Source organism: Martinezella rhizogenes, from assembly GCF_027460065.1.
Taxonomy (GTDB): domain Bacteria; phylum Pseudomonadota; class Alphaproteobacteria; order Rhizobiales; family Rhizobiaceae; genus Agrobacterium; species Agrobacterium rhizogenes_C.
Window position 1 is genome coordinate 1 of sequence record NZ_JAPYZZ010000010.1, and the last position, 57,671, is coordinate 57,671.

Annotated in this window: 47 protein-coding genes (1 of these 47 running past the window's edge); 33 read left to right on the forward strand and 14 right to left on the reverse strand. The window is 59.2% G+C overall.

From position 1 onward, the window contains the following. Window positions 1-561 precede the first annotated feature (561 nt). Window positions 562-1,287: a histidine utilization repressor gene (hutC, locus tag O8B93_RS16280; protein WP_269710965.1), complete on the reverse strand. Its 726-nt coding sequence runs from the start codon at window positions 1,285-1,287 to the stop codon at window positions 562-564. Between the two features lie 51 nt (window positions 1,288-1,338). After that, window positions 1,339-2,685 carry a formimidoylglutamate deiminase gene (locus O8B93_RS16285; protein ID WP_269710966.1) on the reverse strand — a complete coding sequence of 449 codons (1,347 nt, stop codon included), beginning with the start codon at window positions 2,683-2,685 and terminating at the stop codon, window positions 1,339-1,341. Window positions 2,686-2,799: 114 nt separating this feature from the next. Here O8B93_RS16285 and hutI point away from each other — a divergent pair, with 114 nt between their 5' ends. The 5 genes from hutI (at window position 2,800) to O8B93_RS16310 (ending at window position 8,926) form a co-directional block, all read left to right on the forward strand. Further along, window positions 2,800-4,059 carry an imidazolonepropionase gene (gene hutI, locus O8B93_RS16290; RefSeq protein ID WP_269710967.1) on the forward strand — a complete coding sequence of 420 codons (1,260 nt, stop codon included), beginning with the start codon at window positions 2,800-2,802 and terminating at the stop codon, window positions 4,057-4,059. Further along, a complete protein-coding gene (gene hutH, locus O8B93_RS16295; RefSeq protein WP_269710968.1) occupies window positions 4,056-5,600 on the forward strand; it encodes a histidine ammonia-lyase in 1,545 nt (514 codons plus the stop codon). The genes hutI and hutH overlap by 4 nt, the downstream gene beginning before the upstream one ends. A gap of 207 nt (window positions 5,601-5,807) precedes the next feature. Further along, a complete protein-coding gene (hutG, locus tag O8B93_RS16300) occupies window positions 5,808-6,608 on the forward strand; it encodes an N-formylglutamate deformylase (protein ID WP_269710969.1) in 801 nt (266 codons plus the stop codon). A gap of 14 nt (window positions 6,609-6,622) precedes the next feature. Further along, complete coding sequence (hutU, locus tag O8B93_RS16305; protein WP_269710970.1) at window positions 6,623-8,296, forward strand: urocanate hydratase; 1,674 nt, start codon at window positions 6,623-6,625, stop codon at window positions 8,294-8,296. 60 nt (window positions 8,297-8,356) lie between these two features. Further along, a complete protein-coding gene (locus tag O8B93_RS16310) occupies window positions 8,357-8,926 on the forward strand; it encodes a HutD/Ves family protein (protein ID WP_269710971.1) in 570 nt (189 codons plus the stop codon). Window positions 8,927-8,984: 58 nt separating this feature from the next. Here the strand turns inward: O8B93_RS16310 and O8B93_RS16315 are convergent, their stop codons facing one another. From O8B93_RS16315 to O8B93_RS16330, 4 genes are all read right to left on the reverse strand, one after another. Then, window positions 8,985-10,463, reverse strand: a complete 1,479-nt coding sequence (locus tag O8B93_RS16315; protein WP_269711104.1) for a M81 family metallopeptidase — start codon at window positions 10,461-10,463, stop codon at window positions 8,985-8,987. A 72-nt stretch (window positions 10,464-10,535) separates the two neighbouring features. Further along, window positions 10,536-11,624 carry a D-TA family PLP-dependent enzyme gene (locus O8B93_RS16320; protein WP_269710972.1) on the reverse strand — a complete coding sequence of 363 codons (1,089 nt, stop codon included), beginning with the start codon at window positions 11,622-11,624 and terminating at the stop codon, window positions 10,536-10,538. Window positions 11,625-11,655: 31 nt separating this feature from the next. Then, window positions 11,656-12,051 carry a RidA family protein gene (locus tag O8B93_RS16325; protein ID WP_269710973.1) on the reverse strand — a complete coding sequence of 132 codons (396 nt, stop codon included), beginning with the start codon at window positions 12,049-12,051 and terminating at the stop codon, window positions 11,656-11,658. A 372-nt stretch (window positions 12,052-12,423) separates the two neighbouring features. Next, entirely contained in the window at window positions 12,424-13,812 is a 1,389-nt protein-coding gene (locus tag O8B93_RS16330; RefSeq protein ID WP_269710974.1) for an FAD/NAD(P)-binding protein, read from the reverse strand. A 434-nt stretch (window positions 13,813-14,246) separates the two neighbouring features. On the opposite strand from O8B93_RS16330, the gene repA reads away from it, so the two are divergent. The 6 genes from repA (at window position 14,247) to O8B93_RS16360 (ending at window position 20,171) form a co-directional block, all read left to right on the forward strand. Further along, the gene (gene repA / locus O8B93_RS16335; RefSeq protein WP_269710975.1) at window positions 14,247-15,461 is read left to right on the forward strand and encodes a plasmid partitioning protein RepA; all 1,215 of its coding nucleotides are present in this window, start codon (window positions 14,247-14,249) and stop codon (window positions 15,459-15,461) included. Next, window positions 15,458-16,471 (forward strand): plasmid partitioning protein RepB, encoded by a 1,014-nt coding sequence (gene repB / locus O8B93_RS16340; protein WP_269710976.1) that lies wholly within the window; start codon window positions 15,458-15,460, stop codon window positions 16,469-16,471. The genes repA and repB overlap by 4 nt, the downstream gene beginning before the upstream one ends. A gap of 185 nt (window positions 16,472-16,656) precedes the next feature. Continuing rightward, window positions 16,657-17,934, forward strand: coding sequence for a plasmid replication protein RepC (gene repC / locus O8B93_RS16345; protein WP_269710977.1), 1,278 nt, complete (start codon window positions 16,657-16,659; stop codon window positions 17,932-17,934). Between the two features lie 417 nt (window positions 17,935-18,351). Further along, the gene (locus O8B93_RS16350; protein WP_269710978.1) at window positions 18,352-18,564 is read left to right on the forward strand and encodes a hypothetical protein; all 213 of its coding nucleotides are present in this window, start codon (window positions 18,352-18,354) and stop codon (window positions 18,562-18,564) included. Window positions 18,565-18,631: 67 nt separating this feature from the next. Further along, window positions 18,632-18,916 (forward strand): hypothetical protein, encoded by a 285-nt coding sequence (locus O8B93_RS16355; RefSeq protein ID WP_269710979.1) that lies wholly within the window; start codon window positions 18,632-18,634, stop codon window positions 18,914-18,916. A gap of 55 nt (window positions 18,917-18,971) precedes the next feature. After that, window positions 18,972-20,171, forward strand: coding sequence for a low temperature requirement protein A (locus O8B93_RS16360; RefSeq protein ID WP_269710980.1), 1,200 nt, complete (start codon window positions 18,972-18,974; stop codon window positions 20,169-20,171). Between the two features lie 6 nt (window positions 20,172-20,177). On the opposite strand, the gene O8B93_RS16365 is transcribed toward O8B93_RS16360, so the two are convergent. Continuing rightward, a complete protein-coding gene (locus O8B93_RS16365; RefSeq protein WP_269710981.1) occupies window positions 20,178-21,647 on the reverse strand; it encodes a glycosyl transferase family protein in 1,470 nt (489 codons plus the stop codon). 147 nt (window positions 21,648-21,794) lie between these two features. Between O8B93_RS16365 and O8B93_RS16370 the strand changes: the two genes are divergently transcribed. Continuing rightward, entirely contained in the window at window positions 21,795-23,903 is a 2,109-nt protein-coding gene (locus O8B93_RS16370) for a TonB-dependent receptor plug domain-containing protein (protein ID WP_269710982.1), read from the forward strand. Between the two features lie 159 nt (window positions 23,904-24,062). Continuing rightward, window positions 24,063-24,518, forward strand: a complete 456-nt coding sequence (soxR, locus tag O8B93_RS16375; RefSeq protein ID WP_080828920.1) for a redox-sensitive transcriptional activator SoxR — start codon at window positions 24,063-24,065, stop codon at window positions 24,516-24,518. 29 nt (window positions 24,519-24,547) lie between these two features. Here soxR and amyA read toward each other — a convergent pair whose 3' ends face one another. The 6 genes from amyA to O8B93_RS16405 form a co-directional block, all read right to left on the reverse strand. Then, window positions 24,548-26,035 carry an alpha-amylase gene (gene amyA / locus O8B93_RS16380; RefSeq protein WP_269710983.1) on the reverse strand — a complete coding sequence of 496 codons (1,488 nt, stop codon included), beginning with the start codon at window positions 26,033-26,035 and terminating at the stop codon, window positions 24,548-24,550. A gap of 111 nt (window positions 26,036-26,146) precedes the next feature. Beyond that, the gene (locus O8B93_RS16385) at window positions 26,147-27,877 is read right to left on the reverse strand and encodes an acetyl/propionyl/methylcrotonyl-CoA carboxylase subunit alpha (RefSeq protein WP_269710984.1); all 1,731 of its coding nucleotides are present in this window, start codon (window positions 27,875-27,877) and stop codon (window positions 26,147-26,149) included. Then, complete coding sequence (locus tag O8B93_RS16390) at window positions 27,874-29,484, reverse strand: 5-oxoprolinase subunit B/C family protein (RefSeq protein ID WP_269710985.1); 1,611 nt, start codon at window positions 29,482-29,484, stop codon at window positions 27,874-27,876. Before O8B93_RS16390 ends, O8B93_RS16385 begins: the two co-directional genes overlap by 4 nt. 7 nt (window positions 29,485-29,491) lie before the next feature. Then, entirely contained in the window at window positions 29,492-30,301 is an 810-nt protein-coding gene (locus tag O8B93_RS16395; RefSeq protein ID WP_269710986.1) for a putative hydro-lyase, read from the reverse strand. Between the two features lie 11 nt (window positions 30,302-30,312). Then, a complete protein-coding gene (locus tag O8B93_RS16400) occupies window positions 30,313-31,080 on the reverse strand; it encodes a LamB/YcsF family protein (protein ID WP_269710987.1) in 768 nt (255 codons plus the stop codon). A gap of 20 nt (window positions 31,081-31,100) precedes the next feature. Beyond that, window positions 31,101-32,357, reverse strand: coding sequence for an NRAMP family divalent metal transporter (locus O8B93_RS16405; RefSeq protein WP_269710988.1), 1,257 nt, complete (start codon window positions 32,355-32,357; stop codon window positions 31,101-31,103). Between the two features lie 267 nt (window positions 32,358-32,624). On the opposite strand from O8B93_RS16405, the gene O8B93_RS16410 reads away from it, so the two are divergent. The 19 genes from O8B93_RS16410 to glpK all read left to right on the forward strand — a co-directional run bounded on the left by O8B93_RS16410 (window position 32,625) and on the right by glpK (window position 56,107). Beyond that, window positions 32,625-33,290 (forward strand): GntR family transcriptional regulator, encoded by a 666-nt coding sequence (locus O8B93_RS16410; RefSeq protein ID WP_269710989.1) that lies wholly within the window; start codon window positions 32,625-32,627, stop codon window positions 33,288-33,290. Between the two features lie 100 nt (window positions 33,291-33,390). Next, on the forward strand, window positions 33,391-33,978 hold the full coding sequence (locus O8B93_RS16415; protein WP_269710990.1) for an ANTAR domain-containing response regulator: 588 nt from the start codon (window positions 33,391-33,393) through the stop codon (window positions 33,976-33,978). 35 nt (window positions 33,979-34,013) lie between these two features. Then, entirely contained in the window at window positions 34,014-35,309 is a 1,296-nt protein-coding gene (locus tag O8B93_RS16420) for a CmpA/NrtA family ABC transporter substrate-binding protein (RefSeq protein ID WP_269710991.1), read from the forward strand. A 379-nt stretch (window positions 35,310-35,688) separates the two neighbouring features. After that, on the forward strand, window positions 35,689-36,981 hold the full coding sequence (locus O8B93_RS16425; RefSeq protein WP_269710992.1) for a CmpA/NrtA family ABC transporter substrate-binding protein: 1,293 nt from the start codon (window positions 35,689-35,691) through the stop codon (window positions 36,979-36,981). 113 nt (window positions 36,982-37,094) lie between these two features. Then, window positions 37,095-37,988 carry a nitrate ABC transporter permease gene (ntrB, locus tag O8B93_RS16430; protein ID WP_269710993.1) on the forward strand — a complete coding sequence of 298 codons (894 nt, stop codon included), beginning with the start codon at window positions 37,095-37,097 and terminating at the stop codon, window positions 37,986-37,988. Window positions 37,989-38,001: 13 nt separating this feature from the next. Continuing rightward, window positions 38,002-38,799 carry an ABC transporter ATP-binding protein gene (locus tag O8B93_RS16435; protein WP_269710994.1) on the forward strand — a complete coding sequence of 266 codons (798 nt, stop codon included), beginning with the start codon at window positions 38,002-38,004 and terminating at the stop codon, window positions 38,797-38,799. A 5-nt stretch (window positions 38,800-38,804) separates the two neighbouring features. Beyond that, a complete protein-coding gene (gene nirB / locus O8B93_RS16440) occupies window positions 38,805-41,252 on the forward strand; it encodes a nitrite reductase large subunit NirB (protein ID WP_269710995.1) in 2,448 nt (815 codons plus the stop codon). 5 nt (window positions 41,253-41,257) lie between these two features. Beyond that, the gene (gene nirD / locus O8B93_RS16445) at window positions 41,258-41,593 is read left to right on the forward strand and encodes a nitrite reductase small subunit NirD (protein WP_269710996.1); all 336 of its coding nucleotides are present in this window, start codon (window positions 41,258-41,260) and stop codon (window positions 41,591-41,593) included. 232 nt (window positions 41,594-41,825) lie between these two features. Then, window positions 41,826-44,474, forward strand: a complete 2,649-nt coding sequence (locus O8B93_RS16450) for a nitrate reductase (protein ID WP_269710997.1) — start codon at window positions 41,826-41,828, stop codon at window positions 44,472-44,474. Beyond that, window positions 44,446-45,924 (forward strand): siroheme synthase CysG, encoded by a 1,479-nt coding sequence (gene cysG / locus O8B93_RS16455; protein ID WP_269710998.1) that lies wholly within the window; start codon window positions 44,446-44,448, stop codon window positions 45,922-45,924. The genes O8B93_RS16450 and cysG overlap by 29 nt, the downstream gene beginning before the upstream one ends. 137 nt (window positions 45,925-46,061) lie before the next feature. Continuing rightward, complete coding sequence (locus O8B93_RS16460) at window positions 46,062-46,841, forward strand: DeoR/GlpR family DNA-binding transcription regulator (RefSeq protein WP_269710999.1); 780 nt, start codon at window positions 46,062-46,064, stop codon at window positions 46,839-46,841. 102 nt (window positions 46,842-46,943) lie between these two features. After that, a complete protein-coding gene (locus O8B93_RS16465) occupies window positions 46,944-48,467 on the forward strand; it encodes a glycerol-3-phosphate dehydrogenase (RefSeq protein ID WP_269711000.1) in 1,524 nt (507 codons plus the stop codon). Between the two features lie 37 nt (window positions 48,468-48,504). Further along, window positions 48,505-49,575, forward strand: coding sequence for an ABC transporter ATP-binding protein (locus O8B93_RS16470; RefSeq protein ID WP_269711001.1), 1,071 nt, complete (start codon window positions 48,505-48,507; stop codon window positions 49,573-49,575). A gap of 13 nt (window positions 49,576-49,588) precedes the next feature. Further along, window positions 49,589-50,659 carry an ABC transporter ATP-binding protein gene (locus O8B93_RS16475; protein ID WP_269711002.1) on the forward strand — a complete coding sequence of 357 codons (1,071 nt, stop codon included), beginning with the start codon at window positions 49,589-49,591 and terminating at the stop codon, window positions 50,657-50,659. Window positions 50,660-50,661: 2 nt separating this feature from the next. Next, window positions 50,662-51,528 carry a carbohydrate ABC transporter permease gene (locus O8B93_RS16480; RefSeq protein ID WP_010973407.1) on the forward strand — a complete coding sequence of 289 codons (867 nt, stop codon included), beginning with the start codon at window positions 50,662-50,664 and terminating at the stop codon, window positions 51,526-51,528. Window positions 51,529-51,567: 39 nt separating this feature from the next. Next, window positions 51,568-52,443: a carbohydrate ABC transporter permease gene (locus O8B93_RS16485; RefSeq protein WP_405049067.1), complete on the forward strand. Its 876-nt coding sequence runs from the start codon at window positions 51,568-51,570 to the stop codon at window positions 52,441-52,443. Window positions 52,444-52,445: 2 nt separating this feature from the next. Further along, complete coding sequence (locus tag O8B93_RS16490; protein ID WP_269711004.1) at window positions 52,446-52,739, forward strand: DUF2160 domain-containing protein; 294 nt, start codon at window positions 52,446-52,448, stop codon at window positions 52,737-52,739. A gap of 74 nt (window positions 52,740-52,813) precedes the next feature. Next, a complete protein-coding gene (locus O8B93_RS16495; protein ID WP_080828966.1) occupies window positions 52,814-54,535 on the forward strand; it encodes an ABC transporter substrate-binding protein in 1,722 nt (573 codons plus the stop codon). 72 nt (window positions 54,536-54,607) lie between these two features. Continuing rightward, window positions 54,608-56,107, forward strand: coding sequence for a glycerol kinase GlpK (gene glpK / locus O8B93_RS16500; RefSeq protein ID WP_269711005.1), 1,500 nt, complete (start codon window positions 54,608-54,610; stop codon window positions 56,105-56,107). Between the two features lie 6 nt (window positions 56,108-56,113). Here glpK and O8B93_RS16505 read toward each other — a convergent pair whose 3' ends face one another. Next, window positions 56,114-56,974, reverse strand: coding sequence for a LysR family transcriptional regulator (locus O8B93_RS16505; RefSeq protein ID WP_269711006.1), 861 nt, complete (start codon window positions 56,972-56,974; stop codon window positions 56,114-56,116). Between the two features lie 98 nt (window positions 56,975-57,072). Here O8B93_RS16505 and O8B93_RS16510 point away from each other — a divergent pair, with 98 nt between their 5' ends. Continuing rightward, window positions 57,073-57,671 carry the 5' portion of a bile acid:sodium symporter family protein gene (locus O8B93_RS16510; protein ID WP_269711007.1) on the forward strand. It continues 421 nt past the right edge of the window, so only the first 599 of its 1,020 coding nucleotides appear in the window; the start codon lies at window positions 57,073-57,075; the stop codon falls past the right edge of the window.

The following is a 57,671-nucleotide window of genomic DNA, read 5'->3' on the forward strand; positions in this document are numbered from 1 at the left end:
GAGAATTCAATCTTAACTAAATCACGTCGTTCTGAATCGACGAGAACTCACACCCATCATCATCCGCATCGCTGCGATAATAATGAGGTGTATTCTCTTATCCAAACGTGACCGTCAAAGTCTATTCCAGAGATCCAAATTCCTTCAGACCCCGCAAGCTTCGCCGCCCACGTTTCTCTTTCTTCTCATATTCAATTGTCAAAAAACAGACCACTCAAAGCAGTCAATCAATCAATCCCCGAARCCAYMAGRCCCCGAAACCAACAAGCAWTCMGCTCATCAACTTGATTTWYTTAGAACGAAAGACTTCGTCGCCAGCAGCGCCGCCGCCCTCGTTCAGTGAGCGGACTTATAAGAGATCACCCTCAAACAAGTCAACAGCCCAAATTCGAAAAACTAAAGAAATTATACAAGTGACTGAATTTAAAAGGAAATTTGAGATTTATCGTATAAATTAACGGGTTTTAACGATTTTCGGGCTCGCAAACCGCAGGCATGATGGGCCTTCTCCTATATAGGGTTTCCATTTCGCGATAACAGGCCCACGGGCCTATGCGGATATCAATCTGAAGACGGGCTGAAACGGGCGACCAGCGCATGCGCATTGCCCGGATAGGTGAACCGCACATGGGTGACGGCGCCTGAATTGCTCCAGGTGCGACGCTCCACGACAAGACAGGCCTGCCTGTCGGAAATGCCGAGCAGGCGCGCGATCTCCTTCGATGGCGTCTCAGCGCTGATCCGGTGTTCGGCAGTACTCCATGGAACATGGCCGAGCAGCCAGGGGCCTGGCGCAATTTCGGTAAAATCGGTTTCGGCCGCTTCCGGTACGGCGGCCAGATTGATGAGACGCTGCTCGATACAAAATTCCCGCGCACCCGCGAAATGGATGCAGATGATTTCGAGCAAGTCTGTGCCGACGGAAACATCGAGCCTTTCACGGTCCCCGTTTTTGGCGCTGCGTTTCGTGCATTCCAGGACTTTGAAGCCATAGTCGAGACCGAGCGATTCAACTTCGGCCCCGATGTCATGAATCTGAAGAACGGCGGACTGGATCTGCGGCTGACGAACGAAACTGCCGGATTTCTTGCGGCGTTCGATCAAACCGGCCTTGGCGAGCTGGCCCATGACCTTGTTCACGGTCATGCGCGAACAATGATACTGATCGGCAAGGTCGACCTCGAAAGGCAGCCGATGACCGGGCGGCCATTCTCCCGAAACGATCCGGCCCTCGATGTCGCTGAGGATACGCTGGTGCAGCGTCTGCCCGGCCGATGCTTTCGTCACGTCCGAAATGCCTTTCCCCACTGGCTTTTTTCCGTTGCTGCCGAGGCCATATCAGCTATCGAGGAGTTCGGCCATGACCTTGTTAAAGCGACTGGATATTTCATGGCGATGGATATGCCGGCCGTCCTGCACCAGTTTTTTGCCGCGCACCCAGACCGAATCGACCGCGATGCCGCCAGCAAACATCCACTGATCGAGAATCTGGGATATCGGAAGATAGGAAACGGCGGACACATCAAGAGCGACAAAATCGGCGCTTTTTCCCTGTTCAACACCATTTCGCATGGCCAGTGCCCTGCCGCCGCCTTCGAGCGCCTGCAGGAAGAGTTTTTCACCCGTTGAGCAACCGGCATCGGCGATGACATTGCGCGCCCGAAGTGAGAGGCGCTGCGAATATTCGAGGGTTCGCAACTCTTCCGGCACGGAAATCAGGATATTGGAGTCCGATCCGACACCGTAATGGCCGCCTTCGGCAAGAAAGACCGGGGCCGGGAAGAGGCCGTCACCAAGATTGGCTTCGGTGATCGGGCAGAGACCGGCAACGGCCCCGCTTTTTGCCATGCGCCTCGTTTCGGTTTCCGTCATATGCGTCGCATGGATAAGGCACCAGCGACCATCGACTGGCGCATTGTCCAGCAGCCATTCCACCGGCCGAGCACCGGAAAAGGCAAGCGAATCGTCCACTTCTTTCGTCTGTTCCGCCACATGAATATGGATCGGCCCACCTTTTGCCAGCGGCTCGATGGCTGCCAGTTCGGCGCCGGTCACGGCGCGCAGGCTGTGGGGTGCAATACCGAGGACGGCGCCCGGCAGGCTTTCCACCACGGCTTGCGCGCCCTGCATCAGCTTTCCGTAACTGTCGAGCGAATGGATGAAACGTTTCTGCCCGTCGATCGGCGCCTGACCGCCAAAACCGGAATGGGCGTAAAAGACCGGCAGCAATGTGAGACCGATGCCCGTTTGCGAAGCGGCCGCGCCGATACGCTCGGCCATTTCGGCAATATTGCCGTAATGTGTGCCGTCCCTGTCATTATGCAGATAGTGGAATTCGCCGACCCGGCCGAAACCTGCCTCAAGCATTTCCATATATAGCTGAGCGGCAACCGCCTCGACATGGTCAGGCGTCATGGAGAGCGCGAATTTATACATGACCGTGCGCCAGCTCCAGAAACTGTCGTCACCGGGACCGCGAATTTCGGCAAGCCCGGCCATGGAGCGCTGAAAGGCATGGCTGTGGAGATTGGGCATGGCCGGAACGATGACGGCGTGGCGCTCATCCTGCGGCTGCGGGGAAACGCCGGTTTCGACGGATGAAATGACGCCGTCTTCGCAGATGACGCGAACATCCTTCGCCCATCCACCCGCCAGAAGTGCCGCGCCCGCGTGAATTGCCGTCATGCCACCCTCTCCTTTGGTTCTTTCCGGCAAGGCCATTTCAAACCCGAAATTGCAGCTTGCCAAGCCGATTATTATGTATATACATTTAACTCACAAAGGAAAGGCGAAAAGCAAATGCCAGGGAACAATTCTACGAAGGGAACGGCGACGGGGAACGCCACGGCTTTGTGGCGCAATGCCCGGCTGGCGACCCTTAATCCCGCCATGGATGGCATCGGCGCTGTCGAAAATGCCGTCATTGCCGTGCGGAACGGCCGCATTGCCTTTGCCGGCTCGGTAAGCGATCTGCCCGCCGATTTCTCGACAGCCGATGAGACGACCGATTGCGGCGGCCGCTGGATCACGCCGGCCTTGATCGACTGCCACACCCATCTCGTCTTTGGCGGCAATCGCGCCATGGAATTCGAGATGCGGCTGAATGGCGCCACCTATGAAGAGATCGCCAAAGCCGGCGGCGGCATCGTTTCTTCAGTACGCGACACGCGTGCGCTTCCGGAAGAGGTTTTGGTGGCGCAGGCGCTGCCGCGTCTCGACACGCTTCTTTCCGAAGGTGTTTCCACCATCGAAATCAAATCCGGTTACGGTCTCGACATCGAAACCGAGCTGAAAATGCTGCGTGTTGCCCGCAAGCTCGAGACGCTGCGGCCGGTGCGCATCGTCACCAGCTACCTCGCCGCACACGCGACACCCGCCGACTATAAGGGCCGCAACGCCGACTATATTAACGAAGTCGTTCTGCCCGGGCTGGAAAAGGCCCATGCGGAAGGACTGGCGGATGCTGTGGATGGTTTTTGCGAAGGCATCGCCTTTTCCGTCGCGGAGATCGACCGGGTTTTCGCGGCAGCGAAGCAACGGGGGCTTCCCGTCAAACTGCATGCCGAGCAGCTTTCCAATCTTGGCGGTGCTGCGCTTGCTGCCTCCTACAACGCACTTTCGGCCGATCATCTGGAATATCTCGATGAAGCCGGTGCGAAGGCGCTGGCAAAAGCGGGAACGGTGGCCGTGCTTCTGCCCGGTGCCTTCTATGCGCTCAGGGAAAGGCAGTTGCCACCAATGCAGGCCCTGCGTGATGCCGGGGCCGAAATTGCGCTCGCAACGGATTGCAATCCCGGCACGTCACCGCTCACGTCATTGCTCCTGACCATGAATATGGGCGCCACGCTTTTCCGCATGACCGTGGAAGAGTGCCTGACGGCGACAACGCGCAATGCGGCAAAGGCGCTCGGCCTGCTTGCGGAAACCGGCACGCTGGAGGCCGGAAAATCCGCCGATTTTGCCATCTGGGATATCGAGCGCCCGGCCGAGCTTGTCTATCGCATCGGTTTTAACCCGCTCCATGCCCGTATTTTCAAGGGACAGAAGGTTTCCCCATGACCATGAAAACCATCACACTTCATCCAGGCGCTGTGACGCTTGCCGATCTTGCCGCAATCTACTGGGAAAACGGCACGGCAAAGCTCGATCGTTCTTTCGACGCCGGCATTGAAAAAGCGGCTGCCCGCATTGCCGAAATCGCCGCTGGCAATGCGCCGGTCTATGGCATCAATACCGGGTTCGGAAAGCTTGCTTCCATCAAGATCGACGCCGCCGATGTGGCGACGTTGCAGCGCAATCTCATCCTGTCGCATTGCTGCGGGGTTGGCGCACCGCTTCCTGAAAATATCGTGCGGCTGATCATGGCGCTGAAGCTGGTTTCGCTCGGCCGCGGCGCATCCGGTGTGCGGCTGGAGCTGGTTCGGCTGATCGAGGCCATGCTGGAAAAGGGCGTCATCCCCGTCATTCCCGAAAAGGGTTCGGTTGGCGCTTCCGGCGATCTTGCGCCGCTTGCCCATATGGCGGCCGTGATGATGGGTGAAGGCGAGGCCTTTTATGGGCGCGCACTTCTTCCTGCCGGCACGGCGCTGGCGAAGGCCGGGCTGACGCCGGTGGTTCTTGCGGCAAAAGAAGGGCTGGCGCTGATCAATGGCACGCAGACCTCGACAGCTCTGGCTCTGGCCGGCCTGTTCCGCGCCCATCGTGCAGCACAGGCGGCGCTGATTACCGGGGCGCTTTCCACCGACGCCGCCATGGGGTCGTCCGCGCCTTTCCATCCCGATATTCACAGCCTGCGCGGCCATAAAGGCCAGATTGATGCCGGTGCGGCACTGCGCCGGCTGCTGGAAGGTTCGGAAATCCGCGTCAGCCATATTGAAGGCGACGAGCGGGTTCAGGACCCCTATTGCATTCGTTGCCAGCCGCAGGTCGACGGCGCCTGCCTCGATCTTCTGCGGCAAGTGGCCCGCACGCTGGAAATCGAAGCCAATGCGGTGACCGACAATCCGCTGGTACTATCGGACAACTCGGTGGTTTCCGGCGGCAACTTCCACGCCGAACCGGTCGCCTTTGCCGCCGACCAGACGGCGCTTGCCATTTGTGAAATCGGTGCAATCGCCCAGCGCCGTGTGGCGCTGCTGGTTGATCCCGCACTTTCTTATGGCCTGCCTGCCTTTCTTTCCAAGAAGCCGGGACTGAATTCCGGGCTGATGATCGCCGAAGTCACCTCCGCTGCGCTGATGAGCGAAAACAAGCAGATGGCGCATCCGGCCTCGGTCGATTCGACGCCGACCTCGGCAAATCAGGAAGACCATGTCTCCATGGCCTGCCATGGCGCGCGACGACTGCTGCCGATGACCGAAAATCTCTTTGCCATCCTTGGAATCGAAGCGCTTTCGGCCGTTCAGGGTGTGGAACTGCGCGGGCCGCTGAAAACCAGCCCAGAATTGCAAAAGGTAATTACCGCGTTGCGTGCGGTAGTCCCGTCACTGGAGGAAGACCGTTATATGGCGCCGGATTTGAAGGCTGCGGCGGATCTGATTGCTTCAGGGGCGCTGGTTTCGACGATTTCGGACGGCATTCTGCCGAAGCTGGAGGCTTGAGTTGATGAACGTTTTATCCTCATCCAACTGCACACAGGGGTTACCCCCCTCTGCCCTGCCGGGCATCTCCCCCTCAAGGGGGGAGATCAGATGCCGTGCACGCTCTTTCCATGGGCAAAGTGTTATCCTCTTGCCGATCTCCCCCCTTGTGGGGGAGATGTCCGGCAGGGCAGAGGGGGGTAAGCCCACGGAGAAAAGGGCTGATTGATGAACACACCTTTCTCTCTTCATCAGGGCAGCTCGCCCATCATCCTCGGTCTGCCGCATACCGGAACGGAGGTTCCGCCCGCGATATGGGACTGCCTGAACGACAACGGCAGAATTCTCGCCGATACGGACTGGCATATCCATGAGCTTTATGCCGGGCTTCTCGAAAACGCGACAACCGTGCGGGCAACGTTCCACCGCTACGTGATTGATGCAAACCGCGATCCCTCCGGCGTGAGCCTTTATCCCGGCCAGAACACGACCGGCCTTATCCCGGAAACGGACTTCGACGGAAAGGCCATCTGGAAAACGGGAGCGGAGCCGAACGAAGCCGACATCGCCTATCGCCTTGAAAACTTCCACGCGCCCTATCACGCAGCCCTTGCGGCGGAAATTGAACGGGTGAAATCCATCCATGGCATCGCCATTCTCTATGATTGCCATTCGATCCGCTCGCATATCCCCTTCCTGTTCGAGGGAAAGCTGCCGGATTTCAACATCGGCACGGATATGGGCAAGACCTGCGATCTGACGATCGAGACAATCGCCGTCGAGGTGACCGCAGCAGCAGAGGGCTATGACAGCATTCTCAACGGCCGCTTCAAGGGCGGCTGGACGACGCGCCATTACGGAAAACCGGAGACCGGCGTGCATGCCATTCAGATGGAGCTGGCGCAGTCCACCCATCTTCAAAACGAGCACCCGCCTTTTGCCTATGACACGGGCAAAGCCGAACGGCTTCGCAGCCATCTCAAGACCATTCTCACGCGCATGGAAAAATTTGCGCTCGACACGAAATGATAAGGGGAAAGCACATGAACAATCCACGCCACAATATTCGCGACGTCCGCGCACCACAGGGCACTGAACTCAATGCCAAAAGCTGGATGACGGAAGCGCCGCTGCGCATGCTGATGAACAATCTCGACCCTGACGTCGCCGAACGCCCGCATGAGCTGGTGGTTTATGGCGGCATCGGCCGCGCCGCCCGGACCTGGGACGATTTCGACCGCATCGTCGCGACGCTGAAGGACCTGAACGAGGACGAAACCCTCATCGTGCAGTCCGGCAAACCGGTCGGCGTGTTCCGCACCCACAAGGATGCGCCACGCGTCCTGATCGCCAATTCCAATCTGGTGCCGCATTGGGCGAACTGGGATCATTTCAACGAGCTGGATAAGAAGGGCCTTGCGATGTACGGCCAGATGACGGCCGGTTCGTGGATTTATATCGGTACGCAGGGCATCGTGCAGGGCACCTATGAAACCTTTGTCGAGGCCGGTCGCCAGCATTATGACGGCAACCTGAAGGGCAAGTGGATCCTGACTGGCGGTCTCGGCGGCATGGGCGGCGCACAGCCGCTGGCAGCCGTCATGGCCGGCGCCTGCTGCCTCGCCGTCGAATGCGACGAGACCCGCGTCGATTTCCGCCTGCGCACCCGTTATGTCGATGCGAAGGCACATACGCTGGACGAGGCGCTGGCGCTGATCGACCAGTGGACAAAGGCGGGCGAGGCAAAATCCGTCGGCTTGATCGGCAATGCCGCGGAGATCTTCCCGGAACTTTTCCGCCGCGGCATCCGTCCCGATATCGTCACCGACCAGACCTCGGCGCACGATCCAATCCACGGCTATCTGCCCGCCGGCTGGACCGTTGCCGAATGGCGCGCCAAGCAGGAAAGCGATCCGAAGGCCGTTGCCGCTGCCGCCCGCGCCTCGATGAAGGTGCATGTTCAGGCCATGGTCGATTTCTGGAATGCCGGCGTTCCAACGCTCGATTACGGCAACAATATCCGCCAGGTCGCCAAGGATGAAGGGCTGGAAAACGCCTTCGCCTTCCCGGGCTTCGTGCCGGCCTATATCCGGCCGCTCTTTTGCCGCGGCATCGGGCCGTTCCGCTGGGCCGCCCTTTCCGGTGATCCGGAAGACATCTACAAGACTGACGCCAAGGTGAAGGAACTGCTACCCGACAACAAGCACCTGCATAACTGGCTGGATATGGCGCGCGAGCGCATTGCGTTTCAGGGTCTGCCGGCGCGCATCTGCTGGGTTGGGCTTGGTGACCGCCATCGCCTCGGGCTTGCCTTCAACGAAATGGTCAGGAACGGTGAACTGAAGGCGCCTGTTGTCATCGGCCGCGACCATCTCGACTCGGGCTCCGTCGCTTCGCCCAACCGCGAGACCGAAGCCATGAAAGACGGTTCGGATGCCGTTTCCGACTGGCCGCTTCTTAATGCGCTGCTCAACACCGCATCCGGCGCGACTTGGGTTTCGCTGCATCACGGCGGCGGCGTCGGCATGGGCTTCTCGCAGCATTCCGGCATGGTCATCTGCGCCGATGGCACTGACGATGCCGCACGCCGGCTGGAACGGGTGTTGTGGAATGACCCGGCAACCGGCGTTATGCGCCATGCCGATGCGGGTTACGACATCGCCGTGGAATGCGCCAGGGAGCAGGGCTTGCGCCTGCCCGGTATTCTCGGCAATTGATCCTCCCATGGCCGGAGATGGAAACACCATTTCCGGCCGATCCTTCGAGAGATGGAAAACATGACCCTGCTGCGCGCAAGCGACTACAAGCGTATGCCCTGGAAAAACGGTGGTGGCGAGACGGTGGAAATCGCCATTTTTCCAACCGGTTCTTCCGTGGAGGATTTCGACTGGCGCATCAGCATGGCGACGGTTGCGAATGACGGGCCGTTTTCGATCTTTTCAGGCATTGACCGTACCCTCTCTATTCTTCACGGAAACGGTATGGCGCTTGCAATTTCGGCTGGCGATCCCCTGTTACTGACAAAAGAAAGCCCGCCCCTGCCCTTTCCGGCGGATGTTCCGGTTTACGCGACCTTACCGGATGGCCCGATTACCGATCTGAACGTCATGACCCGGCGCTCAACCTTTCATCACGTCGTGGAAAGGCATTCCGGGTCGTTTTCAGGTGAAGCAGCCGGAAACACCACACTTGTTCTCGCACTGGGACCTCTGACGGTCTCCACCGGCAACAGTAAGAACCGTCTGGAAAAGCTCGATGGCCTGCTGATCGAAGCCGGTTTGCCGTTCGTCATCGAGGCGGATCAGAGCGAAAACGCGTTTTTCCTGATCACGCTCGAGCGTATCTGACGTCTTTCCAGACCATGCGCGGCGCTTGCGCCTAGACAAGGCGCAACCGGCGTTCACCTCAATCCAGACCCAGCGGATCAGCCACGCGCGGCCAGAGTTCAAGGCTCGCCTTGCGATAGGGCGTTTTCGCCGGATCGGTCGGATAGGACGTCGGAGCCGCTATATAAACGATCTCGGAGGCCACGGGCGCAAAACCGGCGTGGAAATGGTTGGTCGATTTGACCAGCAGCACATCCTTTTTCGCGAAATCGATGCCGAGATTAGAAAAGATATCCGGCTCATAAGTCTGCGTCCGACTGGTGATGAGGATGATGTCGATGTCAGTGCCGAGCGGCCGGACAACTGCGGTGCGACCCAGTGTTACCCGGCTGTTGCGGAAACTCTGCCAGCCGGCCTCGGCCGTGCGCATCACCTTTATGCGGAAATCAAGCGGCTCGCCGCCTTCGGGACTGGATTTGCCGCCGATGCGCAGATCGATCTCCGCCCCCTCGCCCGCGGCGTGACAGAAAGACACCGCAATCGGATCCCAGATCGTCGCGACGGCAAAATTGTCCATGCCGCGCGCTACCATGCGCCGTAGAATATGAGTGGCGTCGCCTGCAACACCACCGCCAGGATTATCCCATATGTCCGATACGACGACCGGCTTTCCGGGATTGTTGCTGCGAAGGTTGAGAACGAGGTCAAGGCCCGATTCCGTATCCAGCATCGGCATCGCCGTCAGCTTGCGCATGGCATAAAGCTCCTGGCCGAGTTTTTCGGCCAGCGCATCACCCTTTGCCTTGTCATTGTCGGTTACGACAACGATCCGCGTTCCCATATCCGGCACGTCGCCGGCCATGAAACCGTGAATGACGGAAATCGACAGGATGCCCTCCTTGCCCTCGATCGCCTTCAACCGATCGACGTAGGAACGCATCGGCTCACGACTGGTCGGATAAATAGTGATCATGCGGCAATCAAAAGTAGAGATGACCGGGCTGATCTCTCCCCGGAGCGTGCGCAGCGCCATTTCCACAACATGCTCACCGCGCTCTTCGAAATCCGTATGCGGAAATTCCAGAAACGTCGCCATGATATCGAGATTTTTGACCCGAAGCGCCGTCAGATGACTGTGGGGATCAAACTCCGCCGCGACCAACACATCCGGCCCGACCATGGCGCGAATGCACGACAGGAAATCGCCTTCCGGGTCGTCATAACCCTGGGCCACCATGGCGCCGTGCAGGCCAAGCACGACGGCATCCACCGGCAGAGCGGCAGCAAGCTCGGCAAGAATGGTGTCTCGCAACGTTTCATAGGTCTGACGTTGGATGAGGCCCGCGGGTTCCGCCCAGCAGGACGTCCCTTCGATCACCGTAAACCCTTCCGCCTTGCCACGGCGACGCAGAATAGGCACAGGCGACGAGCAAAGCGTCGGCGTTTCCGGATGCTCCCCCGGCCCGGCATAAAAAGCCGCGCGAAATGCGTCCATATCCGTCGGGACGGGTGAGAACGTATTGGTTTCAGTGGCTAGCGACGCCGTGAAGATGCGCATGTCTTTCATTTCTCGTTGCCGGTATCTGCATTCCCGCAGCTTCCGATTCGTAATTTACTTAGTCGGGTAATTTTACCAGACTGTTCCCCGGGCCGCGATCTCTTCAACCCGCGTTACAACGCCGTTTCGATGAAACACCATCCGGTCGAAAAGATTGCTGACGACGCAGGTGTGGTTCGGTACGACCTGGACCACATCACCGATTTCAGGCCGTCCGCCGCTGCAGCCGGATAGATCGACAACCGCATGTTCTTCCGAAAGCGAGATGATTTTTGCACCCTCATAACCCTCGATCAGCCCATAATCGCTGAAACCCAGAAGATCGGAGGTCAGGGCCTTGGAGCCGCTATCCAGCACGGCCCGGTCGGCCGTGGGTCTTGATACGACAGTGGCGAGAACATGCATGGCGAGATCGCCAGCGCTGCAATGCCCTGCACGCAGCATCGAACGGTCATTATAGACATAGGTGCCGGCCCGATGTTCGGTGGCGGAGGGAACGAGATGGGCGGAATAGAAATCCGGCGAGCCGCCGCTGGATCGAACCGGGCATTCAATGCCCTTAGCGGCGAGCAACGCCATTGTTTCGCGAATGAAGTTTTCCACCGTTTCGGCGCCGCCCGGTGCCGGATAGGTCAAAATGCCCTGGAATATGAGACCCGGTGCCGCGACGATCTGTTCCGCAAGCGCCAATGCCGCCTCCGGCGTCTGCACACCGCAGCGCTTGCCGCCCGTATCGCATTCGACCAGAACGGCAAGCGGGCTTGCCGTATCAAATGTACCGGCAAGGCCGGTAATCGTCACGGCGCTATCGGCCACGACACTCAGCCTCCCGATGCGGGCATTCAGCGCTTTCAACCGCGAAAGCTTCGCCGCACCGACAATATTGTAGGTGATCAGGATATCCTCGAAACCGGCATCCGCGAAGACCTCCGCCTCGCTGACCTTCTGGCAATTGATGCCGATCGCACCCGCCTGAAGCTGCTGTTTGGCAATGGCGGGTATCTTGTGCGTCTTGATATGCGGCCGGAAGGCCTTGCTGTGCACATCCAGATAGGATTGCGCCCTGAGGATATTGGCGGCGAGCCTGTCCTCATCAATGACGGGCATGGGCGTCGAAATCGCATTGAGGGCTGTGCCCGCATCAGGCCAGGGATAGCTCATTGTCTACTCGCAGAGTTGCAAAATCAGGGGCTTAAGCCAGCGGTTTATAAGCGATAACGTCCATTTCCACCTTGGCATCCACCATCAGCGGCGACTGCACGGTTGAACGCGCCGGCGGATGATCGATGAAATATTTCTGGAAAACAGCGTTGAAGCTCGAGAAATCCCGGGCATCGTCCAGCCAGACATTAACCTTGACCACATCGGCCAGCGTACAATCTGCGAGCGCCAGAACATCCCTGATATTCGCGACCACCTGCTCGGTCTGCGCGACGATCCCGCCGGTCACGACCTCGCCATCGACGGTTGGCACCTGGCCCGAGACGTAAACGAAATCGCCAGCCCGCACGGCTTTGGCAAATGGTCGACGCTGCCCGCCAGCCTGATTGTCCGCCGTCTCGTATCTTACCAGCCTTTGATTTTCCACGCATCCTCGCAAATTATTTTCATAAATCCTGAATATACCGTGCTTCATAGCCGATTTTACCATGCATTTCCATAAGTGATGTAAATTATTTAGCAAATGGGCGTTCGTATACGCATCCTACCACAGATGCCGGGCTTTTAGTTGCAGTCATAAAATACCGCGGTTCGCCTGCTGCAAGCAGGCTCTATATCAAGAGGCGTTGCCTTCCAAGACGACGCGCGGCCTGCCCGATGTCTTCGCTTGCCACTCTCTATTCCGTGACCCGTATCTTGCAAGTGTCCAGCGCGTAAGCACGAAAAGTTTGCCGCGGCTAACGTGGTGCGAGATGCCGTACGGCCATGGCCTATATGTTTAGACAGAGCCTCAAGCCACTCAACCTCGCGCGGAAATCCGGTGCATTGTCGAGGCGACTCTTTCGGTGACGATCTGCGCAATCTTCTGCGCCTGCACGCGAATATCCGGAACAGCGGTTATTTCCCAGAAGCGGCCCGCGGTCAGCGCACCAGCAGCAAAAAGACCGGACCAGCTTTCCCCATCCTTCCGTAACAAACGAGACTGCTCGTCCACCTCGACCCCCAGCCCGAAGGGATCGAGCAAAAGGACCCCATCATCCCGCATGGTCTCGAGAAGTCGCGAATGGCCGATGCCAGCCCGCTCCATGCCGGTGCAGTTAACGACCCAATCGACCTGCAACTCTTTCAATATCTGCGTATGCCTGCGGCGATAACGCACCGCAATCCCGTCTACCTGTTCATCAATGGAGCGAAGGTAACCCGCATGGATCTCCAGAACACCGTCCGAAAGCAGTTTTGCGAAAGCACCGGAAACTTCGGGCGCGATGCGGTGCCGGTGAATATTCCACCATGGCAGGGCGTGTCGAAGAAAGCGGCTGCGCTGCTCGGCGGAAAGGCTCTGCCAAAGCATCTGCGTTCTTGGCCTTAAACTATCCATCACGGCGCGCCAGGGCTTTCCGTCTTTCACTTGCCTACGCAGAGTCTGCAATAGCCCGCTGAGTTCCATTGTGCCTTCGAGGAAGTGTATTTCCGCAGGAGGCGATGGAGGGCTGACATGCGGGTGCGGCACCAATCCGCGACGGGACAGGACATGGATCGGCCCCTGATGCCCCTTCCCGCGCAGGGTTAGAACCTGATCAATCATCGTCAGGCCTGAACCCAAAATACAGATGCGATCACCCGCTTTCACCTTGGACAGCCATCCGGGCTGCCAGCAATGGCTGATGATGCGGCGCGGCTCACCTTCATCCTTCGCAACAGTTTGCCCCGGCAAACTGGCCGAGCCGACGCCGAGGCATAAAATTACGTTCTTCGCATGCAGCTGCTCGTCATTTTCCAGGACAAAGGAAAAAACACCAGAATGGTCCGGCCGACAGGCCGAGGCCTTTGCCCGGATGAAATCCACCCTCGCCCGTTGCTCCCTGCTTCTCAACAAGTTTGCCAACCTGTCTCGGAGATAGAGGCCGTAGTCACCGCGCGAGGCAAAAGCCAGAGGGTCTGTGGTGATACCGTTCTCCGTCAGCCAGTCGACAAAATCATTGGGCCGATCGGGAAAGACGCTCATTCTTCTCGCCGGCACATTTAGCCGGTGATAGGGCAGCTCCGTGCGATAGGCAGTGCCACGCCCAAAATCCGATTCATCACCGACGATGGCAATCGAGGCCTCCGCCGGCAACGAAGACAAAAGATGCGCGGCGGTACAGATGGCCGAGAAACCCGACCCGACAAGAGCGACATCATAGGACATGCGTTTCCTCCAACCTGCGACAGTCTAAGACAGACGGGCGGCGGGCGCCCAACCGAACAATACCCTAGTCAACAAGTAGAGATTAAACACCTGCCAATGTCTACCCACACTTTCTGCCATTATGATTCATGGAATGGGCAGCCAGTCGAACCTGAAGTTAGCCGCGGCTAACTTTGAAAAAGGACGCGGGGGCCGCCGCGGAACGATCTCATTGCGCCCCTCCCTATCCTCACAAAAGAGAAGTTAGCCGAGGCTAACCGGCAAACCGTCACAAAAAGCAAATGTGATTCTTCCACAATGCTTTAGCGGCAGTTTTGCACCTGAGAAAAAAGCCTATTGCGCCAAAAAGAGAATCGGCGCTTATATCTCAGTTGCGGAAAAAACCGCCTTTTTCGAAAAAAACCGCTACTGCAATTTCGAGCGAAAGAAGACCGATGACACAGAGTGCCGATTTAAGACGTGCCGCAGGAGCACCCGACCTGACGAGTCTTATACAACAGCATTCGGCTGCGTTGTCAGCCCAATTGCAGGCTCATAATGCAAATACATTTTCCCCTCACACCGAAAAGAGCATGCGCCATTTTTCGCCGGCGGAAACCGCGCGGTTGATCGGCATTGGCGAGGCCTATCTTCGCCAGATCGCCTCCGAGCGTCCGGAGCTCGATGCCGCGCAGGCCTCCGGCCGTCGTTCCTATTCGGTCGAGGATATGGATGAGATCAGGAAATTCCTGGATCAGGGCGCCCGTGGCACCCGCCGCTATCTACCGCACCGCCGGGAAGGCGAAGAGTTGCAGGTCATCGCGGTCATGAACTTCAAGGGCGGTTCGGGCAAAACCACGACCTCGGCACATCTGGCGCAATATCTGGCGCTGCGCGGTTATCGTGTGCTCGCCATTGATCTCGATCCGCAAGCCAGTCTCTCCGCCCTCTTCGGCCACCAGCCGGAAATCGATGTCGGACCGAATGAAACACTTTACGGTGCGATCCGTTACGACGATGAACGTCGGCCGATCGCCGAGATCGTTCGCGGCACCTATATTCCCAATCTCCATATCGTTCCCGGCAATCTGGAACTGATGGAGTTCGAACATGACACGCCGCGTGCACTGATGCGCCGCGCCCCGGGTGATACGCTGTTTTTTGCCCGCATCGGCCAAGCCATCGCCCAGGCGCAGAACTTCTACGATGTCGTCGTCATCGATTGCCCGCCGCAGCTCGGTTATCTGACGCTTTCGGCGCTGACGGCTGCCACATCGGTTCTCGTCACCGTTCACCCACAAATGCTTGATGTGATGTCGATGAATCAGTTTCTGGCCATGACCGGCGATCTTCTCGCCGAAATCGGCAGGGCCGGGGCACGCTCCGACTACAACTGGATGCGTTACCTGATTACCCGCTTCGAACCGAGTGACGGCCCGCAGAACCAGATGGTCGCCTTCCTGCGCTCCATCTTCGGCGAAAACGTCCTCATCCATCCCATGCTGAAAAGCACGGCGGTTTCGGATGCCGGATTGACCAACCAGACACTTTTCGAAGTGGAAAGAACCCAGTTCACGCGGTCCACCTATGACCGTGCGCTGGAAGCCATGAACAACGTAAACGCTGAAATCGAAGGACTGATTAAAAAAGCGTGGGGTAGGGCAGCATGAGCAGAAAACAGATCTTTGCCAACCTTGGCACTCCCGCCGCCGACAGCAATGAGGCCGCCTCCGAGCGGTCGCGTCCGCGTATCAGGCCCATCCTGGGCTCTCCGGACCTTGTGACGGATGTTCTGAATTCCCCCGTTGGTATGATCGGCCAGTCGCTCAACGAAGTATCGGAACGCGCCAAGCGGGCGGAAGAGATCGAAAAGCAGCTCGCAGAAGGTCTGACGATCGTTTCTCTGAACCCTGCCGATATCGATCCATCCTTCATACCGGATCGCATGCCAGCCTCCGAAGAAGCGGATGCCGGTCTGGTGGAGGCCATTCGCGAACAGGGCCAGCAGGTTCCCATTCTGGTGCGCCCGCATCCCGATTTTCAGGGCCGTTATCAGGTTGCTTTCGGCCATCGTCGTCTGCGTGCAGTGTCGAACCTTGGTATTCCGGTCAAGGCAGTCGTTCGTGACCTCAGTGACGAGCAACTGGTCGTCGCCCAGGGTCAGGAAAACAACGAGCGCCGCGACCTCACCTATATTGAGAAGGCGCGTTTTGCCCAGAAACTGCAGATGCGGTTCCCGCGCGACACGATCATGGCCGCCATGTCTCTTCACAAGGGTGATCTCTCCAACATGCTGTCGGTTGTCGGCCGCATTCCAGAGGATCTCGTCGATCTCATCGGCCCTGCCCCAGGCGTTGGCCGTCGCAACTGGATGGATCTTGCCGATCAGCTTTCCTCCTCGCAGGTCAAGGAAGCGGCCCGCGCCTATATAAAGGATGCCACCGTTGCCGCCCTGACATCGGAAGAACGGTTCAAATCGCTACTGGATTTCCTGAAGCCCAAGGCGCAGGCCAAAAAAGCCGGCGTCTGGTCATCGGAAACCGGAGGGCGACTAGCCAAGGTGGTCGAGAGCGACCGCAAGCTGGATATCTCTATCGACAAGAACGAAGCGCCGGAATTTGCCAAATTCGTTCTCGAACATCTTCAGACGCTGTTTGCCGAATACCGGTCCAAACAGTGAGTTTTAACGCGAACGACTAACAGGAGACACATAACAAAAGAAAAAAGCCCCCGAACGTTGCCGCACGGAAGCCTTTCTTTGATCTAAGCAACCAAAGAATCTCATTTCCGCGAATCATAGTCAAGAGTCTTGGCATCGAATTTTTCGGTGAGCGATTTTCTTTTGCCTTGTGAAAGGTGAAAGACATGAACAGCACATGTGTAACGACGCCCTTTGGGCGGCGAGCGATGTCGTTTGGCGTCCTCGCAACCCAGTTTGCCGCACAGAAGACCAGAAAAGTCGAAGCGGTCGATAAATGGAAACTCTATCGTTCGGTCTGTGAAGCCCGACCCTTGCTCGGCGTGACCGATCGCTCCCTTGCGGTTTTGAACGCGCTTTTGAGTTTTTATCCGAAGAATGAGCTTTCCAGCGAAGCCGGTCTGGTGGTGTTCCCATCAAACACGCAATTGTCGCTGCGCGCCCATGGTATGGCCGAACAGACATTGCGCCGGCATCTTTCGGCGCTCGTCGAGGCCGGCCTCATCATTCGCAAGGATAGCCCGAACGGAAAACGTTACGCCCGCAAACACAGAGGAGGCGAGATCAGCGAAGCCTATGGTTTCTCACTGGCTCCGCTTCTTGCCCGCAAAACTGAAATCGAGGAACTGGCCGAGCGTATCATCAGCGAAAGGCTCGATCTTCAGCGTCTTCGTGAGAGCATCAGCCTTTGCCGCCGCGATATCCAGAAACTTTGCGAAATGATCGCCGCGCATGGTGATGTCAAAACCTTCGACGGGTTTCAGACCCGATACAATGCCATCGCAAACTCTCTTGGTCGCAATTCGAAGGCCGTGGAACTCAAGGAAATCGCAGGATTCCTGGCCTCTTTGCGTGCAGAAGTGACCAACTATCTGGAAAATATTGAAAAATCCGAAAAAACGGGCGGCAATGACTGCCAAAATGAGCGCCTCATAAAGAATTCAGAATCCGAATCCATATCTGAACGGCAGGATATGCGTGAGCCGGTTACCGTTGCACCTGCCAGCACCGCCACCGCCCAACCGGCATATGTGGCACCCATCAGTGTGAAACCTGTACCGCCATCGCCAAAGGCTGTTCTTCATAAGCAATTTTTTGTTCCTGATATTGTTTTGGTTTTGAAGGCTTGCCCTGACATTTCGCTCTACGCCCCGGGTGGAGCCATCACCGGCTGGCGTGATCTCGAAGTCGCGACCTCCGTGATCAAAACCATGTTTAACATCAGCCAGTCCGCCTATCAGGAGGCACTCACCGCCTTTGGCCGGCAGGGAACGGCGGCCATCCTCGCATGCCTGCTGCAGAAGGCGGACCAGATAAGCTCGCTCGGCGGATATCTGCGCAATCTGACGCGCAAGGCCCAGGAGGGTGGTTTCGATGTGCAGACCATGCTTCTGGCGCAGCTGCGGGGGCGCCAGGACAAGATGGAGGCGGGTATGGCGGGGTAGCTTGCGGAAAGATCGGTCCGACAGTACACTAACACCGCTTCCACACGCATCAGCAGATTCGCTTAAGGCTGCTGATATCAAGCGTCCAAAGAGGCTTCCTATGGTTAATGCAAAGTAATGAAAGTTAAGTGCCAATTAGCTTTCGTTTACGTTTTTCAGTAATAGATTTCAATCGCTTGAGTCTGCCTGATTTTTTTAAGCAATCGCACCGTCAGCGGCATAAAAAGGCAGCGTACAGTATCAATCGCCATCTTAAATGCGCATGAAGCGTAGACCTGCCTGCATCGGCACCACGATTTGATCGTCGGAAAACAGCCCTTCAATACGAAGGTAATCTGGGCTTCGTCCCAGCGGGCTGGTTGAACCTTCTACGACGTTTTGCGTTTGCCTCGATTGTTTCGAAGGATCGCTGAGCCGATGATTTTTCCGGATGATGTGGAACTGGCTATTGCTCTTTATATGGCGGATCACGCCTTGCCGCGGCATGGGGCCATAGAGAAACTCGTGAGAGCAGAACTTGAAAAGGCGGGCCATCTGCCGGGCGGTGCGGGTCGGCTGCCTGAAATCATCGATGGGCGGCCGAGCGCGGACTATGTCCAATATCGCTCCTATCTCGAGGGAGAGGGCTGAGAGGCGGCGGAACCAAAGCAGCCGAAGGCTGTTTATGCGCAAATAATTGTGCCCGGATATTTGCCCCATGCGTCTCAGATCATCTCTCCTCGTTCCTATGGCTACCGTCTTCATGGTCATGCCGGCAGCAGCCCAGCCCATTGAAGTCAGCACGCTGGAAGCGCCCAAAGCCCCGAGCGGCCAGATCGCACATCCCACCACTGGCCCGAACTACATTACCGATGTTTCGGGAAAAAAAGTCCGTCTGGTAGGCCCGCGTTTTTATCCCGACAGTGCGCGGTCGCTCGAATTTCCGGGACGAGGGGTACCGCCCTCCGCACCAGCAAGCGAAGAAGCGCTGTCGCAACGATGAGGGATGGTGGTGAGGAAACCGTTCTCACCGACGGGTATCATATGGCAGGAGCGGAATGAATACGGGAAACAAGATGTCCAGAGGCAAACCGGAGGCCGACAGCTGGATAAGGCAGGAGGGGGAAGATGCCGAAAAGGCCAGCTTTCCCGAATTGTTCTTCGATCTCGTTTTTGTCTTTGCCCTGATCCAGCTCTCCCACGCGCTTGCCAAGGATTTCGGGCCGACGGCGGCGCTGGAGGCCGGCATCCTGATCCTGTCGCTATGGTGGTTGTGGATACACACCACCTGGATCACCAACCTCTTGAATACAGAGAAAGAGCCGGTCCGCCTGCTTTTGTTCGTCCTGATGTTCGGCGGCGTTCTGCTGGCCATTGCCTTACCCAAGGCCTTTGCGGAGCAGGGTCTCGTCTTTGCGCTGATCTATAGCGCCATGCAGGTGGGACGAAGCCTTTTTGCGCTTTACGCCTTCAAGGGCGAAGATCGGCAGTCCTTTCTGATATTCGTGCGGGTGACGATCTGGCTCACCATATCAAGCCTGTTCTGGCTGGCGGGAGGTCTGGTCGACCTGGCGGATCGTATTCTGCTCTGGGGCATCGCGCTTGCCATCGAATATGCCGGCCCCACCTGCCGTTACGTCGTGCCGGGCGTGGCTTCGAGCGATGAGGACAGGCTTCATCTTTCCGGCGAACATCTGGCGGAGCGCTGCGCGCTCTTTGTCATCATCTGCCTGGGTGAAACAATCCTCACCACGGGCCGCACTGCGACCGAATATATGAATTCGGCTTTGACCTTCCTCGTCTTCTGCTCGGCCTTTGTCAGCACCGTGGTGATGTGGTGGATTTATTTTCACCACGGGCAGGAAGAGGCTTCCAGAAAGGCTGAGAATGCCGAAGAAAAAACGAAGATCGCGCAGAACCTTTTCAATTACGGGCATCTGCCCATCGTCGCCGGCATCATCCTGACGGCAGTGGGGGAGGATTTCAGCCTTTCCCATGCCCGCGAGGGCGCGACGATGCGGGAGGCGATCGCCATTCTCGGCGGACCGGTTCTGTTTCTGGCCGGCAATATCGGCGTCAAGATCGCCGCCGCCTATCAACGACCCGTTTCACATTTCGCTGGCGTTGCGGCGCTGTGCCTGCTTTTGCCGGTGCCGGGCATTCCGCTCTTCGTGCTGCAACTGGCCAGCACGGGAATTCTGCTCGCCGTTGCCCTGTGGGAATATCTGGCGCTGAAAAGCGCGGTGGCCAATGCCTGATCAGGATCAGGCGTGGACCAGATTGCGCGCCCTGTCGTTCCAGAGTTGCAGGCTGCGGGCATAGGCCTCCTCGAAGGGCAGGGCCATATCATTGATCAGCATCATTGCGATAGCGGCCGTGGAAATGATGATGGTTTCCGCCCGCACGTCCCTCGCCGCACCCGTCCAGACCGCCCGCCAATATTCGAAGGTGGTGAACATGGTCGGCATTTCGGCGGGCGGGGTTTCGCGGGCGGGAATGAGCAATTCGATATCTCTGCCTTTTGAAAGACCGAAAATCCGGGTGGTGCGGAACGGTGTGAATTGCGCAAAATCCCGGGTATTGCCGAGAATGGCGAGGTTCTCCACCGAGAGCAGCCGCGCGGTATCACGATGGAGTTCCTGATAGGAGGGGCGGGCCACACCGATCATGGTGCTTCTGGCGCGAAGCGGATTGAGGAGATGGACGACCGTGTTGAGCGGCAGGCGCATTTCCAGAATGCCATGCAGGCCAAGCAGGCTCTGGAATTGCAGAGACAGGCCGCCGATCGGCAGATAGGCGATGCGCTGCGAGGATATGGCCTCCGTCGCCTCGGAAAGAGAATGGCAAAGGGGAATGCCGCAGGCCTGTGCGGCGAGTTCCAGCTTGCCGCCATTGTCGCCCTGACCGACATGGCCGTGCAACAGGACGTTATAACCCGCCATGGAAACCAGACGGGCGGAATGCAGGAACCACGGCGCATCGCGATGTTTCGGTGACATATAGGCCGGCCAGTCGAGATCGACGGATGCGGGCCGCTGCCGATCCCTGCCGATATGCTGCCACATGGCTTCGATGAAGCCTGCAAGTTCCGCGGCGGTCACGCCGCGATAATGCATGGTGGCGAGCAGCGCGCCGACCTGTATGGGGTCGGCTTCGCCCTCGAGAATGATCGACAGCGCATCCATCGCCTCCTCCTGGGCGAGCGGGCGGCTGTTGCCGATGCCCATCGCCGAGGTCGCGATATATTTTGCGAGCCGATGCCGTGGATCGGCATTGTGACCGATGCGGGCGAGACGGTCGGCAATGTGTTCCGGTGTCGGCTGGCCTTCCAAGAGAACGCTGGGACGAAGCGAAAGCGGCGGCGCCTTCATCAGCACCGGCTGTTCCCAACCGCTTTTATCCGGCGCGGCCGGGCCTTCCGGTTTCTCCTGCGAATAATCCATCAGATTTTCGGCTTCCGCCGCCAGCGAGCGAATGCGCAGCCGCATGGTTTCCGCAAAGGGGGTGGGGCGCAGTCCCTGGCCAGTGCGCAGGAAAAGCTGGTCGCCATATTTTTCCCGGAGTTGCTGCAATATCCGGCTCATGGACGATGTCGGCAGTCCCATACCGACTGCCGCCCGGCTGACGCTGCCTTCCCGCAACAGGGCATCGAAAGCGACAAGTAATTTCAGCTGTCCAAGCCTGTCGGGTTTCGCCGTGGAGGCCTGTTCTGCTTTTCTCTTGCCGGTTGTCATCTTGCGTCTTTTTACTCCGCCGAAGCAACCGGGGAGCCCTCTTTGCAATTTCTGGAATTTAGAACTGTTCGAAAACAAACGCGTTGCGCCCGCACCTCCTCCTAAATAAGTGGTGCGTAATTCTCAAGTTAAATGCGGGGGCATAACATGGAATTGAAGTACCGCGGCCAGAATAGGACTGCGACAATAATAAAGGCCGGTCTTTCCGCAGCAATGGCGGGAACGGTCTTGGGCTTTGCTCTGCCGGTTTTCGCGCAGCAGGCGTCCGGGGGAACCACGGTTCTTCAGCAAATCGTTGTCACCGCATCCGGCTTCGAGCAGAATGTGAAGGACGCACCTGCCAGCATCACGGTTGTCACGCGGGAGGACCTGGAAAAGGGGGCCTATCGCGACCTGACCGATGCCCTGCGGGAAGTGCAGGGCGTGTCCGTCACCGGCATCGCCAATGAAAAGGATGTTTTCATTCGTGGCCTGCCCGGCGCTTACACGCTGATCCTCGTCGATGGCAAAAGGCAGAGCACGCGCGATGCCCGCACCAATGGCAATTCCGGCTTCGAACAGAGCTTCGTGCCACCGGTCTCGGCAATCGAGCGCATCGAGGTGGTGCGCGGCCCGATGTCGTCGCTTTACGGTTCGGATGCCATGGGCGGCGTCATCAACATCATCACTCGCAAGGTCGGTGATGTCTGGTCCGGCTCCGTCACCACCGAGGGTACGGTCCAGCAGCATTCCAAGTTCGGCAATAGCGGCCAGGTTTCCTGGTATGCGAACGGGCCGATCCTGAAGGATCAGCTTGGTCTGCAGCTCTGGGGCAGGGGTTTCACGCGGGGCGAAGACCGTATTCTGAACGGCACCACGGGCGCCAAGGAATATGATTTCAACGGCCGCCTGACGTTTACGCCGAATGAAGACCACGACATCTATCTGGAAGGCGGCAAGACCCGCCTGCGCCGCGACGCCGAACCCGGTGAAACGCTGGCGGCGACGGATGCCAATGGCACCTACAACACCAATACGCGTGATCACTGGTCGCTGTCGCATACTGGCCGCTGGGGACCGACCACGTCTGAATTCTCGTTCCAGCAGGAATGGGCGGAGCGCACCAACTTCACCAGAAACATCCGAACCGGCAGGGTGACGGAAAATCCGCGTTCGCCGGAGGTCCGCAACACCGTCCTCGACGGCAAGTTCACCACGCCGTTCGAGCTATTCGGCAACCATACGCTGGTGACCGGCGGGCAATATTTCGAGGCGCGGCTGACGGACCAGAATCCGGGCCGCCGCACCGGCCTCGACGAAACCTTCTCCGCAACGCAATGGGCGCTTTTCGTCGAGGATGAATGGCGCATCGTTGATAATTTTGCGCTGACGGGCGGTCTCCGTCTCGATAATCACGAGAAATACGGCAATCATTTCAGCCCGCGGCTTTACGGTGTCTGGAGCGCCACAGATGAGCTGACGATCAAAGGTGGTGTTTCCACCGGCTTCCGCGCTCCTGAAATCCGCCAGATCGCGCCGGGTTACGCCTATACCACGGGTGGCGGCGGTTGCAGTTACGGACCGAGCGGCACCTGCGGCGTGATCATCGGCGATCCTAATCTCGAAGCGGAAAAGAGCACGAGCTATGAAGTGGCCGCCCTTTGGGACAATGGCGACGTCGCCCTCGGCGCCACCTATTTCTACACCGATTTCAAGGACAAGATTTCCAACGCGCTGGTGCTCAACCCGGATGGGACGCCGGCCCGCTGGAGCGAGGATCGCAACTATCGTCTCTGGTATAATTACAACATCGACGATGCGGTCATTCAGGGCGTGGAACTGACGGCGACCTGGTATGCGACGCCGGAACTGACGCTGCGCGGCAACTACACCTATACGCATTCCGAACAGAAGACCGGCGATTATGAAGGTTTCCCGCTGGCGCGGACACCTGAACATATGGCCAATCTGCGCGGTGACTGGGTAACTCCGATCGATGGGCTGGAAGCCTGGGCTTCGCTGAATTACCACGGATCGGAAATCAATGCCGGCCCGCGCATCGGCACCAACGGTACGCCGGTGACGATCAACGGCAAGGCCGGACGGAAATATGACGCCTACACCACGCTGGATATCGGCGCGAAATATGCGGTCGCTGAAAATGTCGACCTCAATGCAGCCGTCTATAATGTCTTCGACAAGGATGTCGGCACCGACGACTTCAACACCGTCATGGAAGGCCGCCGCTTCTGGATCAGCATGACGGCGAAGTTCTAACTGCGCCATCCTCGCCGCATTTCAGGGGCGCCCACCGGGCGCCTCTTTTTTTGACCATTCGCCTATTGACCTCAACTATAGTTGAGGAATTATACCGGCTGCTCTTCAACGCGTTTTCGCATTTCCCGCGCGGAAATCGTTCCGGAAGCAGGAGCCAGAATGGAAAATACCATCTTCAAACACAGCCTGTCGGTGGGGGATGTCGCGCGCCGCAGCGGTATTGCCGTTTCCACCATCCATTTTTATGAGGCGAAGGGGCTGATCGAAGGCTGGCGCACCGCCGGCAACCAGCGCCGTTATCACCGCGCCGTCCTGCGGCGCATCGCCATCATCCGCATCGCGCAGCGGGCCGGCATCCAGCTCAGCATCATCAGGGACGCGATGGCGGATCTGCCGCAGGACCGGGTGGCGACGACGGCGGACTGGCGCAGGTTCTCACAGTCCTGGCGGGAAATGCTCCAGACTCGCATCAACAATCTGGTGATGCTGCGAGATCAGCTGACCGGCTGCATCGGCTGCGGTTGCCTGTCGCTGGATGATTGTCCGCTGCGCAATCCGAACGATGTTCTGGCCGATGACGGCGCTGGCCCGCGCCGCCTCGTTTCCGCAGAATGATCGCCCATCCGTGCTGAGACGGACGCCTCTTATTCGGCATCGGCGGGAATCCAGACGCTGACGCTGCCGCCATTTGTGGGGAATGTGCCTTTGCCGCTTTCATCAAGCGTTACCTGTTCTTCCCGGTGACCGAGAAAATCGCGCCAGACCGATCCCGCACGCTCCGGGCCGAGGTCGGCCTGCTTTTCGCCCGGTTCGCCGTTTGACATCACCACCACGCAGCCCGCCGCATCGGCGGTGCCGTGGCGGACAAAGGCGACGCAGCTGGCATCGTCGAAAATATCCGTCTGGGGACCGTTGGCAAAGCGGCTGCGGGCCTCGATGAGCCTCGGCAGGCATTCGATAGCGGGCATATCGATCTTGTATTCGTTGCCGTCATTACCGGTGTCGGTGTAACCAGTGCCGAACAGGTCGGGATAAAAGACGCAGGGAACACCCTCTTCGCGCAGCAGGATGATCGCGTAGGCGAGGGGTTTGAACCAGGGTTCCACCGGCGCTTCCAGCGATTGCAGCGGCTGCGTGTCGTGATTGTCGACCAGCGTGACGGCATGGTCGGGAACGGCAGAGACGAGCGAGCCATCGAAGATGCTGCGCATATCGAAATCGCCGCCCTGTTTCGAAGCATCATGAAAACTGTGATGAAGGGCGACGTCGAAAAGCATCAGCTGCTTGTCGACAAGCTCCAGATAACTTTTCAGCGCTTCGAGATCGGGGTGCCAATATTCCGCCACGACGAACAGATCGGTATCGACCGTCTCGCGCATATGCCCGACCCAATCGCGGAAGAACCATGCCGGAATATGTTTGGCAGCATCGAGGCGGAAGCCGTCCACCTGCACCTGTTCGGACAGCCACCGGCCCCAATATTTGAGCTCCTCATAAACCGCGCGGTTTCTGAACTCGACGTCCGCACCCATCAGATAATCGAAATTGCCGTTTTCCTGATCGACTTCCTCATTCCATTCCCCATCGCCATATTCGTTGACGAGGCGGAAAATGCCGTCTTCGGTCGGCTCCTCGATGTGGTCGACGCCGCTAAAGCACTTGAGGTCCCAGATGAATTTGGAATGTTTGCCGTTGCGGCCGGGAAAGGTGAAGCGTGTATAGGCGAGCGCTGCGAAATCCTCATCGTCGATATCGGTACGGTCTTCGGGATTGACGCGGCGAACCCGCACCTTTTCCTTCTCGTCGGCACCCATCTTGTGATTGAGAACGACGTCGTGAATGACACGGATGCCATTTTCTTTCAGCGTCTTGCCGGCATGTTCAAGAGCGCCGCGATCACCGTATTTGGTTGCGACCGTGCCCTTCTGGTCGAATTCGCCAAGGTCGAAGAGATCGTAGGTATCGTATCCCACCGAATAACCGCCGGCGGCGCCCTTGTAGGCGGGCGGCAGCCAGACGTCGGTGATGCCCATTTTGGCAAGGCTTTCGGCCTTTTCTGCCACCTCGCTCCATAATTTCCCTCCGTCCGGATAATACCAATGGAAGAATTGAAGCAAGGTGCGTCCGGCCATATTTCCCTCACGATGGTTAGTAGGTCGCGCCATAAACGGCTCGGCGGCGAAAGGGTTCCGCCGCCGGTGCCGCGCGATCTGCGATTGTGAGGCCGGCGCGCCGGCTGTATATTAGCCGGCTATATCGATGAGGGTTGCTCCCGCCTGCAGGTAGTCGCCTTCCTTGACGATCAGGCGGACCTTGCCGGCCCTGGTGGCGACAATCTGCGTCTCCATCTTCATGGCTTCCATGACCGCCAGAAGATCACCTTCGGAAACCATGTCACCGTCTTTCACCTTGAAGGATTGCAAGGTCCCGGAAACGGGGGCGGTAATTTCGCCTTCCTTTTTCTCGACCGCAACACCGGCAGCGGATGCATTGCCACCGCTGACGTTGCCGAGGCTGGAGAGCAGAATGCTGGGCAGGCCGACCGAAACACGCTTGCCGTCGATCTCGAGATAGGTCCGGGTCATCGACGGGTCGTCGGCCGGTGCCGGGCGCTCCATCGCATCGGGCATGGCGGCGAAATCGGTTTCGATCCAACGGGTGTGAACCTTGAACCCATCACTGCCGATGAAATCATCCGTCTCGATCGCGGCGCGGTGGAATGGCAGAACGGTGGCGATGCCCTCAATGCGGAATTCCTTGAGCGCACGGCGCGCACGGCGCAGGACCTGATTACGGTCAACACCTGTCACGATGAGCTTTGCCATCAGCGAATCGAAGACACCAGGCACGCTGGAACCGCTGACGACGCCGCTATCCATGCGAATGCCGGGGCCGGAGGGCGCATCGAAAACCGAAATCGAACCGGGTGTCGGCAGGAAGCCGCGGCCGGGATCTTCGGCATTGATACGGAATTCCATCGAATGGCCGCGCGGTTGCGGCGTTTCAAGCACACGCAGCTTGTGGCCTTCGGCAATACGGAACTGCTCGATGACGAGATCGATGCCGGTGGTTTCTTCGGTAACGGGATGTTCCACCTGCAGGCGGGTATTGACCTCGAGGAAGGAGATCGTGCCATCGACGCCGAGCAGGAATTCGACGGTGCCGGCGCCGGAATAACCGGCTGCGGCGCAGATCGCCTTGGCGGCCGCGTGGATTTTCTGCCGCTGTTCATCCGACAGGAAGGGGGCGGGTGCTTCTTCGATCAACTTCTGGTTCCGCCGCTGCAGCGAGCAGTCGCGGGTGCCGAGTACCAGCACATTGCCGTGCTTGTCAGCGATAACCTGCGCCTCGATATGACGCGGCCGGTCAAGGAAGCGTTCCAGAAAACACTCGCCGCGTCCGAAGGCAGCCGTTGCCTCGCGCACGGCGGATTCATAGAGATCGGCGATCTCCTCCATCTTCCATGCGACTTTCAGCCCGCGGCCACCGCCGCCATGGGCCGCCTTGATGGCGACGGGCAAGCCGTGCTGTTCAGCAAAGGCGGTGACTTCGGCGGCGGAGGAGACGGGCCCATCGCTGCCGGCAACCAGCGGCGCGCCGACTCCGGTGGCGATGCGCCGCGCTTCGACCTTGTCGCCAAGTGCCTCGATGACTTGAGGATCGGGGCCGATCCAGATCAGGCCGGCATCAAGAACAGCCTGGGCAAACTCCGCACGTTCGGAAAGGAAGCCGTAACCGGGATGCACGGCATCGGCACCGGCGCGTTTGGCAATTGCGATCAGCTTGGTGATATCGAGATAGGTCTCGGCAGGACGCACGCCCTCCAGCGCATAGGCCTCATCCGCCAGCCGGACGAAAAGCGCATCCTGATCGGGGTCGGCATAAACGGCGACCGATTGCAGGCCATAGTCGCGACAGGCGCGGATGATGCGCACCGCGATCTCGCCGCGATTGGCAATCAGCACTTTTTTCATCGCTCTTCTCCTCCGAATTCTGTGTTTTTGGCCGCGATTTCGGCAAAGGAGCCAATCGGGCGGAATTTGATTTTGGCGTTGACGGGGATTTGCCCGGCAAGATCGAGATGATATTCCGCCACCGCGCCGATGACGGGATAACCGCCGGTCAGCGGGTGATCGGCAAGGAAAAGAACCGGCTGGCCGCTATGGGGAATCTGGATCGCCCCTGTCGCGGTGCCTTCGCTCGGCAATTCGGCGCTGTCCCTGCGCTCCACCGGCACGTCGCCGGAAAGGCGAATGCCGACGCGGTTCGATTGCGGGGAGACCTGCCAGAGCTGGCCGGTCAGCGTCTCGATACCTTTTTGCGTAAACCAGTCGGTTCGGGGGCCAAGGATCACGTCCAGTGTCACGACCTCGCCAGTTGCCGGCGGCTGAAAAGCCGGAACCTCGTCGATCGATACGCTGGATAGACCGGATTTCTCACCCTTGAGCGGCAGGATGGCACCGGCACCCACGGGATCGGGGCCGACGACAGCCAGTGTATCCGTCGCAAAACTGCCGAGCACCGGCTCGATATCGAACCCGCCACGGACGGCAAGATAACAGCGCATGCCCTTAAGCGGCTGGCCGAAAGTCACCACATCACCGGCCTCAAGGGAAACCGGGCCATGGGTTTTGGCAGCGAAACTGCGATCCGCCGTCTTGATCGAGACGGGGCAGGGGGCGCCGGTTATGCCGATGACGGTGCGGCTTGTGCTTTTAAAGGAGAAGCCGCCGAGCGTCAGTTCAAGGCACGGCGTATTGACCGGATTGCCGACGATGCGATTTGCGGCATTAAACGCGCCGCGATCCAGCGCGCCGGAGGCGGAAACACCCTGGCCGGTCTGGCCGAAACGGCCGAGATCCTGGAATATGGCGGGCATCGGCGCGGCGAGCACCTCGAAATGCGGGCCCTCTTTTGTCGGTTCTTTCCGGCGCGGTGCCGGTGCCGGGATATCAACCATTCTGCCGGCCTTGTCCATGTCGAGGAAACGCACCCGGTAACCCGGCTGGAACAGCGCGCCGGGGTCGCGGTCTATATCCCACATTTTCACCGGCGTGGTGCCGATGATCTGCCAGCCGCCGGGGCTGTTTTGCGGATAGACGCCACTGAAGGCGCCGGCCAGCGCCACGGAACCGGCTGGAATGCGGGTGCGCGGGCTTTGCCGGCGCGGCACATGCAGCGCCGGATCGCCGCCGACCAGATAACCGAAACCGGGGGCGAAACCGCAGAAGGCTACGGTAAATTCGCTTTCGGTATGACGGCGAATGACCTCTTCAATGCTCATGCCGGTCAGTTCGGCAACGTCGGCGAGATCTTCGCCATCATAGTGGACGGGAATTTCCACGAGATTGTCCGAAGGCGCGATCTTTGCCGAGAGATCGCGGCTTGCGAGTTGCGCGACCAGCATCTCCACACCGATTTTCTCAGGGCGGAAACGGATCATCAAGGTACGGGCAGCCGGCACCGTCTCTTCAATGCCTTCGACTGGATCGTTCTGAAGCGAGGCGAAGAGCGCCAGCGTTTCATCGAGATCGGCGAGTTCGACAAGGATTGTGGTGAGGCTGACGGGAAGAAAACGCATCATATCCTCACGCGTGATAGGCAGTGTCGGGAATATCGGTGATGAACATGTGGCCTGGCGCATGGGTGATGGCAAAGGGAACACCAGATGCCATCACGGCGGCCTGTGGGGTCACGCCGCAGGCCCAGAATACCGGAACTTCGCCCGGCTCAATCCGCACCGCATCACCGAAATCAGGCTTGGAAAGATCTGAAATGCCGATCTCTTCCGGAGCGCCGACATGCACGGGCGCACCGTGCACGGCCGGAAAACGTCCGGAAATGGTAGCCGCATCCGCGACGCGTGAAGCCGGGATCGGCCGCATGGAAACGACCATGTTGCCCTTCAACCGTCCGGCCGGGCGGCAAGGCCGGTTGGTCAGATACATCGGCACATTGCTCTTGTCGGTCATGTGGCGGATTTCGATGCCCGCCTCCACCATCGGCGTTTCGAAGGTGAAGCTGCAGCCGATGAGGAAAGCGACGAGATCATCACGCTCCGCCCAGGCAGACGTCGCATCCGCGGTTTCCTCGGCAAGCTTGCCATCCCGCCAGATGCGGTAAAGCGGCAAGTCGGTTCTCAGATCAGCGCCGGGCGCCAGAAGCGTGGTGGGCGAGCCGGGATCGGAAACATCGAGCACCGGGCAAGGTTTTGGATTGCGCTGCGCATAGAGCAGGAAATCGAAGGCCCAGTCGCGCGGCAGCACGATCATGTTCGCCTGCGTGAAGCCGGGCGCAATGCCGGAAGTGGGGGCGACAAGGCCATCGCGATAGGTCGCACGGGCCTTTCGTGCGGCCTCTGCATCGGTGTGGTTGAGATAGGATGTTGGTATCGTCATCGGCTACCCTTTCAGCGATCGGATGCGAAGGAGCGAATGTCGATGCCATCAGCCTCGAAACGACGGCGAATTTCCTGAGCGATGGAGACGGCGCCCGGGCTGTCGCCGTGCACGCAGATGGATTGCGCCTCGATTTTTATGATGCTGCCATCGATCGCCTCCAGCGTACCCTCGCGGGCAAGCTGAACCATACGGTCGGCGATTTTTGCTGCGTCATGCAATACCGCACCGGCTTCCCGGCGCGACACCAGCTGGCCTTCGGGCGTATAGGCGCGGTCGGCAAAGGCTTCGGCAACGACGGCGAGACCGGCCTTGCGGGCAAGATCGAGGATAGGCGCGTTGGCGAGGCCCATCAATATCAGCGAAGGGTCGATCGCCTTGATGCCGTCGATGACGGCCTGCCCCTGTTTCGCGTCATTGGCGATGCGGTTGTAAAGTGCGCCATGCGGCTTGACATAACGCACCGTGGTTCCGGCGGCGGCGGCAACGCCTTTCAGCGCGCCGATCTGGTAGATGACATCGGCAATCAGTTCTTCCGAGGTTGCGTCCAGATCGCGGCGGCCGAAGCCGACGCGGTCCGGATAGGAGACATGGGCGCCGACGACCACGCCTTTTTCGGCAGCGGCCTTGACTGTGCGGTAGATGCCGGCCGGGTCACCTGCGTGAAATCCGCAGGCTATGTTGGCGCTGGAAACGATGGCAAGCATCGCCTCGTCATCACCCATGCGCCACGCGCCGTAACTTTCGCCAAGATCGCTGTTGAGATCGATAGCGGCCATGTTTGCCTCCCTTTATTGTGTCAGTAGCCGAGCAGGCCGAAGATCGCGCCGACCGATTTATAGGCCATATACCAGGTGAGTGCGCAGGTCAGCACACCAAGTATCAGCAGCCAGCGCGGGTAATGATAACCGTGCATCAGGTCGGCGCGTCTCCATGCGGCATACATGAAGATCGAGAGGCCGATCGGCAGAACAAGACCGTTCAGGCCGCCGACGAAGACGAGCATGGCCGCGGGCGGAGTGGTGATGATGATATAAGCGATCAGCGAGATGGCGATGAAGCCGACGGTCGCGAAATTGCGCTGGCGTTCCGTCATTTCCGGCTTGAAGGCCGTCAGGAAGGAAACGGAAGTATAGGCCGCGCCGATGATGCTGGTCATGGCAGAGGCGAGGAAAACCGCGCCGAACAGACGGTAGCCGATATTGCCGGCGGCGGCATGGAACGCCTGGCCTGCCGGGTTTGCCGCCTTGCCGGAGAGATCGATGATCACGCCGCTTGCGACGACACCCAGAATGGCGAGGAACAGGATGTAGCGCAGCACGCCTGTTATCGCGATGCCGCTCAGCGCGGCGCGATTGACCGCGCTGATATTTTCAACGCCGACCATGCCCTTGTCCAGCAGACGGTGCGCGCCGGCATAGGTGATGTAGCCGCCGACGGTGCCGCCGACGATGGTGGTGATGGTGACGAAATCGATGGTATCAGGCAGGAAGGTCTGGCGGAAAGCTTCTGCCACCGGGGGACCGGACACATATGCCGCATAAAGGATCAACGCGAGCTTGACGAAAGCGGCCACGAAAACGACGCGGTCCATGGCGATACCCGCACGGCGCGACAGGAAGATGCCGATGGCTGCCAGCGCGCCGATTGCGCCGCCGATCTTCGGGTCGAGATCGATCATGGCGTTAAAGCCGAGCCCCGCCCCGCCGATATTGCCGACGTTGAAGAACAGGCCGCCGATGATAACGAGGATGGCGAGCAGATAACCCGAGCCCGGAATGGCGGCATTGGCAATCGCCGGTGCTCGCATGCGGGTGATGGTGACGATACGCCAGATATTGGCCTGCACCACAAAGTCGATCAGGATGGAAATGAGAATGGCGAATGCGAATGCGGCGCCCAGTTTCACCGTGAAATTCGCCGTCTGAGTGATAAAGCCCGGCCCTACGGCTGACATCGACATCAAGAACATGGCCGAAAGTAGGGCATAACGCTGGGTTTTTGCCTTCTGTGCCGCCGCATTCGGGTCGGCGGGCGTGGGCATTTTCTGCTCCATGGATTTTCTCCGCTCTTGTCGCAATCCGCCCCTCGCGGAATGCTTTATGCGGGTGATCTTGTCGTGTTCTGTGAAATTGTCAACTTTGTTGAACAATATAAAGTTATCGTTCTTTCATTTTGTCTATTTGTTGGACGTGATGACCGCGATTTAATCATGTTTTTTTCGTGCTTTGCTAATGCTTTGTGCTATGGGCAGAACATGCCGTGTCCGAACATGCCTGTCACGGAATTCCCGATGCCGCATTGCTCTTAGGAAAGGAGCGCCATGACGGAAACGATAGAGGGTCTGCCGCTTGCGGATCGATTGGCCAAGGGTATTCGCACCCTGCTGATATCAGGTGAGCTGGCGCCGGGGCAGCGCCTTTCCGAGGCAGCCTTCAGTGAACGTTTCGATGTCTCCCGCAATTCGTTGCGCGAAGCCTTCCGGCTTCTGACGAAGGATGGGCTGTTGCGCCACGAGGCCAATCGCGGTGTGTTCGTCGCCGTTCCCACCATGTCTTCGGTCATCGATATCTACCGTGTGCGGCGCATGGTGGAATGCGGCGCGCTGCGCCAGGCCTGGCACAAGCATCCCGCCATCAAGGCGATGCGCGCAGCCGTCGAGGACGCCAAGGTCAAGCGCGAGGCTGCCGATTGGCTGGGTGTGGGCAGCGCCAACATGAAATTTCATGCAGCGGTTGTCGATCTTCAAGACAGTGCCCGGATCAGCGATTTTTATGAGCGTATCGCCGCGGAACTCAGGCTTTGTTTCGGGCTCTTGAAAGATCCTGAACAGCTTCATTCGCCGTTCGTGGATATGAACAGCAGGATTCTATCGCTGATGGAAGAGGGCAAAGCTGCCGAGGCTGGCAACGAGATGGAAATCTATCTCAATCTCTCCGAGCGGACGGTTTTGAAGGCGCTCGAGCGCGCCGTCGAACACGCATCCTGATAGGGCAGGCGGCAGGGGAGACAACGTCCCTTGTTGCTCCATCCATTTTTGCATCGGTAGCGGATTGCCAAGTTTGCTGCGCTGCGTCATCAATGCTCACATGACGCTTCGCGACCTCACCATTCTTGTCATAGACGAAAACGCGATCCGCGCCTCCATCATCGAGGAGGGGCTACGTGAGGCTGGCTATCAGCGCGTCACCGTTATCCACGAAGTGCATGGTGTGGCGCGTACCATCGAGACGCTGCAGCCCGACGTTATCTTCATCGACCTTGAAAATCCCAACCGTGACATGATGGAGCATCTGTTCCAGCTGACCCGTACGGTTGGACGCCCCATCGCCATGTTTGTTGATCGTTCCGATACGGCCTCCATCGAGGCAGCCGTCGAGGCAGGCGTTTCCGCCTATGTGGTGGACGGGCTGAAGAAGGAGCGGGTCAAACCCATTCTTGATATGGCGGTCAGCCGCTTCAACGCTTTCAGCCGCCTACAGAGGGAACTTGCCGATGCCAAATCGGCGCTGGAGGAGCGCAAGGTCATCGAGCGGGCCAAGGGCATTTTGATGAAGATGCGCGGGCTGTCCGAGGAGGAGGCCTTTGCGCTTCTGCGGCAGACGGCGATGAACGAGAAAAAGAAGATTTCCGAGATCGCGCAAAGCGTGGTCACCGCGGCGGGTCTGTTGATGTGACGACCCCGCCGGCCGGACAGTGTGGAGTGTAAGATATGGCGGCACCGGAAAAAACGGCAGGCTCGGGGAGAGAAGCAACGCAAACGCTCGGCGCACCCGCACTGGTGGGCAGCGACCGGCAGAAGATCCTGCGTGCAGGCTTCATTCCGCTTGTCGATGCATCCGTGCTGATTGCCGCCGCCGAATTCGGTTTTGCCGAACGCGAAGGGCTGGTGCTCGATCTCGTCAAGGACGTGTCCTGGGCCAATGTGCGTGACCGGCTGGCCTTCCGGCAATTCGATATCGCCCATATGCTGTCGCCGATGCCGGTTGCCTCCATGCTCGGGCTGGGTTCCAATCCGTCACCGACGATCACGCCCTTTTCGCTCGGACGCGGCGGCAATGCGATCACGCTTTCGACCCGGCTTTTTGCGCGCATGAAGGCGTTGACGGGGCTTTCGGAGACGGCCGGTGCGCTCGAAAACGCCACTGCCCTCAAGCTGGTGCTGGACGATATGCGGGCGCGCGGCGAAGCGCCGCCGACGCTCGGCATGACCTATCCGTTTTCCTCGCATAATTACGAGTTCCGCTATTGGCTCGCCGCCGGCGGTATCCATCCCGATCATGACGTCAAGCTGGTGGTGGTGCCGCCGCCCATGACCTCGGATGCGCTGGCCGCCGGCGCCATTGATGGCTTCTGCGTCGGCGCGCCATGGAACATCGTCGCTGCCGAGCGCGGTGTCGGCAGGATTGTCGCCGCCAAGCAGGATCTGTGGCCTTCGGCACCCGAGAAAGTTATCGGCATGCGGCCCGAGTGGGCGGAAAGCCAGCAGGAAACGGTGGGACGACTGCTGACGGCACTCGATGCCGCCGCACGCTGGTGCGACCTTGCCGAAAATCACGACGCGCTGAGTGGCGCACTGGCCGATCCGCGTTATATCGATGCGCCGCAAAACATCATCCGCCGCGTGCTATCAGGCGAATTCAGCATCGACAGCCAGGGCAACCGCCGGGTGATCGACAAATATTTCACCTTCCATGGCGACCACGCCAACTATCCGCGCCAGAGCCAGGCCTTGTGGATTTACAGCCAGATGGTCCGCTGGGGGCAGGCCGAATTGTCTGAGACCGGCGTGAACGCCGCTCTCGCCGCCTATCGCCCGGATATTTATCGGGTGGCTTTGGGTGACGGGAAAGCGCCTGATGATGCCGATATCCGCATCGAGGGGCAGGAAGATGGAGACCGCTTCGTGGATGGTATCGTGTTCGATCCTGCCGATATCGCCGGTTATGTGAACAGCTTTTCCGTACGCACATCCGCGCCGGTTTCCCCCGCTTCGGGAGAGGCCTGATTGGCCTTTGGCCTTGCGGGCTGCGCAAATTTCAAGCGCGAATTTTTCCGCTTTGCACAAAGGAAAGACAGAAAAATCGCTGGTTAAAAATTAACCATTCCCTTGATTTTGGTAAATTAACATACCTTTTCAATCATTTAGATTTCATTTTCTAAACTGGCACGCCTCTTGCGTTTAATTCTTTGCACCGGTCAACGGCGATCGGGGCAAGCAGGGCGCGGCATAGGCGCTTTCAGAGACATAGACGTCGCAAGGTTTTGCTGCCCGGAACACCTCCCGTTCCGAAGGTGCAAACACCGAGCGGCGTTTTTTTATTTTCAGGTTTTTTCGCAAGCGAAAGCGTCACCGCGGAAGGTGGCCCAATAAGGGGAAGATGCGAATGAAAAAGATATTCTCGGGCGATGTCAGCCGCCGCACGATATTGAAGACAACGGCCACCGCAGCCCTCGTCAGCGCCGTGCGCACGGCCTTTCCGTCAGGCGCTTTCGCAGCCACTGCCGAGCCGGAAGTGAAGGGCGCGAAACTCGGTTTCATCGCGCTCACCGACGCCGCGCCGCTCATCATTGCCGCCGAGAAGGGACTTTTCGCCAAGCACGGCATGCCTGACGTCGAGGTTCTGAAACAAGCCTCCTGGGGTGCGACGCGCGACAATCTCGTGCTCGGCGGCGCCTCCAACGGCATTGACGGCGCGCATATCCTGACGCCGATGCCCTATCTCATGCATACCGGCAAGGTGACCCAGAACAATGTGCCGGTGCCGATGACAATCCTCGCCCGCCTCAATCTCGACAGCCAGGGCATTTCCGTCGCCAAGGAATATGCAGAGACCGGCGTCCAGCTGGATGCCTCCAGGCTGAAGGCGGCTTTCGAGAAGAAGAAAGCTGAAGGCAAGGAAATCAAGGCCGCCATGACCTTCCCCGGTGGCACGCATGATCTCTGGATCCGCTACTGGTTGGCTGCTGGTGGCATCGATCCGGACAAGGACGTCTCCACTATCGTCGTTCCGCCGCCACAAATGGTCGCCAATATGAAGGTCGGGAACATGGACGTCTTCTGCGTGGGCGAGCCGTGGAATGAACAGCTCGTCAATCAGGGCATCGGTTTCACCGCCTGTACCACCGGCGAACTCTGGAAGGGCCATCCGGAAAAGGCGCTCGGCATGCGTGCGGACTGGGTGGAAAAGAACCCCAACGCCACCAAGGCGCTGCTGATGGCTGTCATGGAAGCGCAGCAATGGTGCGACGAGATGGCGAACAAGGAGGAGATGTCCACCATCCTCGGCAAACGCCAATGGTTCAACGTGCCGCCTAAGGATGTACTCGGTCGCCTCAAGGGCAATATCAACTACGGCAACGGCCGCGTGCTGGAAAATACCGGCCTGCAGATGAAGTTCTGGCAGGACCACGCCTCCTATCCCTTCCACAGCCATGACAGCTGGTTCATCACCGAAAACATCCGCTGGGGCAAATTTGCGCCTGACACAGATGTGAAGGCGCTGGTTGCGAGGGTGAACCGCGAGGATATTTGGCGCGCGGCCGCCAAGGATCTCGGCGTTGCCGATCTTCCCGCTTCCACATCTCGGGGCAAGGAAACCTTCTTCGACGGCAAGGTCTTCGACCCTGAAAACCCCTCGGCCTATCTCGAAAGCCTTTCCATCAAGGCGGCCTCCTGAGGAGGAGACCGGGTATCGCCCTTCATCCGCCAGTGCCCGCCTTTCGGCGGCCGAGACTGAAGACCGGATGAGGGGCGAGCCCAGACCGCAACCGAAATCAAGAGGAAATGCCCATGTCCGCATTGGCCCGAAAATTCAAAGAAGAGCCGCAGCAGCCGGCAGTGCAAAAGGCAAACGTCGTGGCACTTTCGCCCAAACATTCGCCGCGGATCGATCTTCGCAAATGGGGTGCTGGGGCGGCCCGCAACACCATACCACCGTTTGTCGTCCTTGCCGTGCTGCTCGGTGTCTGGCAGGTGCTCTGTTCCGCCCCCGGCTCATCGCTGCCACCGCCGAGCCAGGTTTTTAAGGAAAGCTACGACCTCATCGTATCGCCGTTTTTCCATAATGGTTCGCAGGATATCGGGCTTGGCCTGCGTGTACTCGTGTCGCTCGAACGTGTGGCTTACGGTTTCGGCCTCGCTGCCATCGCCGGCATCGTGCTCGGTGCGGTGATCGGCCAGTCTGTCTGGGCGATGCGCGGTCTCGACCCGATCTTTCAGGTGCTGCGCACCGTGCCGCCGCTGGCCTGGCTGCCGCTTTCGCTCGCCGCTTTTCAGGACAGCAACCCCTCGGCCATTTTCGTGATCTTCATCACCTCCATCTGGCCTGTCATCATCAATACGGCGGTCGGTGTGCGCAACATCCCGCAGGATTACCGCAACGTCGCGAAGGTGCTGCGGCTCAATCAGCTCGAATTTTTCTTCAAGATCATGCTGCCATCGGCAGCACCCTACATCTTCACCGGCCTGCGCATCGGTGTCGGCCTTTCATGGCTGGCGATCGTCGCCGCGGAAATGCTGACCGGTGGCGTCGGCATCGGCTTCTTCATCTGGGATGCGTGGAATTCCTCGCGCCTGCCCGACATCATCGTGGCGCTCGCCTACATCGGTGTCGTCGGCTTCATGCTCGACAAGCTGGTGGCGGCGCTCGGCAAGGTCATCACCCGCGGCGCTGCGGCGAATTGAGAGGGCCCAAATTATGAATGCTTATCTGAAGCTCGATCATATCGATAAATATTTCGACAAGGGCGGTTCGCGCGCCGAGGTGCTGAAAGGCATCAACCTCACCATCGAGAAGGGCGAATTCGTCTCCGTCATCGGTCATTCCGGCTGTGGCAAGTCCACCATGCTCAACCTCATCGCCGGGCTGACGAAGGTTTCGGCCGGGGCGGTCCTTCTTGAAAACCGCGAAGTCAACGAACCCGGCCCGGAACGCGCCGTGGTGTTCCAGAACCACAGCCTGCTGCCGTGGCTTTCGGTTTACGAAAACGTCAATCTCGCCGTCGACAAGGTGTTTCGCAACACGAAGACTCGGGCCGAACGGCATGACTGGGTCATGCGCAATCTTGATCTCGTGCAGATGGCCCACGCTAAGGACAAGAAACCGTCCGAAATTTCCGGCGGCATGAAGCAGCGCGTCGGTATTGCCCGCGCGCTGGCCATGGAACCGAAAATCCTGCTGCTGGACGAGCCTTTCGGTGCGCTTGACGCGCTGACCCGCGCCCATCTTCAGGACGCAGTGATGGAAATCCACGCCCGGCTCGGCAACACCATGGTCATGATAACCCATGATGTTGACGAGGCGGTACTGCTCTCCGACCGTATCGTGATGATGACCAACGGTCCCGCCGCCCATATCGGCGAAGTGCTTGACGTGCCGCTGGCCCGCCCGCGCAACCGCATCGAGCTTGCATCTGACACCACCTATCTCAAATGCCGCGAGGCCGTGCTGAAGTTCCTCTACGAACGTCACCGCTTCGTCGAAGCTGCGGAGTAACGACCATGACGCAAAAACTCGTCATCATCGGTAATGGCATGGCGCCGGGGCGCATGCTGGAGAACCTGTTCGAAACCGCCCCCGGCCTTTACGACGTCACCATCTTCAACGCTGAGCCACGCGTCAATTACGACCGCATCATGCTCTCGCCGGTGCTCTCAGGCGAAAAGAGCTACGAAGACATCGTCATCCACAATGACGAATGGTATGCCGCCAATAATGTGACGCTGCACAAGGGCGCGAAGGTTACGGGCATCGACCGGGACAAAAAGACCGTCACCAGCGAAAACGGCATCACAGCTTCCTACGACAGACTGGTGATCGCCACCGGTTCGCTACCCTTCATCATCCCCGTTCCCGGCCATCAATTGTCTGGCGTACTAGCCTATCGCGATCTCGACGACGTCACAAAGATGCTCGAAATCGCCGAGGGCAAGGGCCGCGCCATCGTCATCGGCGCGGGCCTTCTCGGGCTGGAAGCGGCCTATGGGCTGAAGCGTCAGGGCATGGAGGTCACCGTCATCCACCTGATGCCGACGATCATGGAGCGCCAGCTCGATCCGGCAGCGGCCTATCTTCTGGAAAAGGCACTGAATGAGCGCGGCATCGACATCATCACCAAGGCCAATACCAAATGCATTCTCGGTGAGGAAAAGGTCGAGGGCATCGAGCTGGAAGACGGCCGTGTTATTAAAGGCGACATGGTAGTGATGGCGGTTGGCATCCGCCCCGCCTCCGGTCTTGCCAAGGAATCCGGCATCGCCGTCAATCGCGGCATCGTCGTCGATGACGGCATGATGACCTCGGACGCTTCGATCTACGCGCTCGGCGAATGCGCCGAGCATCGCGGCATGTGTTACGGCCTCGTTGCACCGCTTTACGAATCGGCGCGGGTACTGGCCGACCGGCTGTGTGGCGGTTCGGCCGAATATCACGGTTCCGTCACCAATACCAAGCTGAAGGTCACCGGCATCAACCTGTTCTCCGCTGGCGATTTTGCGGAAGGTGACGACCGCGAGGAAATCGTGCTGCGCGACGCCACCGCCGGCGTCTACAAGCGCCTCATCCTCAAGGAAAACCGCATCATCGGCGCGGTTCTCTACGGCGAGACGGCTGATGGCTCGTGGTTCTTCGACCTGATGAAGAAATCGACCGACATTTCCGCCATGCGCGAAACCCTGATCTTCGGCCAGGCCTATCAGGGAGGGTCTCCGCTGGACCCTATGGCGGCCGTTGCAGCCTTGCCGGATGATGCGGAAATCTGCGGCTGCAACGGCGTTTGCAAGGGTAAGATCACCTCGGCCATCACCTCCAAGGGGCTGACCTCGCTGGATGATGTGCGCGCCCACACCAAGGCTTCCGCCTCCTGCGGCAATTGCACCGGCCTTGTCGAACAGTTGATGACGCTGACGCTGGGCGACAGCTACAACCCCGCTGCCGTGCAGCCCATATGCAAATGCACCGATCTCGGTCATGACGATGTGCGTCGTCTCATCAAGGCCAAGGGTTTAAAGACCATTCCCGCCGTGATGCAGGAACTGGAATGGAAAACCTCCTGCGGCTGCGCCAAATGCCGGCCGGCGCTTAACTATTATCTCGTCTGCGATTTCCCGGACGAATATGCAGACGATTACCAGTCGCGTTACATCAATGAGCGCGTCCATGCCAATATCCAGAAGGACGGCACCTATTCCGTCGTGCCGCGCATGTGGGGCGGCGTCACCTCCTCCTCCGAGCTTCGGGCGATTGCCGATGTGGTCGACAAGTTCGAAATCCCGATGGTGAAGGTGACGGGCGGCCAGCGCATCGATCTGCTCGGCATCGGGAAGGAGGATTTGCCCGCCGTTTGGGCCGATCTCGGTAAGGCCGGCTTCATCTCCGGTCAGGCCTATGCCAAGGGCTTGCGCACGGTGAAGACCTGTGTGGGTCAGCAATGGTGCCGCTTCGGCACGCAGGATTCCACCGGGCTTGGCATCCGCATCGAAAAATTCATGTGGGGCTCGTGGACGCCCGCCAAGCTGAAGCTTGCCGTTTCCGGCTGTCCGCGCAACTGCGCCGAGGCCACCTGCAAGGATATCGGCGTCATCTGCGTCGATTCCGGCTTCGAAATCCATTTCGCCGGTGCCGCCGGTCTCGATATCAAGGGCACGGAAGTCCTGGGTCTTGTCCATACCGAGGACGAGGCGCTCGAGCATATCGTTGCCCTGACCCAGATGTACCGCGAGCAGGCGCGCTATCTCGAGCGCATCTACAAATGGGCCAAGCGCATCGGTTACGACGAGGTTCGCCGCCAGATCATGGACGATACTGACAAGCGCAAAGCCTATTTCGACCGCTTCGTCTTCAGCCAGAAATTCGCACAGGTCGATCCCTGGTCGGAACGTGTGTCGGGCCACGACAAGCACGAGTTCAGGCCCATGGCGGCAATCGGTTTCAATCAGGCGGCGGAGTGAGAACGATGGACAGCAATTGGATCGATATTGGCGATATTTCCGACATCCCGCTGCGCGGCGCGCGTTGCGTGAAGACGCCGATGGGCAAGATCGCGGTGTTCCGCACGGCGGAAAATCAGGTCTTCGCGATTGAGGATCATTGCCCGCACAAGGGCGGTCCGCTCTCCCAGGGCATCGTGCATGGGGCGTCGGTGACGTGTCCGCTGCATAATTGGGTCATTTCGCTGGAAACCGGTAAGGCGCTGGGGGCGGATGAGGGCGAGGTTCGGACGATTCCGGTGCGCAATTTGTATGGACGCCTCTCCATCGCGCTTGAAACTCTGATGATTGCGGCGGAGTGAATGGCGATGGCGGCGATGGCGAAAATACCCCCCTCTGTCCTGCCGGACATCTCCCCCTCAAGGGGGGAGATCGACAAGCGGCGGGCTTTCCGCTTCATCTTTACGGTCGGCGACCTAAACTGTGAAACGAAGTCCGTGCCGCAAGTGATCTCCCCCCTTGAGGGGGAGATGTCCGGCAGGACAGAGGGGGGTAAGCGCCACGCGCCGAGAGGGCAAATAAGAGGGCAGTCCCATGCCCGTTGAAACCAAAACCACCTGCCCCTATTGCGGCGTCGGCTGCGGTGTGATCGCAACCGTTGCCGATGACGGCACCGTTTCAGTCAGAGGCGATCAGGATCACCCCGCCAATTTCGGACGGCTGTGTTCCAAGGGTTCGGCGCTCGCCGAAACCATCGATCTCGACGGTCGCCTCATCCACCCGGAAATCGGCGGCCGGCGGGCGACCTGGGACGAGGCACTCGATCTCGTCGCTTCCCAGTTCTCGCAAGCCATTGCCGAGCACGGCCCGGATTCCGTCGCCTTTTACGTCTCCGGCCAATTGCTGACGGAAGATTATTACCTGGCGAACAAGTTGATGAAGGGTTTCATCGGCTCGGCCAATATCGATACCAACTCAAGGCTCTGCATGTCGTCCTCGGTTGCCGGACACCGCCGCGCCTTTGGGGCCGATACGGTGCCGGGTACCTACGAGGATATGGAGCTTGCCGATCTGGTGATCCTCACTGGCTCCAACCTCGCCTGGTGCCACCCCGTTCTCTATCAGAGACTGGCGGCCGCCAAGGCGGCGCGGCCGGAGATGAAAGTCGTCGTCATCGATCCGCGCCGGACGATGAGCGCCGATATTGCCGATATGCACCTCGCCATCCGTCCCGATGGGGACGTGGCGCTATTTACTGGCCTTCTGGCGCATCTTTCCGGCAGTTCGGCGATCGATCGCGCTTACGTGGAAAATCATACGGCGGGCTTCGATACCGCAACGCTGGCCGCAAGTGAGCATAGCCTGCCGGAAATTGCCGAGGCCACCGGCCTGACCACCGCCGAACTGATTTCCTTTTACGAATTGTTCAAGCGCACAAAAAAAACTGTCACCTGTTACAGCCAGGGCGTTAACCAGTCTGAAAGCGGCACCGACAAGGTCAACGCCATCATCAATTGCCATCTCGCCACCGGCCGCATTGGCAAGCCGGGCATGGGACCGTTTTCGCTGACCGGCCAGCCGAATGCGATGGGCGGACGCGAGGTCGGCGGGCTCGCCAACATGCTGGCCGCCCATATGGCCATCGAAAGCGCTGAGGATCGCGACCGTGTGCAGCGCTTCTGGGCCTCGCCCGCCATTGCCCGTAAACCCGGCCTCAAGGCGGTCGACATGTTCCGGGCGGTGGCTGACGGCCGCATCAAGGCGCTATGGATCATGGCCACAAACCCGGTCGTATCCATGCCGGATGCCGCTGCCGTCGAGGCGGCCATCAAGGCCTGTCCTTTCGTCGTCGTTTCCGATGTCATGGCCAATACGGACACGGCCAGCCACGCCCATGTTCTCCTGCCGTCGCTCGGCTGGGGCGAAAAGGGCGGTACGGTTACTAATTCCGAGCGGCGCATTTCCCGCCAGCGCAGCTTTCTCGATGCACCCGGCGAAGCGAAAGCCGACTGGTGGCAGATGGCGGAGGTGGGCCGGCGCATGGGCTTTAACGCTGCTTTTGCTTATCAAAAGCCCTCGGAGATTTTCGCCGAACATGCCGCTCTTTCCGGTTTCGAGAATGCCGGAGGCCGTGATTTCGATATCAGCGGAATCGACCCGAATTCCTATGATACGGTGACACCTTTCCAATGGCCGAAAGCCGGGGCCGGCGAGGCCGAGATAACCCGTTTTTTCGCGAATGGCCGGTTTTATCACGCAGACGGTAGGGCACGCTTCATCGCCACCGCTTTGCCTGAGGTGGACAAAACATCGGCAAACTATCCGCTGACGCTGAATACCGGCCGCATTCGCGACCAATGGCACACCATGACCCGCACAGGCAAAAGCGCTCGCCTCACCGCCCATATCGCCGAACCCTTCGCCGAGCTTCACCCGCGCGATGCGTATGCGCTGGGAATTGAAAGCGCCGATCTGGTGGAACTGGAAAGCCCGCATGGCAAGGTGCTGCTGCGCGCGCTGGTGAGCGAAAGACAGGCACGGGGCTCGGTCTTCGCGCCGATGCACTGGAACGACCAGTTCGCCGCGCGGGCGCGGATCGATATGGTTGTGGCGCCGGTCACGGACCCGCATTCCGGCCAACCAGCCTCGAAAAACACGGGCATAAGGGCAAGGCGTTTTGAAGCGAAAGCTTATGGTTTCGCCATTTCCCGCACCCGGCCCGATGCGCCGGATTGCGCCTATTGGGCGATTGCCAAGGCGGACGGAGGCTATCGCATGGAACTGGCTTTTGCGAAAGATCCGCAAGACTGGACGCTCTGGGCGCGTCAGGTTTTCGGCATCGATGCGCGGGTCGAGCCACTGCGGTATAGCGACCGGCAGACCGGCGATCTGCGCCTCGCCTTCTTCGATGGTGAAACGCTGCTGGCAGCGTTGTTCATCGCTAATCAACCGGTGGCCGTTGCCCGCAACTGGGCCATATCGCAACTGACCGAACGTCATGAGGATTTGCGCATGCGTTTTGCGCTGGTCGCCGGGCGTCCGGGGGCGGGACGAGCCGATCCGGGCGCAACTGTCTGCTCCTGTTTCAATGTCGGGGTGAACCAGATCACGACCGCCATTCGTGACGGTTGCCACAGTGTTGAAGCCATCGGCAAGGCGCTGAATGCCGGAACCAATTGCGGCTCCTGCCGCGCCGAAATCAGGGGGATCATCGATGGATGCTTTAAAACCGCAGCGGAATGAACCGGCCCGCATGGAGAAGCTCGCCAAGCTGCCGGTCTTCTGGGGTCTCGAGGGCAAGCGCGTGGTTCTCACGGGCGGATCGGATGGGGCCGCCTGGAAGGCGGAACTGCTGTTGGCCTGCGGGGCGGAACTTGACCTCTATTGTGAGGAAAGCGCACTTTCGGAAAGCTTGGTGGCGCTCGTCGCCAAAAGCCCGATGCTGACATGGCATGACCGTTGCTGGAATCCAGATATTTTCAAAGGGGCGGAACTGGCGCTGGCAGATTGCGAGACCAACGAGGAAGCCGAAAGATTTTATCATGCAGCGCGTGCGGCCGGCGTGCCCGTCAATGTCATCGACAAGCCTGAATTCTGCCAGTTCCAGTTCGGCTCCATCGTCAATCGCTCGCCGGTGGTGGTATCGATCTCCACCGACGGTGCTGCGCCCATTCTGGCGCAGGCCATTCGTCGGCGCATCGAGACGTTGCTGCCGCTTTCGCTGAAAGATTGGGGCGTGCTTGCCCAGACGCTCCGCGAGCGCGTTAATCTGCGGTTTGCGCCCGGCACGGCACGGCGGTCTTTCTGGGAAAAATTCGTCGATCGGGCTTTTACCGAAAGGCTGGACGAAGGCAGCGAAGAACGGCTGCTGACAGATATAGCGACACAGGCCGGGCGGACGGGATCGGCGCGGGGCCTTGTGACGCTCGTGGGCGCGGGACCCGGTGATGCCGAGCTTTTGACGCTGAAAGCGGTGCGCGCCCTGCAGGCGGCCGATGTCATCCTGTTCGATGATCTCGTCTCGGCGGAGGTACTGGAACTGGCGCGCCGCGAAGCGAAGCGAACGCTGGTCGGCAAGCGCGGGGGACGGGAAAGCTGCAAACAGGAAGACATCAACGACATGATGATCCGCTTCGCCAAGGCTGGTAAACGGGTGGTGCGGCTGAAATCCGGAGATCCGATGATTTTCGGACGCGCCGGCGAGGAGATCGCGGCGCTGGAAGCGGAAAAGATCCCGGTCGAGGTCGTGCCCGGCATAACCGCCGCAAGCGCCATGGCCTCACGCCTCGGCGTTTCCCTGACCCATCGCGACCATGCCCAGTCGGTCCGGTTCGTCACCGGACATTCGCGGCAGGGAAAGCTGCCGGAAAATATCGACTGGCAGTCCCTGTCGAATTCTTCGGTGACCACCGTGTTTTATATGGGCGGGCGAACCGCCGTGGACATTCAGTCTTGCCTGCTCGCCCACGGCATGTCCGCCTCGACCCCCGTGGTGGTGATGATTTCCGTCAGCCGGGTGAATGAACAACGCTGGTGCGGTTCGCTCGCGCAACTGGCTGCGGCAGTCGAGAGGCTGGGCGTGAACGAACCCGTTCTGATCGGTGTCGGTGATGCGTTCCGTTCCGCTTCCGCCGCGTTTTCCGGCTCCGATAAAGAGCAAGCCGCTGCTGCGCCTTTTCAAAAAACCGGCTAATAAGCTTCTTGATCGGACCCACATTCTTCAAGCAAATCCGCAAAGTGGTGGCCATCGCCGCCATAACCTTCCCTTGACATTGGTTTTTCGTTCGCTCTTCAATAAAACGAAAAAATTGAAAGAGGAGGGAGGCCGAAATGCTGCTCACACCGCGTCAGGATGAAATCGTTGCGCTGGCGAAAGCGAACGGCCGGGTGCTGGTCGACGAACTGGCGGCGCGGTTTTCGGTGACCCCCCAGACGATCCGCAAGGATCTGAACGATCTCTGTGATACGCGGGTGTTGACGCGCATCCATGGCGGCGCGCTTTTCCCGAGCGGCAATGAAAACGTCAAATACGAGGCGCGCCGCGCGATTGCTTCTGTTGAAAAACAGGCGATCGGTGCCGCTGCCGCTGCGCTCATACCCAACAACTCTTCCCTCTTCATCAATATTGGCACAACAACCGAGTCGGTGGGCGAAGCGCTGGCGGACCACCACGAGTTGATGGTCATTACCAACAATATCAATGTTGCCAACAGGTTGCGGGTCTTCCCCGGCATTGAAGTCGTGATTGCCGGCGGCGTGGTGCGCGGTTCCGATGGCGGTATCGTCGGTGAGGCGGCGGTGGACTTCATTCGCCAGTTCAAGGTCGATTTCGCCGTCATCGGCGTTTCGGCGATCGATGAGGACGGGGCACTGCTGGACTTCGATTTCCGTGAGGTCAAGGTGGCTCAGGCGATCATCTCCAATGCCCGTCATGTCATTCTGGTGTCCGATTCACTGAAATTCGAACGCACCGCCCCTGTGCGCATCGGCCATCTTTCGCAGGTTCATACTTTCATTACTGATCATTGTCCGGTCGATTCCATCCGCAGCATCTGTGCCGATCATGATGTCCGCCTGATCGAAACCGAGGCGCGAGGAGGGCTGATTTAGTGACTTCGGAATTTCGTTTGACATTCGTTTTGTCTTCGAATTAGATGACCATGCTTTCAGAATATCGATGGGGAGAGCGTCGATGAAAGCACGGGAGGGGCGATGTCTGACGAGGCAATCCACGATATCTTCGTGATCGGTGGCGGCATCAATGGCTGCGGCATCGCGCGCGACGCCGTCGGCCGAGGCTATTCCGTCGCGCTTGCGGAAATGAACGATTTTGCTTCCGGCACGTCATCTGCCGCCACCAAGCTCATCCACGGCGGTTTGCGGTATCTCGAACATTATGAATTTCGTCTGGTGCGCGAAGCCTTGATGGAACGTGAGGTGCTGTGGGCGATGGCGCCGCATATCATCTGGCCTATGCGCTTCGTCCTGCCGTTCCAGAGGGGCGGGGTGCGCCCGGCCTGGCTCGTGCGTCTCGGGCTTTTCCTTTACGATCATCTCGGCGGCCGCAAGCTTTTGCCGGCCACCCGCTCGCTCGACCTGCGCCGCGATCCTGCCGGAAAACCGCTGAAGCCGATTTTTGCCCGCGCTTTCGAATATTCCGATGGCTGGGTGGATGATGCCCGTCTGGTGGTGTTGAACGCCCGCGATGCGGCCGATCGTGGCGCCCTGATCCTTAACCGCACGCAGGTGGTTTCCGCGCGGCGCGAAGGCGCCTTCTGGCGGGTTGAAACGAAAAATGCCGCAGGCGAAAGCAAGACCTACCGGGCGCGCCTGCTGGTGAATGCCGCAGGCCCCTGGGTAGACAAGGTGCTGTCTTCCACATTCGGCAAAAACAATGTCCATAATGTCCGCCTTGTGCAGGGCAGCCACATCATCGTGCGCAAGAAGTTTGCCGATCCGCGCGCCTATTTTTTCCAGAATCCGGACGGCCGCATCATCTTCGCCATCCCTTATGAGCAGGATTTCACTCTGATCGGCACGACGGATCGCGACTATACCGCCGATCCCCGGGCTGTTAAGATCAGCGATGACGAAATCAGCTATCTCTGCAATGCCGCGAGTGAATATTTCGCTGAACCGGTAAAGCCCGCCGATATCGTCTGGACCTATTCCGGCCTGCGGCCGCTTTTCGATGACGGCGCATCAAAAGCACAGGAAGCGACCCGCGACTATGTGCTGAAAACAGAAGGGGCGGAAGGCGAAGCGCCGCTCCTCAATATCTTCGGCGGAAAGCTCACCACCTATCGGCGGCTTGCCGAACATGCTCTTGAAAAAATCAGCGATGCGCTGGGTGAAAAGGGTGCGCCATGGACGGCGGGTTCGCATTTGCCGGGCGGAAATTTCGGTGCCGAGGCCTATGCGGAAGAGGTCAGGACCGTGCGGTCGCGGTATCCCTTCCTCGATAAACGTCATGCTGAGCGGCTCGTCCGTTGTTATGGAACGGATGCGATGGCCATAATCGGTTCTGCTACGGACACGGCAGCGTTGGGCCGGCATTTCGGCGGCACGCTTTACGAGGCCGAGGTTCGCTGGCTGATGGCGCGGGAGTGGGCGCTGACGACGGAAGATATTCTGTGGCGCCGCACGAAGCAGGGGCTTTTTCTGACGCCTGAAGAGGCGCGCGGGCTGGAAGACTATATCGAAGGCATTGCAGGTGGACGCTTGAAGGCAATCTGACGATCCGATCGAAAAGCGGAGGAGGCTTTGGATCACCATGCTTGAATTGCGAAACGTCTCGAAGATGGTGGGTGGTGAATATCATATTCACCCGACGGATCTGACGTTGCAGCGCGGAAGCCTGAACGTCCTGCTTGGACCGACGCTTTCGGGCAAGACGACACTGATGCGACTGATGGCCGGGCTGGACAAGCCGAGCGGCGGCTCGATCCTCTTTAATGGTGAAGATGTGACGGGCTGGCCGGTGCAGAAGCGCAACGTCGCCATGGTCTACCAACAATTTATCAATTATCCGGCGCTCTCCGTTTATGAGAACATCGCTTCACCGATGCGGGTTGCTGGCAAGGACCAGTCGACCATCGACCGGGAGGTGAGGAAGGCCGCCGAGCTTCTGAGGTTGACGCCCTATCTCGACCGCACGCCGCTCAATCTCTCCGGCGGCCAGCAGCAGCGCACGGCGCTTGCCCGCGCCATCGTCAAGAACGCCAATCTGGTGCTGCTCGACGAGCCGCTCGCCAATCTCGATTACAAGCTGCGCGAGGAATTGCGCGAGGAATTGCCGCGCATCTTCGCAGAGTCCGGCGCGATCTTCGTTTATGCCACGACGGAACCTTCCGAAGCGCTGCTTCTGGGCGGCAATACAGCGACCCTGAACGAGGGAAGGGTGACGCAGTTCAGCCGCACGATCGAGGTCTATCGGCAGCCGGTGGATATCGTCACTGCGGAAATCTTTGCCGATCCGCCGCTCAACACCATCGAGGTCATCAAGATGGGTAACGCTTTCACGCGCGCCGACAAGGCTGTGGTTGTGGTGCCGGCGCATCTTGCCGCCGTGCCGGATGGGCCTTTGACCATTGCTTTCCAGCCGCATCATCTTTTCCCGCATGCGAAGGGCGAGGCGCGGCAATCCATCCGGGCACGGACACTGATTTCGGAAATCGCGGGGTCGGAAAGTTTCGTGCATGTGGAATTTTTCGGCCGGCGCTGGGTGATGCTGGCGCATGGTATCCACGACATCGAACCGGACAGGGATATCGAGCTGTTTCTCGATACAAAACACCTGATGGCCTTTGACGCGAATGGTCGCGCCATCGGCGAAGCGGCCTGAGGGGAGATCGGTCATGGCACGTATCACGCTCGATCACATCCGCCACGCCTATAACGCCAAGGCGCAGGCTGCCGGCGATTATGCGCTGAAAGAAGTGCATCACGAATGGGAAGATGGCGGGGCCTATGCGCTGCTCGGACCTTCCGGCTGCGGCAAGACCACGCTGCTCAACATCATTTCCGGCCTGCTGCGCCCCTCCGAAGGCCGCATCGCCTTTGATGGAACCGACGCGACCGATTTCGCCACCGAGGACCGAAATATCGCTCAGGTGTTCCAGTTCCCGGTCGTTTACGACACGATGACGGTCTATGACAATCTCGCCTTTCCGTTGCGCAACCGGCATGTACCGGAGGCGGAGATCGACCGAAGGGTCCGCGAAATCCTTGAGATGACTGATCTGTCCGGCATGGCCAAACGCCATGCGCGCGGGCTGACGGCGGACCAAAAGCAGAAGATTTCGCTGGCGCGTGGCCTTGTGCGTTCCGACGTCAACGCCATACTTTTCGATGAGCCGCTAACGGTTATCGATCCGCATATGAAATGGGTGCTGCGCTCGCAGCTGAAGCGCCTGCACCGCCAGTCCGGCTTCACCATGGTCTATGTCACCCATGACCAGACGGAGGCGTTGACCTTCGCCGACAAGGTGGTGGTGATGTATGACGGGCAAATCGTTCAGATCGGCACGCCCGCCGAGCTTTTCGAGCGGCCGGGACATACATTCGTGGGTTATTTCATCGGCTCGCCGGGCATGAATGTGTTGCCCGCCAACATCGAGGGGGCGACGGCTGTGGTCGGCGGTCTTGGTGTGCCGCTGGCAGGGGCGCCGAAAGTTGATTTGGGGCAGCGCATCGAGATCGGCATCCGCCCGGAGTTCATCCGGTTGGAGCGTGGCGGCATGCCGATCACTATCGACAAGGTCGAGGACATCGGCCGGCAGAAGATCGTCCGCGCCCGGTTTGCCGGCCAGAAGCTGGCAATCGTTGTCGCCGAAGACGAGGAAATCCCCACGGAAGCGGGTGTCCGTTTCGACCCGGCTGCGGTCGGCGTTTTCGCTGATTCCTGGCGTGTGAAGATGGGAGCCTGACCATGGAAAAAAGCTGGAACAACAAGGCGTGGTTCATGGTGCTGCCGGTGCTGGTGCTGGTCGCCTTTTCCGCCGTCATTCCGCTGATGACCGTCGTGAATTATTCGGTGCAGGATACCTTCGGCAATAACCAGTTCTTCTGGGCGGGAACGCAATGGTTTCAGGAAATCCTGAGCTCCGACCGCTTCTGGAACGCGCTCGGACGCAATCTGGTCTTTTCCGGCATCATATTGGCAATCGAAATTCCGCTCGGTATCTTTATCGCGCTCAAAATGCCGAAATCCGGCATCGGCGTGCCGATCTGCCTCGTCACCATGGCGCTGCCGCTTTTGGTGCCGTGGAACGTCGTCGGCACGATCTGGCAGGTCTTCGGCCGCAGCGATATCGGGCTGCTCGGCTATTATGCCAATCAGCTCGGGCTTGACTATAACTATGTCAACGATCCCGTCGATGCGTGGATCACGGTCGTCATCATGGATGTGTGGCACTGGACGAGCCTTGTCGTGCTCCTGTGCTACGCCAGCCTCGTTTCCATTCCGGATGCTTATTATCAGGCGGCACGGATCGATGGCGCTTCACGTTTTGCAGTGTTCCGGTTTATCCAGCTGCCGAAGATGAAGCGGGTGCTGCTCATCGCCTTCCTGCTGCGTTTCATGGACAGTTTCATGATCTATACCGAGCCTTTCGTCGTCACCGGCGGCGGCCCGGGTAACTCCACCACTTTCCTGTCGATCGATCTCGTGAAGATGGCGCTCGGCCAGTTCGACCTCGGTCCGGCGGCGGCCATGTCGCTGATCTACTTCCTCATCATCCTGCTGCTGTCATGGGTGTTCTACACCGTGATGACCAGCCACGACGCGGAGACCTGAGACATGAGTGCTTCGAATGTCACGGCAAGCGTGGAACGGATGGGAAGTTCGCCTGTGAAAGACGCCTCGGCGGGCGTATCAGGCATTGCCGCACGCTCGCGCCGCCGCCACGGACCATCACGTTTTTCCTGGCTGGTGCCGACGATCTACATCATCCTTCTACTCGTGCCGATCTATTGGCTGGTCAATATGAGCTTCAAGACGAACGCGGAAATCGTCTCGTCCATGACGCTTTATCCGCACCAGCCGACGCTGCAGAACTACAGGACGATTTTCACCGATTCCTCTTGGTATTCGGGTTACATCAACTCGATCATCTACGTCGTCATGAACATGGTGATCTCGGTCGCGGCAGCCCTTCCGGCGGCCTATGCCTTCTCGCGTTACCGTTTTCTCGGCGACAAACACCTGTTCTTCTGGCTCTTGACTAACCGCATGGCGCCGCCCGCCGTCTTCGCGCTGCCGTTCTTCCAGCTCTATTCGGCTTTCGGGCTGATCGACACGCATATTGCCGTGGCGCTGGCGCATTGCCTGTTCAACGTACCGTTGGCGGTGTGGATCCTCGAGGGCTTCATGTCCGGCGTGCCGAAGGAAATCGACGAGACCGCCTATATTGACGGCTATTCCTTCCCGAAATTCTTCGTGAAGATCTTCATGCCGCTTATTGCCTCCGGCATTGGTGTCGCCTGCTTCTTCAGCTTCATGTTCTCATGGGTCGAACTTCTGATCGCCCGCACCCTGACGACGACCGACGCCAAGCCGATTGCCGCGACGATGACGCGCACCGTCTCCGCCGCCGGCATGGACTGGGGCCTGCTTGCCGCCGCTGGCGTGCTGACGCTGATCCCCGGCGCGCTGGTGATCTGGTTCGTGCGCAATTACATCGCCAAGGGCTTTGCGCTGGGGAGGGTTTGACCATGACGAAGATGCCCGATTTTACCTGGATGGCTTGGACCTGGCAGACGGCCGCCTTTTTCGGCACTATTGCGGCGCTGCTGGTCGGCATGTGGTTCTGGGAACGTCTCTCGCCCGGCGGCAGTCCCCGCTTCGGCCTGTTGCGCTTCGAGACGACGCGCGGCGACAGGCTGTTCATCTCGCTGCTCGGCAGCGCCTTCATTCATCTCGCATGGCTCGGGCTGGTCGGCCCGAACCTGTGGTGGGCTCTCGCTCTATCCTTGGTCTACGCCATCGGCGTTTTCCGTTTTGTCTAGAGCAGGAAAAAGGTGCGGCGGAGGAAAACCGCACCCGCAGACTTCATGCAATCGCAACCCTTGGGAGGACTGATATGCGACGGCATCTGATGACGACGACGGCAGCCATGCTGCTGGCAATGACGGGTTCCGCTTTCGCCGGAATGGAGGAAGCAAAGCAGTTTCTGGACAAGGAAATCGGCGACATGTCGTCGCTTTCCCGTGCGGAGCAGGAAAAGGAGCTACAATGGTTTGTCGATGCGGCAAAACCCTTTTCGGGCATGGAAATCAAGGTGGTTTCCGAATCCCTGACCACGCATGAATATGAATCCAAGGTTCTGGCTCCGGCCTTTACTGCCATTACCGGCATCAAGGTCACGCATGACATCATCCAGGAAGGTGACGTCGTCGAAAAGATTCAGACCCAGATGCAGACCGGCCAGAACCTCTACGACGGTTGGGTCAACGATAGCGACCTCATCGGCACCCATTGGCGTTACCAGCAGGTGCGCAACCTGACGGATTTCATGGCCAATGAAGGCAAGGACGTCACCAATCCCGGTCTCGACCTCAAGGACTTTATCGGCAGCGCCTTTACCACGGCACCGGACAAGAAGCTCTATCAGCTTCCCGACCAGCAATTCGCGAATCTCTACTGGTTCCGTTACGACTGGTTCAACGACGACAAGAACAAGGCTGATTTCAAGGCCAAATACGGCTACGACCTCGGTGTTCCCGTCAACTGGTCGGCCTATGAGGATATCGCCGAATTCTTCACCGGCCGCGATGTCGGCGGCAAGAAGGTCTTCGGCCATATGGACTACGGCAAGAAGGACCCGTCTCTCGGCTGGCGCTTCACCGATGCCTGGCTTTCCATGGCCGGTAACGGTGACAAGGGCCTGCCGAACGGCCTGCCGGTCGACGAATGGGGTATCAAGGTCAATGACAAGTCGCAGCCGGTAGGTTCCTGCGTGGCCCGCGGCGGCGATACTAATGGTCCGGCTTCGGTCTATTCCATCGAGAAATACCTCGAATGGCTGAAGAAATATGCGCCGCCGGAAGCGCAGGGCATGACCTTCTCCGAATCCGGACCGGTGCCGGCGCAGGGCAACATCGCCCAGCAGATCTTCTGGTATACGGCGTTTACCGCCGACATGGCCAAGCCCGGCCTGCCTGTGGTGAACGAGGATGGTTCGCCGAAATGGCGCGTCGCACCTTCGCCGCATGGTGTCTACTGGAAGGACGGCATGAAGCTTGGTTATCAGGATGTGGGTTCGTGGACACTGATGAAATCCACGCCCGATGACCGCGCCAAGGCCGCATGGCTCTACGCGCAGTTCGTGACTTCGAAGACCGTGGATGTGAAGAAGAGCCATGTGGGTCTCACCTTCATTCGTGACACCACCATCCATCACAAGAGCTTTACGGACCGTGCTTCCAAGCTCGGTGGTCTGATCGAGTTCTACCGTTCGCCGGCCCGCGTGCAGTGGTCGCCAACCGGCACCAACGTTCCTGACTATCCGAAGCTGGCACAGCTGTGGTGGCAGGCAATCGGCGATGCGTCGTCGGGTGCCAAAACCGCTCAGGCGGCCATGGACTCGCTCTGCGCCGAGCAGGAAAAGGTCATGGCCCGTATCGAGCGCGCCGGTGTGCAGGGCGATATCGGCCCGAAACTGGCGGAAGAGCACGATATCGACTACTGGAACAAGGACGCCGTTTCGAAGGGCAATCTGGCACCGCAGCTGAAGATCGCCAACGAAAAGGAAAAGCCGGTCACCGTTAACTACGACGAACTGGTCAAAAGCTGGCAGAAGTAATTTCTGCATCAAATCTGAACAAACCGGGGCGGCTCTGCCGCCCCGTCATTGCGTCTGAAAGGGAGTAGCATAATGGGCGGTTATATTCTGGCGATCGATCAGGGAACGACATCGACGAGGTCGATGGTCTTTGATCGCGACATGCGGGTGATCGGTGTCGGACAGCGAGAATTTCCGCAACATTTCCCGGCCTCGGGCTGGGTCGAACACGATGCCGAGGATATCTGGAAAAGCGTGCTTGAAACCATCCGCCTGGCACTTGCCGATGCCGGCATCGCCGCTTCCGATATTGCGGCAATCGGCATCACCAATCAGCGCGAAACGACCGTGCTTTGGGACCGGAATACCGGTGAGGCCGTGCATCGCGCCGTGGTCTGGCAGGATCGGCGCGCGGCGCCCATCTGCGAAGATCTGAAGCGCCGGGGATTGGAACCGCTTTTTTCGAAAAAGACCGGCTTGCTGCTCGACCCCTATTTTTCCGGCACCAAGCTGAAATGGCTTCTCGATAGCGTCAGCGGCCTTCGCGAAAAAGCCGTGAAGGGAGAAATCTGCTTCGGCACGGTTGACAGTTTCCTCATCTACCGCCTCACCGGCGGTCGTCGCCATGTGACTGATGCCACCAATGCCTCACGCACGCTGATCTATAATATCGAGGACAACGCCTGGGATGACGAATTGCTGTCTATCCTCGACATTCCCCGCGCCATGCTGCCGGAGGTGCTGGATTGCGCCGCCGATTTCGGCGTGACGGACAAATCGCTGCTGGGCGCGGAAATTCCGATCCTTGGCGTCGCCGGCGATCAGCAGGCAGCCGTGATCGGCAATGCCTGCTTCGAGCCGGGCATGATGAAATCCACCTATGGCACCGGCTGCTTTGCCCTTCTCAATACCGGCACCGACCGAGTGGCATCCACCAACCGTTTGCTGACGACGATTGCTTACCGCCTCGATGGCGTGACGACCTATGCACTGGAAGGCTCGATCTTCATCGCCGGTGCCGCCGTGCAATGGCTGCGTGACGAGCTCGGTTTCATCTCGGTCGCCTCGGAAGTCAGCGCGCTTGCCGAAAAGGCCGATCCCAGGCAGCGCGTTTATCTCGTGCCGGCCTTTACCGGTCTTGGCGCGCCCTATTGGGACGCCGAGGCGCGCGGGGCGATTTTCGGCCTGACGCGCGGTACGGGACCTGCGGAATTTGCCCGCGCGGCGCTGGAAAGCGTTGCTTACCAGACGTTCGATCTTCTGGACGCCATGCGCAAGGACTGGGCGGGTGACAATGGCAAGACGGTGCTAAGGGTCGATGGTGGCATGGTCGCCTCCGATTGGACGATGCAGCGGCTTGCGGACATTCTCGCCGCACCGGTCGACCGGCCGGTCTTTCTGGAAACGACCATTCTCGGCGCGGCCTGGCTTGCGGCCTCCCGCGCTGGCATCTGGCCGGATCGCAAGGCCTTTGCCGACCACTGGCGCCGTGACCGCCGCTTCAGCCCTGATATGGAAGAGAGCGAGCGGAAAAACGCGATCGCTGGCTGGCGCGACAGCGTCGGCCGTTGCCTCTCGAAACGGGACAATTGAGGCGCGTTACACGAAGCTGCCGGGTGCGATGCTCTTGCTCGATACGAGATCGGAAAGTGCGCGCACCAGCTTCGTATCCGCGCCCTTGCTTGGCTGAAGCACGAATTCCACATCCTCGAGCGCCGGCAGCACGCCGGCGGCAATCTCCTTCAGGCCGGCCGGCGCCATGCTGCGCGGCTGCACCAAAATGCCCATGCCTGCTCTTGCGGCAGCGGTCAGCCCGCTCAGGCTGCCGCAGGTGCATACGATCCGCCAGGAGAGACCGGCCCGGTCCAATGCTTCCTGCGCCGCCTTTCTGGTAATGCTCGGCGGCGGAAAGGCGATCAGCGGCAGGGCATCCGGCTGGTTCAGCATGCGCTCCGGGTCTCGCGCCAGCCACACCAGCGGTTCGCGATAGAGAAAGTGTCCGAGCTTGTCGCCGAGACGGCGTTTGGCGAGCACCACATCCAGCTCGCCATTATCCTGCATCTGGTAAAGCACGCCGCTCAGCGAAACCGTCAGCTCCAGATCGACCAGCGGATAAAGCCGGATGAACTCCTCCAGAATGGCCGTCAGGCGGCTGGCCACAAAATCCTCTGAAACACCAAGCCTTAGCCGTCCCCGCAGGCGGTTTTCGCTGAACAGCGAGGAGACCTTGCTGTCGATATCAAGCATGTTGCGGGCATAACCGAGCAGCGCCTCGCCCTCTCCAGTCAGTTTCACCTGATGGGTGCTGCGCGCGATCAGCCGGCGGCCCAGCGCGGCCTCAAGCTTTTGGATATGCTGGCTGATGGTGGATTGGCCAATGCCGAGTCTCTCGGCAGCCAGTGTGAAACTGCCGGTTTGCTGAAGCATGACGAAGCTGGCAAGATGTTGAAGGTTCAGCATTATCTCAAATCATGATAACTGTTAATCTTTGCATCCGAAATCATGATGAGCGATAGTAGCGCGCGTTTCAAGCAAAACCGATGCCGGAAAGACCTCCCATGACCCGCTTTTTGCCCGACCGTTTCACCATGATGCTGGTGGCCACCGTGATTTTGGCTTCCATCCTGCCGATCAGCGGCGAGCCGGCGGAATATTTCGGGTTTGCGACAAAGCTCGCGATCGCCTTGCTGTTTTTCCTGCACGGCGCGCGGCTTTCGCGGGATGTGGTGATTGCGGGCATTCTGCACTGGCGCCTGCATCTGGCGATCCTTCTCGTCACCTTCGGGCTTTTCCCACTTCTTGGTGTGGCGATAGGCTTCATTCCCGAAAGCATTCTGCCGGCTCCGCTTTATATGGGCGTGCTGTTTCTCTGCGTGCTGCCGTCAACGGTGCAGTCCTCCATCGCCTTCACCTCCATGGCAGGCGGGAATGTTCCGGCGGCGATCTGTTCGGCCTCGGCTTCGAATATTTTCGGCATGTTCCTGACACCATTGCTGGTCGGCCTGCTGTTCACGGTGGGCGGTCATGGCGGCGGATTTTCGCTGGATGCATTCCTGCAGATTTTCCTGCAGCTGCTTTTGCCATTCGTCGTCGGCCAAGCGCTGCAGCCGTGGATTGGCGAGTGGATCCGGGCACGCAAGAAGCTTTTGTCGCCCGT

Bases quoted from the DNA above. Each gene is read 5' to 3' on its own strand.
- O8B93_RS16315 (WP_269711104.1), bottom strand. From the start codon at position 10,463: ATGCGCATCTTCACGGCGTCGCTAGCCACTGAAACCAATACGTTCTCA.
- O8B93_RS16435 (WP_269710994.1), top strand. From the start codon at position 38,002: ATGAATGCTTATCTGAAGCTCGATCATATCGATAAATATTTCGACAAG.
- O8B93_RS16485 (WP_405049067.1), top strand. From the start codon at position 51,568: ATGGGAAGTTCGCCTGTGAAAGACGCCTCGGCGGGCGTATCAGGCATT.
- O8B93_RS16480 (WP_010973407.1), top strand. From the start codon at position 50,662: ATGGAAAAAAGCTGGAACAACAAGGCGTGGTTCATGGTGCTGCCGGTG.
- O8B93_RS16405 (WP_269710988.1), bottom strand. From the start codon at position 32,357: ATGGAGCAGAAAATGCCCACGCCCGCCGACCCGAATGCGGCGGCACAG.
- O8B93_RS16460 (WP_269710999.1), top strand. From the start codon at position 46,062: ATGCTGCTCACACCGCGTCAGGATGAAATCGTTGCGCTGGCGAAAGCG.
- O8B93_RS16390 (WP_269710985.1), bottom strand. From the start codon at position 29,484: ATGCGTTTTCTTCCCGTCAGCCTCACCACAATCCTTGTCGAACTCGCC.
- repB (WP_269710976.1), top strand. From the start codon at position 15,458: ATGAGCAGAAAACAGATCTTTGCCAACCTTGGCACTCCCGCCGCCGAC.
- repA (WP_269710975.1), top strand. From the start codon at position 14,247: ATGACACAGAGTGCCGATTTAAGACGTGCCGCAGGAGCACCCGACCTG.
- cysG (WP_269710998.1), top strand. From the start codon at position 44,446: ATGGATGCTTTAAAACCGCAGCGGAATGAACCGGCCCGCATGGAGAAG.
- O8B93_RS16490 (WP_269711004.1), top strand. From the start codon at position 52,446: ATGACGAAGATGCCCGATTTTACCTGGATGGCTTGGACCTGGCAGACG.
- O8B93_RS16415 (WP_269710990.1), top strand. From the start codon at position 33,391: ATGACGCTTCGCGACCTCACCATTCTTGTCATAGACGAAAACGCGATC.
- O8B93_RS16505 (WP_269711006.1), bottom strand. From the start codon at position 56,974: ATGCTGAACCTTCAACATCTTGCCAGCTTCGTCATGCTTCAGCAAACC.
- O8B93_RS16355 (WP_269710979.1), top strand. From the start codon at position 18,632: ATGCGTCTCAGATCATCTCTCCTCGTTCCTATGGCTACCGTCTTCATG.
- O8B93_RS16410 (WP_269710989.1), top strand. From the start codon at position 32,625: ATGACGGAAACGATAGAGGGTCTGCCGCTTGCGGATCGATTGGCCAAG.
- O8B93_RS16475 (WP_269711002.1), top strand. From the start codon at position 49,589: ATGGCACGTATCACGCTCGATCACATCCGCCACGCCTATAACGCCAAG.
- glpK (WP_269711005.1), top strand. From the start codon at position 54,608: ATGGGCGGTTATATTCTGGCGATCGATCAGGGAACGACATCGACGAGG.
- O8B93_RS16425 (WP_269710992.1), top strand. From the start codon at position 35,689: ATGAAAAAGATATTCTCGGGCGATGTCAGCCGCCGCACGATATTGAAG.
- O8B93_RS16395 (WP_269710986.1), bottom strand. From the start codon at position 30,301: ATGACGATACCAACATCCTATCTCAACCACACCGATGCAGAGGCCGCA.
- repC (WP_269710977.1), top strand. From the start codon at position 16,657: ATGAACAGCACATGTGTAACGACGCCCTTTGGGCGGCGAGCGATGTCG.
- O8B93_RS16350 (WP_269710978.1), top strand. From the start codon at position 18,352: ATGATTTTTCCGGATGATGTGGAACTGGCTATTGCTCTTTATATGGCG.
- O8B93_RS16470 (WP_269711001.1), top strand. From the start codon at position 48,505: ATGCTTGAATTGCGAAACGTCTCGAAGATGGTGGGTGGTGAATATCAT.
- O8B93_RS16370 (WP_269710982.1), top strand. From the start codon at position 21,795: ATGGAATTGAAGTACCGCGGCCAGAATAGGACTGCGACAATAATAAAG.
- O8B93_RS16320 (WP_269710972.1), bottom strand. From the start codon at position 11,624: ATGAGCTATCCCTGGCCTGATGCGGGCACAGCCCTCAATGCGATTTCG.
- O8B93_RS16385 (WP_269710984.1), bottom strand. From the start codon at position 27,877: ATGAAAAAAGTGCTGATTGCCAATCGCGGCGAGATCGCGGTGCGCATC.
- soxR (WP_080828920.1), top strand. From the start codon at position 24,063: ATGGAAAATACCATCTTCAAACACAGCCTGTCGGTGGGGGATGTCGCG.
- O8B93_RS16400 (WP_269710987.1), bottom strand. From the start codon at position 31,080: ATGGCCGCTATCGATCTCAACAGCGATCTTGGCGAAAGTTACGGCGCG.
- ntrB (WP_269710993.1), top strand. From the start codon at position 37,095: ATGTCCGCATTGGCCCGAAAATTCAAAGAAGAGCCGCAGCAGCCGGCA.
- O8B93_RS16420 (WP_269710991.1), top strand. From the start codon at position 34,014: ATGGCGGCACCGGAAAAAACGGCAGGCTCGGGGAGAGAAGCAACGCAA.
- nirB (WP_269710995.1), top strand. From the start codon at position 38,805: ATGACGCAAAAACTCGTCATCATCGGTAATGGCATGGCGCCGGGGCGC.
- O8B93_RS16360 (WP_269710980.1), top strand. From the start codon at position 18,972: ATGAATACGGGAAACAAGATGTCCAGAGGCAAACCGGAGGCCGACAGC.
- hutG (WP_269710969.1), top strand. From the start codon at position 5,808: ATGAACACACCTTTCTCTCTTCATCAGGGCAGCTCGCCCATCATCCTC.
- O8B93_RS16450 (WP_269710997.1), top strand. From the start codon at position 41,826: ATGCCCGTTGAAACCAAAACCACCTGCCCCTATTGCGGCGTCGGCTGC.
- nirD (WP_269710996.1), top strand. From the start codon at position 41,258: ATGGACAGCAATTGGATCGATATTGGCGATATTTCCGACATCCCGCTG.
- amyA (WP_269710983.1), bottom strand. From the start codon at position 26,035: ATGGCCGGACGCACCTTGCTTCAATTCTTCCATTGGTATTATCCGGAC.
- O8B93_RS16330 (WP_269710974.1), bottom strand. From the start codon at position 13,812: ATGTCCTATGATGTCGCTCTTGTCGGGTCGGGTTTCTCGGCCATCTGT.
- O8B93_RS16285 (WP_269710966.1), bottom strand. From the start codon at position 2,685: ATGACGGCAATTCACGCGGGCGCGGCACTTCTGGCGGGTGGATGGGCG.
- O8B93_RS16465 (WP_269711000.1), top strand. From the start codon at position 46,944: ATGTCTGACGAGGCAATCCACGATATCTTCGTGATCGGTGGCGGCATC.
- hutH (WP_269710968.1), top strand. From the start codon at position 4,056: ATGACCATGAAAACCATCACACTTCATCCAGGCGCTGTGACGCTTGCC.
- O8B93_RS16495 (WP_080828966.1), top strand. From the start codon at position 52,814: ATGCGACGGCATCTGATGACGACGACGGCAGCCATGCTGCTGGCAATG.
- O8B93_RS16365 (WP_269710981.1), bottom strand. From the start codon at position 21,647: ATGACAACCGGCAAGAGAAAAGCAGAACAGGCCTCCACGGCGAAACCC.
- hutI (WP_269710967.1), top strand. From the start codon at position 2,800: ATGCCAGGGAACAATTCTACGAAGGGAACGGCGACGGGGAACGCCACG.
- O8B93_RS16310 (WP_269710971.1), top strand. From the start codon at position 8,357: ATGACCCTGCTGCGCGCAAGCGACTACAAGCGTATGCCCTGGAAAAAC.
- hutU (WP_269710970.1), top strand. From the start codon at position 6,623: ATGAACAATCCACGCCACAATATTCGCGACGTCCGCGCACCACAGGGC.